Origin of the sequence: Acinetobacter sp. IRS14 (assembly GCF_034650275.1) — a bacterium.
Classification (GTDB): Bacteria; Pseudomonadota; Gammaproteobacteria; order Pseudomonadales; family Moraxellaceae; genus Acinetobacter; species Acinetobacter oleivorans.
Genome location: NZ_JAOVFN010000010.1, coordinates 57672 through 114645, shown reverse-complemented (window position 1 = coordinate 114645; position 56974 = coordinate 57672). Strand labels below are relative to the sequence as shown.

Sequence of the window (56974 nt, the reverse complement as noted above, 5' to 3'; positions counted from 1 at the left end):
CACTGAATAAAGTCTGGCTGAAATGGCTCTAAAGCTTTCGGATAAAACCAGATATAAATATCAGCATTATGCTTTGGCAAACTATAACCACGGTCACCTATCCCACGACTAATCACAATTTTTAAAGTGCCATTGAGCACAAGATGCTGATTTTGTAGTTGCTGCAAACTTTGTTCTACTAATTCAAAATCCGCAGTTAAAGACAGTTTTTGACATGCAAGTTTTAGGCGTTCCCAATGTCTTTCTTTAAGTTCAATCTTGTTTTGAAAAACACGAATTGTGCTAAAGCATCCATCTCCATAATGAAATGCTCGATCCAGTAAAGGAATGGTTTCAACAGGTTGCCCATTTTTAAAACACCACATGTTTAACCCATCCTATGCTTAAAACGACCCGACAATACAACACCTTTCATTTAAATATTAAATGACTGATTTTAAAAAATTATACCGATTTCGTATCTACTTTTAAAACTTGTTCTATATCAAGATTTAAGAATAACTTATCTATTTTTACTATTTCTATTTTTTTCATATTAAATTCGTTTTTTATTATTTTTTTAGAATAAAGACTAGCGCTATTCTGCGTTCATGTTTTGAACATTTCATATTTTTTGAGGACTTATCTCATGCGTTTTTCACAATTAAAAGTCGGGGTTATCGCTGCACTTCTGTCTGTTTCATCATTTGCAGCGCAAGAATTTTTAAACGTCTCTTACGATCCTACTCGTGAGTTATATACAGATTTCAATAAACAGTTCGGTACTTACTGGAAACAACGTACTGGTCAAGATATTGAGTTCAAACAATCACACGGCGGTTCTGGTAAACAGGCGCGTGCAGTAATTGATGGCTTAAATGCAGATGTAGTGACATTAGCACTTGCAGCTGATATCGATGAAATTGCGGAAAAAGCAAAATTACTTCCAGCTGACTGGCAGAAAAAGTTACCGCAGAACTCTACCCCATACACTTCAACAATTGTGTTTTTAGTGCGTAAAGGTAATCCAAAACAAATTAAAGACTGGGGTGATTTAATCAAACCAGGTGTAGAAATTATTACGCCAAACCCGAAAACTTCAGGTGGTGCTCGTTGGAATTATCTTGCAGCTTGGGCTTGGGCAAAACATCAACCAGGCGGTAACGATGCTAAAGCACAAGAGTACGTTCGCCAAATTTATAAGCACACTAAAGTTCTAGATTCTGGTGCACGCGGTGCAACCACAACTTTTGCTGAACGTGGCATTGGTGATGTGTTACTGGCTTGGGAAAACGAAGCATATTTAGCTACTCGTGAACAGCCGGGCAAATTTGAAATTATTACTCCGTCTTTGTCTATTTTAGCTGAACCTCCAGTTGCTGTTGTTGAGAAAAATGCTGCGAAAAAAGGCAACTTAACGATTGCTAAGGGTTACCTCAACTACTTGTATTCACCAGCTGGCCAAGAAATTGCAGCACGCAACTTCTACCGTCCACGCAATGCAGCCGTTCTTAAGAAATACAGCAATGTATTTAAGCCATTGAAGCTTGTAACTATCGATAAAGAGTTTGGTGGTTGGACGAAGGTACAAAAGAAACACTTCGACAATGGTGGTGTTTTTGATCAAATCGTGAAAATCAATAGTACAGAGAAGTAATTCTTTGTACTAAAGATAAGGAGAACAGACATGATTCATACTGTAATTGTTCCAGGTGTAGGTGGAAGTGAACATCAGCATTGGCAATCTTGGTTGCAGCGTAAACTCGTGTCTAGTTCTCGTGTTGAGCAAAAAAACTGGGATAGACCTGTACTAAGTGAATGGGTCGAGCAATTCGTTAAAACGGTTCAAGCAGCGCCAGCTCCTGTACAAATTGTTGCTCATAGCTTTGGTTGCTTAACAAGTGTTGCTGCTTTAGCTGAGCATCCAGAGTTAAAAAATCGAGTTAAGAAACTTATTTTAGTCGCTCCGGCAAATCCAGCACGCTTTGGGGAAGCAGGGTTTGCTCGACATAGTTTGACTGACTACAAAGATTATTTTCATCAATTAAAAATTGATGTGCCTACAACGCTACTCATTAGTGAAAATGATCCATGGCTTGGTTTTTTTGATGCATTACAACTTGCGAAATCATGGAAATTAAACCCGGTTAATCTTGGTGAAGTCGGCCATATTAATGTTGCTTCAGGTTTTGGCCCGTTTCCAGATTTGCTGAATTATTTGATTCCAGAAGATTCGATGTGTAGTCACTCATCTATCGACCCGGTAAAAACTCATTTCTCGTTGAAATTTGCTTAATACCCAGCTTTATATCGCACCGTTTATCTTTATTTATTCGCTTACTGGTTTCAGCAGGCTTTTCTCTTTGAGGAAATATCATGTCGCAGCGATCCCGAGTGCTGCCTGGGTTTGGTCTATCTTTGGGCTTCACCCTCGCCTACGTTTCTTTTATTGTGCTTATTCCATTAGCCGCAGTCTTTATCAAATCATTTGGAATTGGATGGGACGGATTATGGGAAATTTTAACCTCTGAGCGTATTTTAAAATCGCTTCAGCTCAGCTTTAGTTCAGCTTTAATCGCAGCCTTTATTAATGTTGTGTTTGGCTTACTTTTAGCTTGGTGCCTTGTCCGTTATAACTTTCCTGGGAAACGCTTGGTTGATGCATTAGTCGATTTACCTTTTGCTCTTCCAACTGCAGTTGCAGGTATTGCGCTTACCTCACTCTATGCACCCACTGGCTGGATCGGTCAGTATTTAGAACCACTCGGTATTCAAGTTGCATATACGCCAATCGGTATTACATTGGCATTAATATTCATCGGTATTCCATTCATTGTAAGAACAGTACAACCAGTACTCAGTGATATCGAAACTGAACTTGAAGAAGCAGCTTCGGCACTCGGCGCAAATCGCTGGCAGACAATTACTAAGATTATTTTACCGATATTACTACCAGCTCTATTTACAGGCTTTGCTTTAGCATTTGCTCGCGGTGTCGGTGAATATGGTTCAGTTATTTTTATTGCAGGTAACCAGCCGTTTAAAACAGAAATTGCTCCGCTCATGATCATTTCACGCCTTGAAGAATATGATTATGCAGGTGCAACAACAATTGCTGCGGTCATGTTAGTTCTCTCTTTCATCATCTTATTTGCCATTAATTTACTTCAAGCCTGGGCAAACCGTCGTACAGGGAGAAATATCACATGAACCTACATACTGACAGCAATGCACTCGCGTTCAAATTGCAATCACGAGATGCGACACGTGAACCAACTTGGGTACGTTATACCTTAATTACAATTGCGCTGATTTTTTTCCTCAGTTGTCTCATGTTGCCACTCATTCTGGTTTTTGTAGAAGCATTTAAACAAGGACTTGAAGTCTATGTTCAGGCTTTGATTGATCCAGATACGTTATCAGCAGTGAAATTAACTTTATTAACCGCAGCAATTGCAGTGCCGATTAACGTGATATTTGGTGTTGCCGCAGCATGGGCTGTTTCCAAGTTTCAGTTTAGAGGTAAGGCAGTTTTAACCACCATCATTGATATGCCTTTTTCGGTTTCACCCGTTATTGCAGGTTTAATGATTGTACTTATTTTTGGTGCTCAAGGTTGGTTTGGCGGCTGGTTAATGGACCATGACATCAAGATCTTGTATGCAGTACCCGGAATTGTTTTAGCAACCATCTTTATTACAGTCCCTTTTGTAGCACGTGAGTTAATTCCACTCATGGAAGCTCAAGGAACAGAGGAAGAAGAAGCAGCGATTGTATTGGGTGCTTCAGGCTGGCAAACCTTTTGGAAAGTGACATTACCTAACATTAAATGGGGTTTGATTTACGGCGTGATTTTGTGTAATGCCCGTGCAATGGGTGAGTTTGGTGCAGTATCGGTAGTTTCTGGCCATATCCGTGGTGAAACCAATACCCTGCCACTTCATGTCGAAATTTTATATAACGAGTACACCTTTAGCGCAGCGTTTGCCGTGTCCTCATTGCTTGCTTTTTTAGCCCTATTAACGCTGGTATTGAAAACGTGGTTAGAACTACATCAAGACAAACCACAACCACATTCAACTGATTCGTAAGGAATGAAATCATGAGTATTCAAGTTAAAAATATTGAAAAACACTTTGGTGCATTCCATGCGCTTAAAAATATTTCTCTAGATTTTCCGGAAGGTGAACTGGTTGCCCTACTCGGCCCATCTGGTTGCGGTAAAACAACCCTCCTTCGGATTATTGCAGGATTAGAATCAGCTGATGGTGGTCAAGTGCTGCTTGAAGGTGAAGACGCGACCAATGTACACGTACGCGAGCGTCAGGTTGGTTTTGTATTTCAGCACTATGCTTTATTCCGTCACATGACAGTATTTGACAATATTGCATTTGGTTTACGTGTTCGTCCTCGTGCAACACGCCCTTCAGAAGCTGAAATTAAAAAACGTGTTACTCGTTTACTTGATCTAGTTCAGCTTGGATTTTTAGCAGACCGCTACCCTGCTCAGCTTTCTGGTGGACAACGTCAGCGTATTGCTTTAGCCCGTGCTTTAGCAGTAGAACCACGAGTCTTATTGCTTGATGAACCATTTGGTGCGTTAGATGCTAAAGTCCGTAAGGAATTACGTCGCTGGTTACGTAACTTGCATGATGAATTGCATATTACGTCAATCTTTGTAACCCACGATCAGGAAGAAGCACTCGAGGTTGCAGACCAAATTATTGTAATGAATAAGGGCAATGTCGAGCAGATCGGCTCACCTCGTGAAGTTTATGAAAAACCTGCAACGCCATTTGTATTTGATTTCTTGGGTCAGGCAAATCGTTTTGAAGGTGAACATGCCGGCGGTATTATTCGTATTGGCAATGATCGTATTGAATTACCAACAGCAGTTGAGGCACCTCAAGGAAAAGTGATTGCTTTTGCCCGTCCAGATGAGTTACATATTCACTCGCAACCGCAAGCGAATACGATTGAAGCGACTTTTGTACGTGAAATCTGGATTGCCGGAAAAGTTGTGGCGGAATTACAAGACCGTAATGGACGTTTAATTGAAATTGCTCTGAGCAGTGAAGCTGCAAAATTACATGCATTTAAACCAAATCAAACTGTTTGGGTGAGTGCATCTCAATTGCACTTATTTGCAGATCAAGTTGCTTAAGAAATATATTTGGTGAGGAAATATCTTGCGGAACTAAAGCAATTCCTCACCTCTTTTGAGGAAAAGTGTGAATGAACTTTCAACAATTAAGAATTATCCGAGAAACTGTACGCCAAAACTTTAACTTAACCGAAGCATCGGCTGCACTCTACACGTCTCAATCGGGTGTAAGTAAACATATTAAAGATTTAGAAGATGAGCTAGGTGTACAGCTTTTTATACGAAAAGGTAAACGTCTTTTAGGTTTAACAGAACCAGGACAATCTCTTCTTGGCATCGTTGAACGCATGTTGGTTGATGCTGAAAATATTAAACGCCTGGCAGAAGACTTTAATAAAGTTGATGAAGGCACATTAACGATCGCAACAACCCATACTCAAGCACGTTATGTGCTACCTCCGATCGTAAACCAATTTAAGAAATTATTTCCTAAAGTTCATTTGATTTTACAACAAGCCAGCCCTGTTGAAATTTCAGAAATGCTCTTACAAGGTGAAGCAGATATTGGAATTGCCACAGAGTCTTTAACAACTGAAGAAAATCTGGCTAGTATTCCTTACTATCAATGGCAACACAGCATTATCACACCGCAAAATCATCCTTTAGTAAAGGCAGACAAGATTACGCTTGAACTTTTAGCGGATTACCCACTCATTACTTATCATGGCGGTTTTACAGGCCGCTCTAAAATTGATAAAGCTTTCGAAGAAGCTCACCTTGATGCAGATATCGTAATGTCAGCTCTTGATGCAGACGTTATTAAGACTTATGTCGAATTGGGCATGGGAGTCGGAATTGTCAATGACGTGGCTTATGACACAGAACGTGATCATCGTTTAAAACAAACTAAAACTGATATTTTTGGTGTCAATACAACATGGATTGCAGTTCGTAAAGGCCATTTACTACGCGGTTATGGTTACGAGTTTATCTCTTTATGCTCACCTGATGCAGATATCAAAGCACTTAAGAAAATTGCTTACCCAGATGAATAAAAATTAAAAATACATAAAAGAGCTTTTTAGCTCTTTTATTTTATTAGACGCAAAAAAAACGAGCCGTAGCTCGTTTTTTCTTTTAGATCTTACCAGTAGAAGTTCACACCAACTTTACCAACTGGCATCCATTCATACTTATTATCGTTACGAATTTCGTTTGCTTCTTTATCAACAGCATCTTGAGCAGATGTTGGGTTACCAGTTACAGGAGCAAGATTATACTGAGTTAATTGCACTGATGGATTACCAGTATAATATGCACCTACCTCACCAAACACACCCCAGTTTTTATTGATTTTTGGAGCAAAACCAAAACCTAAGTATGGAGCGATATCGTTTTTGTAAGACATTTTACCTCTTACGCCACCTTCTTGACCAGCAACTGCTTGTTGGTAATTCTTACCGTCAATTGATAAAGTTTCACCATTACCAATACGTTTAGCTAAGTCATAATCATTATCTAGATAAGCAGCACCTGCAGCTACATATAGGCCTTGAGCCCATGGATTAGAACTAGCACCCCAAGGACGAATCTCAGCATTTAAATAGATATTGTTATTATCCATATCTAAGTCATATTTAGTGCCATTTACAGAAACATCATCTGTCCACGAAATGTCACCACCATTATAACCGAGTGCCAAACCCACATATGGATTTGCTTGCCATAATAAAGCACCACCGTAACCAGTTGTACCTACCTCAGCTCGCACTCCCACAGGAAGTAATTGTTTTTGGTCAAATGCGTAGCTGTCATGAACAACGGCTTCATCTGCCATTGCAGCACCAGCAGCGAATAAAGCTGTTGTTGTTACTAAAACACGTAATGCTTTCATAGTTTTCTCCTCAAAAAGGCTTTGTTTTTAATTTATTCATCTTGTGACTGAAATCATAATAAAGAGAGCTTAGAGTCTTTTTTATACAAAAAGTGCTAGATTTCTGTTATTTTTTGATACAAATTGAGTTAAATTTTTATTTTCAAATCATTTTTGTGTAAAAAACACTTGATTATCTAATAAGCTTATTTTCATTTACCTCATTTATATCCTCGATTAAACGTAACACGTTTTTTCAAAGATTCTTGTCACAAATTAGTGTAAAATCTTTAAAATTTTTTATGGAAGGAAGATCATGTCTCAGCTTTCTACGATCATTGAGCAAGCATTTGAAGACCGCGCGAACTTTACTGCAGCAGATTGCTCAAGCGAAATCCGCCAAGCTGTTGAAGAAGCAATTGCTGGTTTAGATAACGGTACACTTCGAGTTGCTGAAAAGATCAATGGTGAATGGGTTGTTCACCAATGGTTAAAAAAAGCTGTTTTATTATCATTTAAACTAAATGACAATAAACCAATCGAGTCATGTGATCTTCGTTTCTACGACAAAGTTGAAACTAAATTCTCTGGTTGGACTGAAGAACAATTTAAAGCAGCAGGTGTACGTGTTGTTCCTCCTGCTGTAGCGCGTCGTGGTAGCTTCCAAGCTAAAAACGTAGTGTTAATGCCTTCTTATGTAAACATTGGTGCTTATGTAGATGAAGGCACAATGGTTGATACATGGGCAACTGTAGGTTCATGTGCACAAATCGGTAAAAATGTTCACTTGTCTGGTGGTGTAGGTATCGGTGGTGTTTTAGAACCATTACAAGCAAACCCAACCATTATTGAAGACAACTGCTTTATTGGTGCGCGCTCAGAAATCGTTGAAGGCGTGATTGTTGAAGAAGGTTCAGTCATTTCAATGGGCGTTTTCATTGGTCAATCAACTAAAATTTATGACCGCGAAACTGGCGAAATCCATTATGGTCGTGTACCAGCAGGTTCAGTTGTAGTTTCAGGCAGCTTGCCATCTAAATGTGGTACTTACAGCTTATATGCTGCAATTATCGTGAAAAAAGTTGATGCAAAAACACGTGCAAAAACTAGTCTGAACGATTTGTTACGCGCTGACTAATTTCAGTTTGATCAAACATCTCTACGGTCAACACTGATCGTAGAGATTTTATTTTTTATATAGTGTGGTATTTCTAGAATGGCTTCCTTACGTTCCTCTGCAATTCCTGTCTCAGACCCTGCGTCCGGTTTACGCATTACCGAGATTTTTTACTCGTTGCAGGGTGAAGCAAACGCCTCTGGCCTACCGACTGTATTTATCCGTCTAACGGGTTGTCCATTACGTTGTAGCTATTGTGATACCACTTATTCTTTTGAAGGCGGTGAACGTTTTTCACTTGAACATATCATTGAAACAGCTACCCAATATCAAACACCTTATATTTGTGTAACTGGTGGTGAACCACTTGCACAGCCAAACTGTTTGATTTTATTACAACGTCTATGTGAAGCTGGCTTTGATGTTTCTTTAGAAACCAGTGGCGCGCTCGATGTCTCAAAAGTAGATTCGCGTGTTTCTAAAGTTCTTGATTTAAAAACTCCAACTTCTGGTGAGGAACATCGTAATCTCATCAGCAATCTTGATCATTTGACTGCGCACGATCAAATTAAATTCGTCATTTGTAACCGCGAAGATTATGAATGGTCAAAGCAGCAAGTTGAAAAATATCAACTGCATAAAAAAGTCAGTACCGTTTGGTTCTCCCCTGCCTTTGCAGTTGAAAAAGGTGCTGTTGGCCTGCCACGTCTAGCACGTGATCTGGCACAGTGGATACTTGATGATAAACTCCTCGTTCGCTTCCAACTTCAGTTACATAAATTGCTTTGGAACGATGAATCAGGTCGTTAATCACTCAATAAAATAAATCATTCCGAATATGGAGAAAAATATGCGCCCTCGTGCCATTGTTTTGCTTTCAGGCGGCTTAGACTCAACCACTTGCCTAGCTTGGGCACAAGCACGCTATGAATGTATTGCTATTAGTTTTATGTATGGCCAACGCTCAACGACTGAACTAGATGCAGCAAAAGCATTAGCTCAACGTGCAGGTGTTGAACATCGTGTAATTAATATCGATTTGGCTAATTTAGGTGGATCTGCACTTACAGACCACAACATTGCTGTACCAGAACAGTTACAAGAAGGTATTCCTGTAACTTATGTACCAGCACGTAACACTATTTTCCTCTCTTATGCTCTAGCAACAGCTGAAGTATTTAATGCCGAAGCGATTGTTATTGGTATCAATGCTGTTGATTATTCAGGATATCCTGATTGTCGTCCTGAATTTATTGATGCTTTTGCGAATATGGCACGCTTAGCAACTAAAGCTGGCGTAGAAGGAAAACCACTTAAGTTTGAAACACCACTGTTACATTTATCCAAAGCGAATATTATACGTTTAGGGATTGAACATGGCGTAGACTATAGTCAAACGGTATCTTGCTACCAAGCAGATGCTCAAGGACGTGCGTGTGGCAAATGTGACAGTTGCCGTTTGCGTAAAGAAGGCTTTATCGAGGCCGGTGTTGCCGACCCAACACGCTATATACCGTAATAAGTAGGTAAAATTTATGAAGTTGTTAAAATCAAATCTTATTCTTTCATCTTTGTTTTCAACAGTTGCTCTTATGGCTGGTACAGCACATGCTGCCGAAAACCCAGTTCAAGCAGCATATAAAAGTACTAACGTTAAAGGTGCATTAGTTAACGTTTGTAAAGATCAAACAGCTAAAGGCGGCAAACTAAGTTCATCTGAAGTTAGTAAATTCTGTAGCTGCCAAGTTGAAGCACAAGGTAAAGTGACTGAAGCACAAAAATGGGAAATCCAAAGTGCAATCAATGCGAAGAAAAGCCCAAGCTCTCTAGGATTTGTACAACAACAAAACCGTGATCTTAAAGCATGTTTCGGTCCTCAGTTAACAACTAAACTTGAAAAATTAACTGAAGATGCAATGAAAGCTGCTCAACAACAAGCTCCTAAAAAATAAGCTTTTGTTATTCCAAATTAAGCCTGCATTTATGCAGGCTTTTTTGTAGCTCTGTTAAAATGAACTTATCCAACTTGAACAATTCATCCGAAATAAACCATGCAAGAACAATGGAAAACTAACGCAATAAATAAGACCTCTATTGTCTCATTCAGTGGTGGCAAAGACAGCTCCCTTGCACTCTACCATGCAATGCAAACTGGTACAGTTAATGGACTCATTGTCATGCTAGAAGAGCAAGGTCAGCGCTCTCGTTCGCATGCTATGCCACTTGATATTATTCAAGCTCAAGCTGAAGCAATTGGCCTACCCGTATTTATGGCTTCTTCAAGCTGGAATGACTATGAAGCTAAATTTATTGAATTACTCCTTCAGGCAAAACAACAAGGTGCCGAGGTACTTGTTACAGGTGATCTGGATATGCCTGAACATGGGTGTTGGCATGATCGAATAACTCAACAAGTAGGACTCAAATTAGGAATGCCTCTTTGGCTTCGCCCACATCGTGAAGTTGTTGAAGAATTTATCAATCTTGGTTTCCGTAGTGTGCTTGTAACAGTGAACTTAAAACTAGGAATGACAATTGAAGATTTAGGAAAAATTTTAACCTTAGAATATATAAAACAACTTGAAAACCGCGGTATTGATCCATGTGGTGAAGGTGGTGAATTTCATACCACTGTGATTGATGGCCCAATTTTTAACAAACCAATTCCTGTAAGAAAGCTCGATATTGTTTATCATGAGGAATATGCTTTTTTACCACTTGAATTAGATCAAATTTAGCTTTTTTGAAGGATGAGAAATGACTGACAATATCCAATTACCAAATCAGGTATTCCCAACAACACAAAGTGAAGTGAACTTGACTGAGGTCGAAAATGAATGGTTAATCATTTACTTCTACCCTAAAGATTCAACTCCAGGATGTACAACACAAGCAGTTGGTTTTTCTTGTCTAAAAGATCAGTTTGAAGCTTTAGGTGCTCGTATTTACGGTGTTTCGCGCGACTCAGTAAAAGCCCACCAAAACTTTACTGAAAAGCAGGCACTGACTATTGATCTGATTAGTGATAAAGAAGAAGTACTGTGTAAGCACTTCGATGTGATTAAAGAAAAAAATATGTATGGCAAAAAAGTAATGGGTATTGAACGCTCTACTTTCATTTTCCATAACAAAACTTTAGTTAAAAGCTACCGTAAAGTTAAAGCTGCTGGGCATGCAGAGCAAGTTCTAGAAGACTTAAAAGCCCTTCAAACAGTTTAATAAAATTAACTAACAAAAAGCGAGTTTCACACTCGCTTTTTGTTTGCAAAGCATTACCCAATACTTTGACTTTGGCGTATCATAAAAATATTAGAATAATTATTTTAAGGCAATGATATGAGTTTACTCAAAACCTGCTCTTTGCTGCCTGCTACTCTTTTTATCGGTGCATGTAGTGCAAATACATTAGCAATACCCACTGATAGCACCACATCAATTGCTCAAATTCAAAACAATTCCAATGAAATAAGCTGCCAAGATTTACAAAACCCAGCCTATCAACAAGCTGTACTGAACACAATTAATCAGATCCGACAGCAATCACGTCAATGTGGTCAGCAGTATTTCCCAGCAACCAGACCTTTGAACTGGAGTAATAATTTATATAAAGGTGCACTTTCTCATAGTGAAGATATGGCTGCACATAACTTTCTCGGGCATGTTGGCTCAACGGGTCTGGACTTAAAATCACGTTTGAAAATTTACAATACCCTTGGAAAAGCCAATGGTGAAAATGTCGCTAGTGGCCAAAAAACTTTAGGGCAAGTTATGTCTAAATGGCTAACAAGTCCCTTGCATTGTAGTAATCTAATGAATCCAAAATTCACAACTTACGCAATCGCGTGTGCTTCTGATCAGTCTGTGAAGCAAAAGAGTTATTGGACTCAACAATTTGGTACACGCTAAAAGGAAAAATGATGCAATCTGGTTCAATCACTCCAATTTTAAGAATTTTTGATGTTGATTTAGCTCAATCATTTTATCTTGAATTCTTAGGTTTTCAGCTTGACTGGCAACATCAATTTGAAGATAACTTTCCGTTATATTTACAAATTTCCAAAGATGATTGCGTTATTCATTTATCCGAGCATTTTGGTGATGCAAGTCCACATAGTGCAATCCGTATTTATTGGGAACATATTTATGAGCTGCACAGCGAACTAAGCAAAAAAGATTATAAATTTTCTAAACCTCAGGTTGAAAAAACAGATTGGGAAACACTTGAACTCAGCATAACCGATCCTTTTTCCAACCGAATTATCTTTTGGGCAGATGCTTAATCATTCAGTCCGCTAAAATTTGATAATGGAATACTTTCGATATAATTCTCCATTGATCATCTTCAAAGACAAATGTAAGTGCATCATAAAAATATTTAGGGTGGATAACGCATTCAACATGTACTAGCGCCAACCGTTCATTAATCAAATTGATTGAACTGATTTTATCCTGTCGTGTTTGTCGCTTTGAAGCTGGAGAAATCCGACTCGCAACAATCGGAAAATATTCAGCCATGCTAAGTCGTAGTACGGGTTGCTCGGTTACATTGATATATATAGCATCAGGATGAAAAACATTATTTAGAAGTTGCACATCACAAAAATACAAACCATCAAAATATTGCTCTAGTTGTTTCTGAATCTCAGTAATAGGATTATTTTGCATTTTAAGTACTCAAACTTTGTCTTTTTCGTATCGCAGAAACAGTTTCACCTGCAACACCCCAGTTATCAGTTTCAACTTCATCAATGACTACAAATGTAGTTGCAGGATCTTTATCAAGTACACGAACCACAAGCTCTGTTGCTTCTTGAATTAATTGCTGTTTTTGCTGTATTGAGACATTTTCTTTGGTAATTTGAATTAAAATATAAGGCATATAGACCTCCTTTTATAATTTTATTTAATAACAAAAGAATTAGGCTGCTTCAGCTGCAATTGCATCTTGAACTGTTTGGCGCTCAGAAACTCTCTGCATAAAACTGGCTAAATGGCTAAAGTGTGCTAAATCAAGGCCAATAAAATCAGCCCAGCGTGTCACCACAAAAAGATAAATATCAGCAATCGTAAAGTTGGTTCCTGTTAAGTAATTTTGCCCATTTAATTGTTGATCGACCCATGCATAGTGCTTATTGAGGGTTCTGCTATATATGTTTTTACTTTTTTCACTGTAAGATTCATTAAAAAATGGTGAATACGCTTTATGAATTTCAGAAGCAATAAAGTTCATCCATGAGAGAACCTCGTAACGCTCGGCGGTATTTATTTCACTTAATAAATCTTTTCGTAAAGACTGATCAACAAGAAACTGGCTAATTACTGCACCTTCAGTTAACAATGAACCATCATCAAGTTGTAATAAAGGGACTTGTCCTTTTTTATTGAGTTGATAAAAGTCTGTACCCAATTCCGTTAAATGTTGGTGTAAATCTACTTTGATCAATTCAAATGGAAATCCAAGCTCTCTTAAAACAATATGTGGTGCTAAAGAACAAGCATTAGGTGAATAATATAGTTTCATAAAATAACTCCATACAAGATATGAAAATCATCTTATTGTTTACTTATATGTGCTTAAATAGCCCAGAACTCAAATCATTTTTTACATGGTGTAATAAATGGCTCAACAACTAAAAAGAATGATGTTTAGTAGCGTAGAGCTATTTTGCTTAGTCGCAGAAAACGAAAGCTTTTCCAAAGCAGCACTTCATGCAGGTGTTAGTCCAGCAGCTGTAAGCCGTTCAATCGCCCGATTAGAAAAGCATTTAGCCACACCACTTTTTGTGAGAACGACTCGACAAGTACGTTTGACGCCACAAGGAAAAATGTATTTTGAGGAATGCAAACAAGCATTAAATCAAATTTTAGAAGCTGAGCAACAACTTAAAAACCAAAAACAACAACCTTCAGGTTTGATTCGAATTAGTGTACCGACACCTTATGGGCACTACCGAATATTGCCATTATTAGCAAAATTCTCGCAGCAATATCCCGCCATCAAAGTGGATGTTCAACTGACTAATAAAAATGTGGACTTTATTGCAGAAGGATATGACTTAGCAATTCGCGGGCGACAGCTTTCTGATTCAAACTTGATTGCACGCCAACTCGAACAAGCTGAGCTAATTGTGGTGGCATCGCCACAATATTTAAAAAAATTCGGCATACCGCAAAGCATTGAAGATTTACAGCATCATCAATGCATTCAATTTGTGCTACCCAGTACAGGGAAAAATGTACCGTGGCTATTCAATTCAAACCATCAAATTATTGAATATCAAAGCACAGGTAAAATCCGCTGTTTAGACGATATTCTAGGTACGATCACCCTAGCAAAACATAGTGCAGGATTATTACAAACCTACCGTTTTATAGTAGAAAAAGAGCTACAAAATGGGGAGTTGATTGAGATTCTTACAAAATTTTCAGGAACTTCACGTCCGTTTTCTCTACTCTACCCACTCAAAAAACACGAATCTTTTCATATTCGTGTTTTTATCGATTTTCTGATCAAAGAATTAAAACCAAAAGCTGAATTAATTTAGATTGGTTTTATCATCGATAAGATATTTGCGCTGGAGTTCAGCATAAATTTCAGTTTCTTTAAATTCATCTAAAAATTTAATCGTTCCTACAGGGAAAAATTCCGTTTGGATTTCACCACGATAATAAGCTTCACGCATTGGTGTTGCCGAAATTGAATCTTTTAAGCTATCCAGCTCAACCATAATCCATTCAGGAAACAGTCTCAAATAATAGGAAGACTCGTCTTTAAAATGTCCGATCAAACCAACTTTTGAGTTCGGTTCAATTACACCATTTACTAAAGATTTGACTTGTTTTACCCACTTTTCGTCATTATAAACATCTACCACATGTACAAAACGGATGCGTTTTTGTTCTTCTAGAGAAAAATTTGACAAGATCATTTGCTCACGCTCTATTGCTAAGAACGGATTTTTAATATTACGTTCCATTTGAGCAGAGCCTAGCGCCAAAACCACATAATGGCTTTGCTGTAAGGCAATTTCAATTGTCTGCATATGAGCCAAATGAAATGGTTGAAAACGCCCAATAAAAACGAGATAGTCAAATTTATACATAATTAGATTTTCACTTTTTATGAACTCATCAGTAACGCTCATTACAAAAAATATGCGCCATAATGAGAACCTAAAAATTAACAACGTGGTTTAAAGCAAGGATAGTACGATGACACTTAGCTGTATTCAACAACCTCATCAACATTTAAACGCAAATTTAGAAGGTGGCGTACTCACCTTAGCCATAAATCGCCCAGATGCAAAAAATGCACTCTATGGCGAACTTTATTTATGGATTGCCAAAGCATTGAATGAAGCCGACCTTAATAAAGATGTTCGAGTAGTTATTCTACGTGGTGTAGAGCAAGATTTTACCGCTGGCAATGACATGAAAGATTTTATGGGTTTTGTACAAAATCCAAATATGGGGCCAGCTGGAGAAGTTCCACCATTCGTTCTACTTAAAGCGGCTGCCAAATTATCAAAACCACTTCTTATTGCAGTAAAAGGTGTGGCAATTGGAATTGGCGTTACGATTTTATTACACGCAGATTTAGTTTTTGCTGACAACACGTCCCTATTCCAGATTCCATTTGTAAGTCTTGGGCTTTCTCCAGAAGGTGGTGCAAGTCAGTTACTCATTCAACAAGCGGGTTATCACAAAGCAGCTGAGCTTCTACTTACTGCAAAAAAATTCAATGCTGAAACCGCAGTACAAGCTGGCTTAGTTAATGAAGTAGTTGAAGATTCTTACGCATCTGCTCAGGCAACAGCTCAGCATTTAGCAGCTTTGCCTCTTGCATCATTAAAGCAGACAAAAGCGCTTATGAAGCATAATTTAGAGCAAATTATTGAATGTATTGATCATGAAGCTGAAATCTTTATGCAGCGCGTTCACTCACCTGAAATGCTAGAAGCAGTACAAGCATTTATGCAAAAACGTAAACCAGATTTCTCCCAGTTTAATTAAAATCAACTTCTATGATTTGAATAAACTCAAAGGCAGGCTCTTCATAAGGATGGCTTGCCTTCAATGCTTTCGCTACGGTCTTGGCGTTTTCTTCAATTACAATTGTTTCTACACGCCACTCATCAACTTGTTCGAGTTCACCTAGCTCTCCGATATAAGGATCGGCGCCTTTAACCGGCTTAAACTGCCCTATTCCTTTCACTTGCCATGCGCAGTGTTCATAATTACCGATACCACCTGCACCAGCAGAGAAAATGGCTTGTTTAGTCGACTCAAGATGTGACTCAGGTACGTAATAAATCAGCTTTAACATGGGCAAAATGACTCAAAACTAGCGAACGTACTTTAAATCATACCGTTAAAAAAGCCTCAGAATCAAAGTCAGCTCATCATTACTAAATAATTTGCTCCAATAAAGAGGATTTGAATCGCAAGTGCTAAGCCAAATAAACGCCAGCCCATATCTTTTTTATAAAACGTTTTTATGTGATTTTCATTTTTCATCATTTTGGTCTCCGATTTTTTATCGTTGTTACAGAGAAAGCAAAAATTGAACCAACCTCAAATAAAGCATAAGTGGTTAAATAGTAAGCTGCCTATACTTTTATACGTTTTTTTAAAATGCTTCAAGAGCTTCAACAATCTATACGTAACTATTAGTTTGAAGAAATTTGAAAAATCAGTGATTTATCTTCATCCCTATAATTTTAAGCATCCGATTTCTTTAAATATCTATTCTCATATATTGTCATAGCGAAAGCCAAACCACACAAAATGACAAAACCACAAGTCATTGGAATTAATGTACCGTTATATAATTGCCCAATAATAGAGGCAAGAATAAGTGACAAGACAGAGGAAGCTGCACCAATAATAGCCGATGCCATTCCAGCGACATGCCCCATTGGTTCCATCGCAATCGCGTTTAAATTACCAAATAGAGTTCCAAATAATAAAAATAAAATACAGGCATAAAGCATAAACATCCAGAATGATACAACCACGCCTAAAAGCTGAATTCCCAAGAAAATCAAAGAAATTAAGCACAAGCCTAAAAAGCCATAAATACAGATTGGACGCATACCAAACTTCATAACAATTTTAGAGTTTGTAAATGATGCAATTCCCATCACACCAGCAAGCACGGCAAAATAAGCACTAAATTCTTGTCCTGTTTTACCAAACTGTTGCATAAAAATTTGTTGAGAAGTTCCCAAATAACCAATGAATCCACCAAAGCAAAAGCCTGCACATAGCAAATAGCTCATAGTGGTTTTATTACTTACAACTTCTTTAAAGCCCTCTTGAAATGCTTGCAACCGCATAGGTAAACGATTTTCGGGAAGTAATGTTTCTTCTAATCGTAAAGCAACCCATGCTCCAATCACTGTGGCATAAACCATATATAAAACAAAGATCTCACGCCAACCAAAGAAATGAATAATGAGTTGCCCTAAACTCGGTGCAACTGCTGGAGCCACCATAAATACCATCATGATTAAAGACATGATGCGAGCCATTTGAGCTCCGCTGTATTTATCTCTGACAATTGAAATCGTAGCAACATAAGGCCCTGAAACACCAATACCTTGAATAAAGCGCCCAACTAAAAACCACTCAAAACTTTGTGTTGTAAAGCACAATAAACTTCCTAGAAAATAAATAATAATTCCTGTGAATAAAATGCGTTTACGCCCAATCGCATCAGATAAAGGCCCCGCAATGAGCTGCCCAATGGTCATGCCAGAAAAGATACCAATGATGACCCACTGTGACTGGTTATTATTTTTTAATTCAAAAATACGTCCAATCTCGCCTAACGCAGGTAAAACTGCATCTATCGAAAAAGAAACAATCGACATGAGCAATGCCATGAGTAAAGCAAATTCACGGAAATGGATTTTTGATTTCATTTTTCTTCTCTACTATTTATTCTATTAACATTGTACTACATACAAATAAGCCACCTTACGGTGGCTTATTTCAACTTTTCTATTAACCAATAAACTTACGTGCGTTACGGAACATACGTAACCATGCACCATCTTCAGTCCACTCTTCTGGACTCCAAGAGTGTTGAATTGCACGGAAAGTACGCTCAGGGTGCGGCATCATAATCGTTGCACGACCATCTTTAGAAGTAACACCAGTAATCGCTTCAGGTGAGCCATTCGGGTTCAATGGATAATGTTGAGTCGGGTTACCGTGGCTATCAACATAACGCAATGCAACTTGGTTAGATGCGTTTAAGCTTGCAATGTTAGCTTCACTTGCAACAGCACGACCTTCACCATGTGCTACAGCAATCGGTAAGATTGAACCTTCCATACCATCAAGCAATACAGAAACAGATTTTTCAACACGAACGTTTACGCTACGAGCTTCAAAAACTTCTGACATATTGCGGTGGAAACGTGGCCAGTGTTCAGCACCCGGAATAAGTGGTGCCAATTGTGACAACATTTGGCAACCATTACAGATACCTAAGCTGAATGTTTCTTCACGATGGAAGAACTGTTCAAACTGATCACGTAATTTAGCATTGAACAATACTGATTTTGCCCAACCACCACCTGCGCCCATTACGTCACCGTAAGAGAAACCACCACAAGTCACTAAACCTTCGAAATCACTTAGGCTTACACGACCAGCAAGTAAATCGCTCATGTGTACGTCAATCGTATTAAAGCCAACTTTGTCAAAAGCTGCTGCCATTTCAATATGACCATTTACACCTTGCTCACGCAAGATTGCCATATTAGGACGACGTGTATTAATGAACGGCGCTTCAATAGGTTCATTCAAGTCGAATGTTGGTTTAGCAATCAAACCTTGATGCGTATTATCAGTAATTAATGAAAATTCCTGATCAGCAGTTTCTACGTTATCACGTAAACGCTGGATCTGATGAGATACCTCAGACCAAGCTTGTTGTAATTCAGCACGATCTAAAGTTAAACCATTTACAGATAATTGATCTGAGTTATTTACACGACCAACTACAGCAATTGCATCTTTTAAGCTAGAAGCTGCGATTTCTGCTTGTAAAGCTTCCCAATCAGTTGCTTTGATTTGAAGTACTGTACCAATTTCTTCTGCAAATAAGCCCGCAGTAGTCTGGTTTTCTAACGCAACACCTAAACGTGCAGCAAACATCATTTCAGCTACAGAAGCTAATAAACCACCATCGCCGATGTCATGGTAAGCTTGAATCAAACCACGATTGTTCCAGTCTTGGATTAAAGCGAAGAACGCTTTGAAATCATCAAAACTATCAACATCTGGAGTGATTGAACCGATTGCTTTATATACTTGAGCAAGAATCGAACCACCTAAACGGAACTGACCTTTAGATAAATCAATACGTACAAGTACTGAATCTTCTAAATTTTTAAGTTCAGGTGTTAAGGTCTTACGAACATCAGTTACTGGAGCGAATGCAGTAATTACACCCGTCATTGGAGAAGTTACGGCTTTATCTTCACCGTTGTCATTCCAAGTCGTACGCATTGAAAGTGAGTCTTTACCTACTGGAATCGCAATTCCTAAAGCAGGACACATTTCCATACCAATCGCTTTCACGCCTTCAAACAATGCTTGGTCTTCACCTTTTTGACCAGCAGCAGCCATCCAGTTTGCAGAAAGTTTGATATCGCTAATTTGTTCAATGTTTGCACATGCAATATTGGTAATTGCTTCAGCAACTGCCAAACGAGCAGATGCTGCTGGATTTAACAATGCAACTGGTGGACGTTCGCCCATTGCCATTGCTTCACCAGTGAAACCTTGTAAACTTGTTGTCGTTACTGCTGCATCCGCAACAGGAACCTGCCAACGACCGACCATTTGATCACGAGCAACCATACCTGTAATTGAACGGTCACCAATTGTGATTAAGAATGACTTAGACGCAACTGTAGGGTTTTTCAATACGCGGAAAATCGCATCTTTCAAATCAACTTTTGAAGCGTCAAAATCATCGCCACTACGTTCAATAGTTTCATAAGAACGTTGCATGCGTGGCGTACCACCAAGCATTACCTGCATTGGCATATCAACAGCATCATTTTGGAACAATGGATCTTCAACTGTTAAGTGACGTGCTTCAGTTGCTTCACCCAACACAGCAAACGGACAACGTTCACGTGCACAGATCGCTTCGAACTGCTCTAAAGATTCTGGGCGAATAGCAAGAACATAACGCTCTTGTGCTTCATTTGACCAGATTTCCATTGGGCTCATGCCCGGTTCTAATGAAGGAATTTTACGAAGGTCAAGAACTGCGCCTAACTCATGATCATTCACAAGTTCAGGCATAGCATTTGATAGACCACCCGCACCAACGTCATGTACAGAAACGATTGGGTTGAAGTCTTCTAAACGCCAGCAAGTATCGATTACTTCTTGACAACGGCGTTCCATTTCTGGGTTTTCACGTTGTACAGAAGCGAAATCAAGGCTTTCACCGATTGTACCGCTATCTACAGAAGATGCTGCACCGCCACCAAGACCGATTAACATTGCAGGGCCACCCAATACAATGAGCAAGTCACCTGGTTGAATCGCATCTTTTTCTACATGGTCAGGACGGATATTACCGTAACCACCAGCGATCATAATTGGCTTGTGGAAGCCTTTCACTTCACCATTTACATTCTGTTCGAAAGTACGGAAATAACCATTTAATGCAGGACGACCGAATTCATTGTTAAATGCCGCGCCGCCTAATGGACCTTCAATCATGATTTGTAATGGCGAAGCCATACGTGAAGGTTTACCGTAGTTTTCTTCCCAAGGTTGTTCAAAACCAGGAATATTTAAGTTCGAAACTGTGAAACCTGTTAAACCAGCTTTTGGTTTACCACCACGACCAGTTGCACCTTCATCACGGATTTCACCGCCTGAACCTGTTGCAGCACCAGCAAATGGAGAAATTGCTGTTGGGTGGTTATGAGTTTCAACCTTCATTAAAATATGAGCAGCTTGGCTCTTATATTTATAAACAAAGTGACCATTTTCATCCGCTTTCGGATAAAAACGCATCGTGTCATAACCCACAATTACTGAAGCATTATCTTTATATGCAGATAACACATCAGTTGGAGATTCTTTATAAGTATTTTTAATCATCTGGAACAATGACAATGGTTGTTTTTCACCATCAATTGTCCATTCAGATCCAAAGATTTTATGACGACAGTGCTCAGAGTTTGCCTGTGCAAACATCATCAACTCGATGTCATTCGGATTACGACCAAGCTTAATGAATGCTTCAGTTAAGTAATCAATTTCTTGTTCAGATAACGCAAAACCAAACTCATTGTTAGCTTTAACCAAAGCTTCTTTGCCTTGACCCAAGATATCAATTGAATTTAATGGTTTTGGAGCTGTTTCTGAAAATAATGCTCTTGCATCATCAATTTGAGCAAAAACTGTTTCTGTCATACGGTCATGAAGTACTTGTTTAACTTCATTCGTAATTTCAGTAACGCCTTTTAACGTGAATAAAAGACCACGTTCTAAACGGTGTACTGGTGTATTACAGTTTTTGAAAATATCAGTTGCTTTAGAAGACCAAGGTGAAATAGTACCCACACGTGGTGTAACTAAAATCTGAATCTCATCACTTGCAGATTGACGAAGTTCAAAAGACTCACCGTCATTCAATAATTGCAAAGCAGATTGATGTTGCTGCTCGTTGAGCGCTTGATCAAACAAATAGACCCATTGGCTGTCAAAAGATTGAACAGAACTAATTGACGATAAACGTGTTAATAGTTGAGCTTTCTTAAAAGAAGAATGTGCTGCTGCACCGGCCACGATAAACATGTTGATTTTGGCTCCACGGGCAGGTCTTGTGAACCTTACCGCAATGTGACTTTAGAGAGAGCGCATATTCTACTGCTTCTTGCTAAAATCAGCTAGATGTAGAATCAGTATTCTGTAACCTAATTCTGCAAGAAGTGAGTAGTTTTTTGTTCAAAATCATTTTTTTAGGCATTCTAGCTAAAAATAAATTGTTTCATGTTTATTCAATAACATAATAAAACCTGAACTAAGACAAACTATGTCGCACCAAGCTAGTGCTTTTAACTTTTTTTTGGCATGATCAGGTTTTACAGTTTTGAATAATGATAAATGGAACAAATGCGTTGGTTAGAGCTGCTTTCTGCAGTTCGTTTAGGTAGTAAAAAAAGCAGTACAGAACTGGCTCGTAGCCCATTCCATAAAGATTATGACCGTATTATATTTTCTCAAAGTTTTCGTCAGCTAAACCGTAAGACGCAAGTTCATCCACTCGCACAGCATGATGGCATTCATACCCGTTTAACTCACTCACTTGAAGTTTCCTGTATTGGCCGCTCAATGGGTATGCTTGCCGCAGAAAAAATTAAAAATGAATTACCCGTCTGGATTTCTCCTGCCGATGTCGGTGCAATTATTCAAGCAGCTTGTCTTGCCCACGACATTGGCAACCCACCTTTCGGGCATGCGGGTGAATATGCGATTCGCGAGTGGTTTGACGATGCTTCACATGATGATTTTTTGAAGAAACTAAGTCCCGAAGAAGAAGCCGATGTTCGCCAGTTTGAAGGTAATGCTCAAGGATTACGTTTATTAAGTCGCATTGACTATCATCCAAATGATGGAGGTATGCGTTTAACCTATGCAACTTTAGGGGCTTATTTAAAGTATCCATGGCTTTCAAAAACCATTGCGTCACAAGGTGATCGCCCTTCTCATCAACGAGCAAAGTTTGGTTGTTATCAATCTGAAAAAGAAATTTTAAAACAGATTGCCGAACAGCTCGGCCTTATTCAGTTAGGTGAATATCATTATTGCCGTCACCCACTGACTTATTTGTTAGAAGCTGCAGATGACATTTGCTATGCCTTAATTGACTTAGAAGATGGCATTATCTTAAATATGCTGAGTTACCAAGAAGTTGAACCAATTTTCTTAAACCTTATTGCCGACTATGGTCAGCCTGAAGAATTGTCACATCCAAATAGTACATGGCAACAAAAGATTTCGGCATTACGTGGTCGTGTTATGAAACGGCTTGTAGATGAAGTCACTACAGCCTTTGCTAAACATCATTATGAAATCATTACAGGTCAGCTTAAAGGTAACCTTTTACAATATTGCTCACCTGATATTGCAATTGGTATCGAAACAGCCAAAAATCTGGCACGTGATAAGATTTTTGAGCATCCACAAAAGTCTGGCTTAGAAATTATTGCGCATCAAAGTTTGCAAACCATTTTGGATGCATTTGTACCGCTGACCACACCACATAAATCTTTAAGCTTTAAAGAACAACGTTTAATGTCTATCCTTAATCTGTATGGTGCTAACTTTAGCAATAATCATTACAGCAATATTATGCAAGTACTCGATATTATCAGTAAGTTTTCAGATCATCAGGCTTATAGCTTGGCGCAAGAACTACAAGGTAATAAAATAGGTTTGTTTTAATGGTAAATAGACATGTAGATAAAGGGCTCTATCCCTCATCTTTTATGTATTCAGATCAGTGGATAAAATGTCCTAAATGTTTTCATCTAAGTATCTTGAAGCATGATCGCCCTTTGCCACCCGTAGATGTGCCTTACCAAGGAACATTTTCTTTTAGTTGTCTAAATTGTTGTTATCAAATTAAAGCTGAAGATAATTCAATATCGAGTCGTCATAATGGTCATTTTTACGCCACAGCTTACCAGCGTTGCCACAGTTGTGGTGGGTCATGGCTCAATGCAAATCAAAAACTGAATAATTCAGGAGCTCATCCTCCTTATATTCAAGCTAAATGTCATCTATGCCAAAATTTTTCAAAATTTGAAAAATATAATATAGCTTTTGTTTTAGACCAAAAATTTGGTTATACAGATTATGGTCTTGAACTTTATTTGAAAACTTCAAGCAGGCATGGAGACATATACGTTTATAACCCTACACATTTAAAAGAATTAAAAATGTTTGTTGAAGCTCATCTAAGAGAACGAACTAAACAGACTGGTAATAGCAGTTACTTTTCGCGTTTACCTGCATGGATAAAATCCACACGAAATCGAAAAGAAATTTTAAAAGCTATTTTGCGTTTAGAACAAATGGCATCTACTATTCAACCATTAACAAATAAGTGAAAGATTCAATGATCGGATGTTTAATTGGCGAAGTGTTTGCCCTAGAAGCCCCTACTGTCTTACTGAATGTAAATGGTGTGGGTTATGAAATTGATACGCCACTTTCAACATTTTGCCAATTACAAAAAGGCCAAAAAGTTACGTTATGGACCCATTTAGTTGTTCGTGAAGATGCTCAACAACTCTACGGTTTTAACGATGCTCAAGAGAAAACAATTTTCCGCACCTTATTAAAAGTAAATGGTGTCGGTCCAAAAATGGCTTTAGGTATTTTATCAACGTTAAGCGTTGAGTTACTTGTGCATACGATTGAGCATGACGATATCAACACGTTAGTAAAAGTTCCGGGTGTTGGCAAAAAAACAGCTGAACGTTTAATGATTGAGCTTCGTGACCGTTTCAAAACATTAGCCCAAGGTACTTCTACGTCAGCTACCCTGCCTCAAATTCAGTTTGCGGCAAACTCGCCTGTAGCAGAAGCAGAAGCCGCTTTGCAATCTTTAGGTTATAAGCCACTTGAAGCACAAAAAGCTGTTGCTGCGGTTAAAGCCGATTACACAGAATCAGCCGATATTATTCGTGCTGCTCTTAAATCAATGATGAAGTAAAACACTTATGCAAGACCGTCTAATCAGTGGAGCAGAAAAGCCTGAAGATCATTTTGATCGGGCTATTCGACCAACTTCTCTTGCCGACTACATCGGACAACCTGTAGTACGCGAGCAAATGGAAATTTTCATTGGCGCAGCTCGCGGTCGTGGTGAAGCACTTGACCACACGCTGATTTTTGGTCCACCGGGCTTAGGTAAAACCACCCTTGCCAACATTATTGCGCGTGAAATGGGTGGAAACCTTAAATCTACTTCGGGACCAGTTTTGGAACGTGCCGGCGACTTAGCAGCAATGTTGACCAACCTCGAAGAAGGCGACGTTTTGTTCATTGATGAAATTCACCGCCTTTCACCAGTGATTGAAGAAATTCTTTATCCAGCAATGGAAGACTACCAATTAGATATTATGATTGGTGAAGGTCCTGCTGCTCGTTCAATTAAACTCGATTTACCCCCCTTTACACTTGTTGCGGCTACAACGCGCGCGGGTTTGCTCACCTCACCTCTACGTGACCGTTTTGGTATTGTGCAACGTCTTGAGTTTTACTCTGTAGAAGACCTCACTCATATTGTGTCACGCTCTGCAAACTTGATGAATGTACCCATTACAGTTGAGGGTGCAGAAGAAGTTGCACGCCGTGCACGCGGAACGCCTCGTATTGCCAATCGTTTATTACGTCGAGTTCGTGACTATGCCCAAGTGAAAGGTACAGGTGAAGTGACTCATGAAATGGCACAACGTGCGCTTGATATGCTCAATGTTGATAAAGCTGGCTTAGACACCCTAGATCGCCGTTATTTGAGCATGCTGCTAGAGCGTTTTGATGGTGGCCCTGCTGGAGTCGAAGCGCTTGCAGCAGCAATGGCTGAAGATAGCGGCACACTTGAAGATGTAATTGAACCGTATTTAATTCAACAAGGTTATGTGATGCGTACCGCGCGAGGTCGCATTGCAACGAACCAATCTTATTTACAGTTTGGAATGACACCACCTGAGCCTAAAAACTAATCAAAGGAAGAGAATTTTCTCTTCCTTTTTTAATTCCTCTATTCTTTCAACTTAAATAAAAATTGTATTATCAATAATTTAGCTACTCTATACCTTTTAAGTCTGTCTTTATACCTTATTGATTTTTTAATATTTTCAAAAACTGAATTATAAGAAATCTAGATATTAAATCTTATGAACAATAATATTTTTAGGATAAGGACATGTATAAGAAAGCCGCTTTAATTTTGCCCCTCACCTTAATGAGTCAACTGAGCCTAGCAGATTGGGTTAACGATGCTACTCAACAAAATGAAAATCAAGTCATTCAGCTAAGACAAAATATTCACCAACACCCTGAACTCGGCAATATGGAATTTAAAACCTCGGCCCTTGTTCAAAAAGAATTAAAGTCTTATGGCATTCAAGTCAAAACAGGCTATGCGAAAACTGGTGTAATTGGCATCTTAAAAGGTAATAAACCCGGCCCTATTATTGCGCTTAGAGCGGATATGGATGCTTTACCTATGGAAGAAAAGAGCGGTGTTTCCTTTGCCAGTAAACAAAAAGCCATCTATCAAGGTAAGGAAACTTATGTGATGCATGCATGTGGACATGATGCACACACTGCAATGTTATTAGGTGCAGCAAAAATTTTAGCTGCGAATAAAGATAAAATATCGGGCACAGTTATTTTTGTTTTCCAACCTGCTGAAGAAGGGGGTGCAGATATAGATAACTTCACTCAAGGTGATCAAATCGGTTCACGAAAAATGATCGCTGATGGTGCTTTTAAAGACTATAAACCAGAAGCTATTTTTGGAATGCATGTCATTGCGGGTATGAAAAGTGGTCATCTTTATTATAAAGATGGCGCTATTTTAAATAGTGCAGACCATTTACGTATTCAGGTCAACGGCAAGCAGGTTCATGGTTCGACGCCATGGTTAGGCAGAGATCCAATTTATGCATCGGCACAAATGATTAATAATTTGCAAAGCCTTATTAGCCGAAGAACAGATCTAACCCAAGGTATGGGCGTAGTCAGTATTGGCAATATTCAAGGTGGTACGGCAGGAAATGTGATTCCCGAACAGGTCAATATGATCGGTACCATTCGCTCTAATAACGAAGAAATAAGAAATAACATCTTAAAAAGTTTACCAGCCATGATAGAGCATAATGCTCAAGCCAATGATGTAACTGCTAAAGTTGAAATTGCACCTTATGCACCAGTAACCATGAATGATAAAACCCTTACTCAACTTATTCAGCCAACATTAGCCAAAGTTGTAGGAAATTCAAAACTACATGTGCTCGATCACAATGCAAGCGCTAGTGAAGATTTTGCCTATTATGGCAAGTTAATGCCCTCATTTTTTGTTTTCTTAGGGGCGACACCAGAAAATCAAGACTTAACTCAGGCTGCACCGAATCATAATCCCTATTTTATTGTAGATGACAAGGCCTTAAAAACTGGAACCGAGCTACATGTAAGATTCATATTAGATTATCCGAATATATCAAAACAAGTCCAAACTTCATGGAAGCCCTCTTAACTTAAAAAGCTTGCTAGCCATAAGATGTAGCGTTTTTAGATTAGAAATTCAGCAATCGCAATTGAAAGGTTGTGCCATAGGACTTAGTATGCAATCTGCTAAACTGCCCCGTATTTAAAAGCAGATGTATGGCTTTTGAATGGAACCAATGTTTTATTCAAAGCCATATTTTAAATATAAAGCTCTATAGTGAACTAAAACGGAATCCTCTCATGGCGAATCATTTTGAATTCAACATTCGTGTTTATATTGAAGATACGGACGCAGGCGGTATTGTTTACCATGCCAACCACATTCGCTATATGGAACGTACTCGTACTGAATGGCTCCGTGCTTCTGGCGTTGATCATTACTGGCATCAAAAAGACTACAACTTTGTCGTACACAAAATTGACGTAAAATACATGCGTCCTATTTTAATGGATGATTTAATTACTGTTACAGCACGTGTAGTTTCATGTAAAGCTGCGTCATTTGTGTTGCAACAAAATATTTATCGTGGTGAAATCTTGCTTGCTTCTGGCGAGGTTGAGTTGGCATGTTTAAGCAAAGAACTTGTAGCTCGTCGTCTTCCAGAAGAAATACGTGATCTTATTCGTAAAGAATTGGAACAAGACTAAAAAAACAACCGGCATATGTAACTATGGCAACAAACATTGAATCAACCCTGCATATTTCTGACCTTATTTTACAGGCAAGTCCAGTCGTTCAGTTGGTCATGCTAATTTTATTGTTAGCATCAATCTTTAGTTGGTATCTGATTGCCAAGTTACATATGAGTTATAAAAAAGCACATCAAGAAGATGAACATTTCCAGAAAATGTTCTGGTCGGGTGCTGAACTCAATACGCTTTACAACAATGCCCAGCTCAATTCAAAACGCTCAGGTCTTGAAGATATTTTTTATCAAGGGTTGAGTGAGTTTTTTAAACTTAAAAAACGTCAGGCCCCTGTTTCACAAACGATTGAAGGGACTGAACGTATTTTACGTGTAGGTTTGAGTCGTGATCAGAGCCATCTAGAATACGGCTTAGGTACTTTAGCAAGTATTGGCTCTGTAGCTCCTTACATCGGTCTATTCGGTACCGTTTGGGGGATTATGAATGCATTTATCGGTTTAGCTGCTGTTGATCAAGTCACTTTGGCAACTGTTGCACCTGGTATTGCCGAAGCACTTATTGCAACCGCAATTGGTTTATTTGCTGCAATTCCTGCTGTATTGGCTTTTAACCACTTCACTTCTAAAAGTGAAAGTGTTTACTCTGATCGTGCTTTATTTGCTGAAGAGATGATTGCCTTATTGCAACGTCAGTCTGTGGGTTCATCACAGGAAGATGCATAATGGCAATTCAGCGTTCAGGGCGCTTTGAGCGCATAAAAAAACCACTAAAAAGTGATATGAACGTCGTACCCTATATTGACGTTATGCTTGTACTTTTGGTTATTTTCATGGTGACTGCTCCCATGATTACTAGTGGTATTAAAGTCGATTTACCTCAAGCAAATAACCATCCAATCGAATCAAAAGATATGCCAGCCATGGTCACCATTGGTAAAGATGGCAATATTTATCTTCAGTATGAAGATTACAAAGATAGTGAACCATTGTCTCGTGAAAAACTTGAAGAAGTTTTAAGCGGTGCTCAAAAGCAAGCTGAACAAGAAAATAAACAACTCACAGTTTTAGTCAATGGTGATAAGTCTCGTCCTTATGGAGAAGTCGTATCATTGATGGCAAGTTTACAAGAAGCAGGTTTAACTCAAGTTGGCCTTCTGACAGAGCCTTTAAAATAAGCTATGAATAAAAATCAAAAGCCACACTTTAAACAAAATGCGATTGCATTGAGCTTCACACTAGGAGTTCATGCAATTGCCATTGTTGGCTTGCTTTTTTTAGGCTTGAGTAAACCACCTGAACAGCCAAAAAAGCTAACAACTATTTTAGTTAAGCCAGAAGATTTACCTCCTCCGTTAGCCAAAGAAGTTGAACAAGAGACTACAGCTACCAATGATGCAAAAGAGGTGTTAACCCCTATTGTGGATGAAACGCTTCCTGAAAATCTTCCGGCTACGCCCCCTCCTCCAACAGCTCAACAACTTGCTGCTCAAAAGCAAAAGGTCGAACAGGCACAGCAAGCAAAATTAGCTGAACAAAAGCGTAAAGCTGAAGAGGCTGCAAAAGCTAAACAAGCAGCAGCAGAACAGCAACGTATTGAGGAAATACAAAAGCAGCAAGCTGAAGCTAAACGCCAAGCTGAGGCTAAAACAAAATCCGAAGCCGAACAAAAACGTAAGGCTGAACAAAGTGCAAAAGCGGAAGCAGATGCCAAGGCAAGACAAAAAGTTGCTGAAGAAGCTAAACAAAAAGCAGAGACCGATGCAAAGCTAAAACGTGAGGCTCAAAAAGCCGAAAATGCAAAACTTCGAGCACAGCAAGAAGCTAAGCAAAAAGCTGAAGCAGATGCTAAAGCTAAACAGCAAAAAGCTAATGACGACGCTAAACGTAAAGCTGAAGCAGACGCTAAAGCTAAACAGCAAAAAGCTAATGACGATGCTAAACGTAAAGCCGAAGCAGATGCTAAAGCTAAACAGCAAAAAGCTAATGACGATGCTAAACGTAAAGCAGATGCTAAAGCTAAGCAGCAAAAAGCCAATGATGATGCTAAACGTAAAGCTGAAGCAGACGCTAAAGCTAAGCAGCAAAAAGCCAATGACGATGCTAAACGCAAAGCTGAAGCTGATGCAAAAGCTAAACAGCAAAAAGCTTCTGATGATGCTAAACGTAAAGCTGAAGCTGATGCCGAAGCAAAAGCTGCATCTGCTCAAAAAGCACAAGAAGAAGCAGCTCAGAAGAAAGCCGAAGCTAAAAAAATTGCTTCTTCAGCTAGACGTGATTTTGAGCAAAAAATTCGACGCTCTTGGGATGTTCCGACTGGCAGTAGCGGTAAAACAGTGGGTGTCCGTTTTACCCTTTCAGACTCAGGTAGCGTTAATTCTATTGTGATCACACGTTCAAGTGGTGATGATGCTTTAGATGCAAGTATTAAAGCTGCAATTCAAGCATCTGCGCCATATCCTATGCCATCAGACCCTGATGCAAGACGTGAAGCAAGAAGTGTTAGCTCTACATTTAGAGCGCAATAATTTTGAAAGAGTTACATGCTTTAAATAGTTTAAGGCATGTAACTATGCTACAAAATCAACAGTCACAAAAATACCTGCTATGACTTTAAACTTATGAATACGAGCCGCAAACACCTGCTATCTTTAGCATTAATCACCGCCTTAAGCCCTATTGCTTCTACAACTGCTTTCGCCCAGTTATATCTGGAAATTGCCAAAGCACCAGATCAGGCACCAAAAATTGCTATTGTCCCGTTTAACAATGACAATGGGCTTTCTCCTATTGTTGAAACTGACTTAAACCGTTCTGGACGCTTTACAAGCTCATCTAAAAATTTGCCTGCGAATGCTGCAATTAATCAGATCCAAGCTTCTGACTGGCAAGCTGCCGGAATTCCATATGTAGTTACTGGACAAATTAAACAAACAGCTACAGGTTTTGAAGTTCATTACCAACTTTATGATGTACAAAAGCAACAATACATTTTAAATGAACTTTTAAATGTACCTGCTTCACGCATACGTCAAGCTGGCCATATGGTAAGTGATGCTATCTATCAGGCACTTACTGGTATTCCAGGTGATTTTAGCGGCCGTATTGCATATGTACTCAGAAACCCTGCCACTCCTGCAGAGCGTTATACTCTACAAATTGCAGATACCGATGGTGAACAGCCAAAAACTGTTTTGTCATCTCGTGACCCAATTCTTTCTCCGGCATGGACACCAGATGCCAAGAAAATTGCTTATGTTTCTTTTGAAACCAAACGTCCAGCAATTTATCTACAAGATTTATCTACTGGAACACGTGAAGTACTCACTAGCTTTAAAGGCCTAAATGGCGCACCGAGTTTTTCACCTGATGGTCAATCAATGCTATTCACAGCATCTATGAATGGCAATCCAGAAATCTATCAAATGGATTTATCAACTCGCCAAGTTAAACGTATGACAAACGACTCGGCAATTGATACAGAAGCACGTTATACACCAGATGGAAAATCGTTTATTTTCACTTCTGACCGTGGTGGTTCAGCCCAAATCTATCGTTATACCTTTGCTGATGGTTCAGTAAAACGTCTAACGTTTAAAGGTTCATTTAATGCACGCGGAACTTTGAGTGCAGATGGCAAAAAGATTGCTCTTGTTCATCGTCCAAGTGGCAGCAGTTATAAAGTTGCAATTCAGGACATTAATACTGGCATCACCAATATTCTTACTCCAACCAGTTTAGATGAATCACCAAGTTTCTCACCGAATGGGCAAATGGTGGTCTACGCGACTCGTGAAGGCAGCCGTGGCCTGTTATCTATCATGTCTACCGATGGACGTTTCCGTATGAATTTACCAAGTGAACAAGGTGAAGTACGTGAACCAGCTTGGGCACCAAAATAACTTTTAATTCCATTGATGGAGAAGATCATGAAATCAATCAAATATTTAGCTTTACCCTTTCTTAGCGTAGCACTTGTAATGACGGGTTGTGCTAGCCGCAAACCAGCAACAACTACTGCAACTGGCACAAATCCAAGTACAGTTAACACATCTGGTTTAAGTGAAGATGCGGCATTAAATGCTCAAAATTTGGCTGGTGCTTCATCGAAAGGTGTAACTGAAGCAAATAAAGCTGCTTTGGCTAAACGCGTTGTTCATTTTGATTATGACAGCAGTGATTTATCTACTGAAGACTATCAAACGCTTCAAGCTCACGCTCAATTCCTTATGGCAAATGCAAATTCAAAAGTTGCATTAACTGGCCATACGGATGAACGTGGTACACGTGAGTACAATATGGCTTTAGGCGAGCGTCGTGCTAAAGCGGTACAAAGCTACTTAATTACCAATGGTGTAAACCCACAGCAACTTGAAGCTGTAAGTTACGGTAAAGAAGCTCCTGTGAATGCAGGACATGATGAATCTGCGTGGAAAGAAAATCGCCGCGTTGAAATTAATTACGAAGCAGTGCCTCCTTTATTAAAATAAGGCATATGCAAAAAAACGCTCATATTTTATGAGCGTTTTTTTATAACAACAAAACTTAAGAAGATTTCTTTTCTTCTTCAGAATGTTGCATAGATTCAATCAAATCATGCTTATTAAAATCTTTATATTCAGGCTTAGCCTCATAGTCTTTCCAAGCTTCCTGAACATTTTCTTTCGAAATTTCATCTAGATTGATTGGTTCACCTGCTGTTGGGGTCGCATCAAACTTCTTTGTTGTCATTTCGATTCTCCTAAAAATATACAGTCCGTTGTCATATAATCAACATACCATTTAAAATGGGGGTTGTAAGCATAAATCCAACACAAATAAAGTAAGATAATTTTTATTTTGTGACATTCTCATCTAGAATATGCCACGTATTTATCTGACTCATTTTGATGCTTGAAGCACAGGAGCTTTTTTTATGTCCAACCTCACATTGTCCCAATTTTTACAACAACAAAAAGGGAATCTAACACCTGAGTTGGCTCAAGTCATCGACACTATCGCCACCACCTGTAAAACGATCGATCAAGCCTTACAAAAAGGTGCACTCGCTGGTATTTTGGGTAGTGCTGGTAATGAAAATGTTCAAGGTGAAACACAGAAAAAACTTGATGTGATTTCAAATGACTATTTAATTGATGCTTTAAAAGTTCATCCACAAGTGGGTGGCCTCGCTTCTGAAGAGCTTGATGAGTTCACACCTGCACAAGAAAATGGTAAATATCTGGTTTTATTTGATCCATTAGACGGCTCAAGTAACATCGACATCAATATGTGTGTAGGCACAATTTTCTCTATTCTGCCAGCCAAAAATGCGGTAACCCAAGCAGAAGATTTCATGCAAGCAGGTACACAGCAAGTTGCTGCTGGTTACGTACTTTATGGTCCATCAACCATGATGGCCTTAACTGTAGGAAATGGCGTAGTATTCTTTACTTTAGACCCAGAAACTCAAACATTCTTGCTTACTACTGACAATGTTCAAGTTTCAGCAGATACTCAAGAGTTTGCAATTAACACATCTAACCAACGTCATTGGGAAGAGCCTGTAAAACAATATATTAATGAATTACTTGCAGGTAAAACATCTGTACGTGAAAAAGATTTCAACATGCGCTGGGTAGCATGTATGGTGGGTGATATTCATCGTATTTTATGCCGCGGCGGTATTTTCCTTTATCCGTACGACTTAAAAGATCCGAAAAAAGCAGGTCGCTTACGTTTAATGTATGAAGCAAACCCAATGAGTATGCTGATTGAACAAGCTGGTGGCACATCAACTACAGGTCGTGTTCGCATTTTAGATATTGAACCGACAGAACTTCACCAACGTGTTCCTGTAATTATTGGTTCTAAAAATGAAGTTGAACGTGTAACAAGCTATCATTAATAATTTTAATTATTTAGGGCATCATAGTATCATGGTGCCCTTTTGTTGGATATTTTCTCATGGCGGTTATTTTTTTAGAATCAAAAGACAATGCAAAAATTAAACATTTGCGTGGATTAATTGAACTTAATAGCGCTCGAAAAAAGCACCAACAAACAGTCCTTGAAGGTACCCATCTCTGCTTGACGTGGTTACAACAGCAAAAAAAGATTTTTTCTTTATTTACGACAGAACAAGCATTAGAACATACTGATTTAAAAAAAATAATCGAACTGCATCAAGGTCATATCTTTGTTATTAGTGAAGTTTTATATAGAGATTTGAGTACATTAGGTACAAGCTTACCTTGTTTAGCTATTATTGATTTACCTAAAACTGCATCAACAATTGACTATAAAGTAGATACTTTAATTCTGGAAAATATACAAGATCCAGGTAACGTAGGCACATTGCTACGTTCAGCAGCGGCAGCAAATATTAAACAAATTATTTGCACACAAGGATCTGCATCACTTTGGTCGCCACGAGTTTTAAGAGCAGGCATGGGAGCTCATTTTAGCTTACATTGTTTTGAAAACTTCCAACTCACAGATATTCTTCCAAAATTTCAAATACCAGTTTTTGTTACAAGTTCTCATCGCTCAACTAGTCTTTACTCAAAAGATCTTTCAAAACCATGTGTCTGGATTTTAGGAAATGAAGGCCAAGGTGCAAGTGATTACGCCCTAGATCATGCAGAATCTGTAACTATTCCTCAGCCTGGTGGACAAGAGTCTTTAAATGTAGCAATTGCAGGATCAATTTGTTTTTTTGAGATGGTTCGTCAACGCCAATAAAACGTTAATTTATTTTACATCTCACATATTTGTGAAAAAAATCAATTACACTAGTAAAAAATAACCGATTGTTGTCAACCTCCCACCTCTTTTCAACGTTATATAAGAGATATATTGAAGATAAGGTGGGTATGTCCAATGACAGGATTTTCCATCTCCATGGATTTAGCACCGAAAAAGTCTCGATCGGAAACATCTAGTGCTCATGCAAGCACGGCTGAACAACGCCTGAAAGTTTTCATGCAAGATGTTACTGGTCGTGCTTTGGTGATGATGGAGAGTGCTACCCAAGGTCAACAAGGTATTGCAATGGATTTGGTTCAAGAAGCATTTATTGCTTTACACAAATCTTATGCCGATAAAAGTACTGAAGAATGGTATCCCCTGTTTTATACTATTTTAAACAACAAACTTCAGGACTGGCGCCGCAAAGAATCTCGTAGAGCAAACCCATTTTCATTCTTCAAAAAAGTTAGTCTGGATAATGACGACGATGAAGTTATTGATGTAGTTGATGAAAAAGCCATTAACCCTGCGGATTTTCTTGATCAAGCAGTGACTATCGAAGAAATTCGAGAAGCAATTTCAAAGCTACCTGTTCGTCAACAACAGGCATTTATGTTACGTGCGTGGGAAGGTTTTGACACACACACAACAGCTCAGATCATGAACTGTACTGAAGGTAGTGTAAAAACCCATTATCACCGAGCAATTCAGGGACTTAGAGAGTACTTAGCCCATTTAAATCCCTTGGGAGGTTCTGATGAATCATGATGATTTCACTAAAAAGGTGACGTCTAAACTTGATAGTTTGGCACATCACCATAAAAATAAAACAGTGGTCATGAATCATGTGCTTGACCATATTCAACAAAAACCAGCCTCTTTTTATAGTGTCTGGAAAATGTCTGGTTTTGCACTTGCAGCTGCGATCACAGGTTTTGTAATTTTACCTAATTCAGCAGATATTGTTGATAAGCCGCAAAATCAAGTGATTGTAAATCCTAAATTATCTCCACAGATGGTGGAAGATTTAGAAATGCTAATGGTCTTGGGTGAGGATAAAGTACAACATGGCAGCTAAAAAATTAGCACTTATCCTTTGTTCATTAAGTTTCCTGCAAACGAGCTTTGCAGGTTTTGAACGATTTTGGATTTTTTCTAAAGATGCCAATACACAAGTTGATGACACATGGAATGCTCTTTCTGAAGAAGAGCAACGTGCAGTTATTAAACGCTACCAGAGCTTAAAAGAGTTACCAGCGAATCAAAGTACGAATCTACAGCAACGTATGGATTGGTTTACTCAACTCCCCGATGCTGAAAAAGAAAAAATGCGTGAAGCATGGCAAAAAATGAGTACACAAGAGCGTAATGACTTACGCCAGCGTATGCTTAAAGCGAATGGCGAAGAAAGAACAGCTATTCGTGAAGAGTATATGAACAAGTATTTAGAACATTAAATATAACTCTATAAAATTCGTACACAGTGAATTTAATGTCTTAAATAATTTTCTATAAAAAAGCCTCCAATTGGAGGCTTTTTATTTTATATCGTTTATTTACGGTAGCGTCTATAGACTACTAAACCAAGTAAAGATACTAAAGACAAAATTCCTAAGCTACCACCACCGCCCCCACTACTATTTCCACCAGCAGTAGTATTACTGCTAACTAAACTCAAAGTACCAGCATTTGAAATTTTATTATCAGCGTCATATACATAATAAGTTAACGTATCATTGAAGTTATTAAAACTGTTCTTAGCCTGAATATAAATATTACCACCATAGCAAGTATTATCCTTATCATCACCTGGGCAAGGGCCTTCTCTATCTGCCTTCACGACCGTAAAAATTCCATCTTTTGAGCTTTTACTTGGTAAATAGATAGGCAAATCTGCAAACTGAGGTTTATTTGGCTTTGTAATAAGTGTATTAGCTGGGCCATCCCCATCATCATTTGCATATTTAAGTAAGTTTAATGGAATGATTTCATTTGCTAAATATTGAAATACGACCTTATTATCAGTTACTACTGGCGCAATATTATCGAACTTGGCTTCTAACAAACCTGTTGACTGAATAGTCCCATCCTTAGTACTTACAGTATACTTACAGTAATGATTGTCACCACTTGTTGTAATTAAATCATCTAATCTATAAAAAATAATCTGTTGTAAAGCCGCATTCCACTCGCATTTAAGTACTTTTTCTTCCGTATCTCTAATATATTCTTGCTTATCATTGATTAAACCAGTCCCAATTGTCTCGACTTTAATATTGTAGTCTGTACTATTAAAAAACTTTAGAAGATGGCTACTATCTTCATTTGGCAAAGGTAAACCATTTGCTTTCAAATCAACATAAATAGCTCGATATTTTGCATTTGCTTTAGTTTGATCAAGAAGATTTTTATAATTGGCAAAATCTATTTTTAAAGCATCCCACAAATAAGAATAAAGTGGATTAGTGAGGTTCTTTTCTGCAGTATCATATTGTGTTTGATATCCCTTAAGTAAAGTCGTAAGTGATTCATTAGCTAGCCCTTTTAAATCACCAGCAGTCAATTTCATTAACTCTACCGAGCCTATGTCACAGCTATTACGATCAATATTTACTGACTGATAATATGGTTTATTAGTTGGAAGTCTAACTAAACCACGCTGATCTATAAGAGCACATACAGCTTTACGCTCAGGATCTATATCTATTAGATCTTCTTTTCCAGGTGGCAATAAAGGAGAATTGTTTAATGGAAAATAAAGTGGTAATAAGCCTGTTACTGCTGCAGCATTATGGCGCTCAAGTAAAGCGTTGAATGGAACACCTGAAATATCAATTGTCTTATTAGCCGAAGAAAGTACTTCTGTTGGTAAGTCACATTTGTCCGTGTTATTACTTAAATTTAGTGCATTAAAGGATAATTTAAGACTAGAGTTTTTCAAATCTGCTGCTGAGCCTGCCAAATATCGACAAGCATAACCATCTGGGTTATATCCAATTATATTAAAATTTAATTCTTTTTCAGCTAAACTATCATAGAGAAAGGTAGTATGGGCACTGTTTTGGACAATAGTATTATTTTGTAGTTTTAAACTACTTTCACCACTTAGAATGGTTGATGGATTCGTTGTACTACCAGAAATTGCATCTCCTGTAAATTTTAAAATGCTGCCATTTACAGTACTTGCAATATTTTGAGCAATCGTATTAATAGTAAACTCAGCTTTCGGTTCGCCACAAAATTCAAATGTACTCGTAGCATTAGTTGAACCATTATTGATAATACTTGAAGATGTAAAAGTAACGTCTCGTTTGGCATATTCAGTACCATTAAAACAACTCATTGCTAGCACACTACCAGTCGTTGCCTGATTACCTTGTACCAAGGAATGAGTTACCGATAAATTTACCCCACTGCCTCCAAGAAAGATTGCTCCACCTTTCGGTGCTTGCGAGTTCAAAATTTGTGTATTTAATAAGGTAACATTACCACCCGCATAAATAGCCCCACCTTGATTTGAAGCCGTACCATTTTCTAAAATAATATTTTGCAGAAATAATGTTTTTTTATTTTCTGCTGTATTAAATATACGCGACTTCCCTGCCGCATTAATCCGAGTTTGAAGAAGAGGTAATGCAGGATAATCATTTGTTAATACATTCTTTTCTGACCAATTCTGATCTTCATTACGCTCACCATAACCATAAATAGAAATATCAGCATTTGGCACTAATTCTTTATTTAAAGTATAAGTTCCTGCTTTTAGTTGAATTACTTGAGCAGTATTAAGATTATAAACAGTACATCCATACGCTGATTTACGGGTTTCCGCAACTTTAATAGCTTCTCTTAATGAACATGCATTCGCATTTTCACCATCTTCATCAGCAAAAGTTGTAACCTCAATTCTTTGATTTGTGGTATCAGCAAAAAGTGGCATATTTGCAATTACAGCTAATGCTAATAATGCTTTTTTGTAATTTTTCATAGTCCTCATCCCTGATTATGACTTGAAACGGCGCAAAGCAATCAAACCTAATAAACCTAAAATAAAGCCACCACCCACACTGCCTCCCCCCCCTGCACTCACAGATTTGTCTTCAATTCCAGATAAAGGATCCTGAGCAATTCTTGTCGGAATAGTAATATATTGAAACTCTACACCTTCATTAAATCGAGACACACTCGTAATAACCTGAATACTAAAAATATCTGCACCATGCCAGTTACCGTTTGGGGTATAAACTACATTCCCATTTTGATCTAGAGTTATAGTACCTTTAGAAACTGGAGTATCTGTACTTTGTTTAATTCGAAGACATCCTGGTTGCCATTCTTTTCCATCAGCACGCTCTCCAAATAAACGTTTGCATGTAGCTGGAGTCACTAGATCTGCTTCACTTAAAGAACCCAAAATATTAAATTTAGCAACTTGGCCGTATCTAATATCTTGACCTACTGAAGACATCTCTGTATTTAAAATATATTCGATTGCGCCAAGATCACACAGCTCATCATAACCGCTACGTTTTTTCCCACGTTGATCAACATTTTCACAGGTTACTAATCCGACTGAAGTGGCGTCACTATATAAACGACCTTTATTAATAATTAAGGAATCAGCTAAAGTATTATAACTTTCTAACAGTCGAGGTTTAAAAAAACCTAAAAAGCTATCTTTAGGCGTGCTAAATGGGCATAACAATCCTTCTTTTGCTGTTACATCACAGACACCTTCATCTGTAGTTCCTGCAATTAATTTTTCATTATTAGGATAGATAATATTTGGAAGTTTTGAGGTCGCGTTTCTATTACATTCTGCTGTAACTAAATTACTTTGTATGATTGCTTTATCAGCAGTACTAGCCTGACAATTGATTGTATTCCCAACTAAAATACTATTTAAAATAGAAGCATTACCTTGCGGGGCATCTAGAAATAGTCCCTTATCATTTTTGATCATGGTAATGTTATTAACAAACATTCCATCTCGAATATTTGCAATAAAACCACTTTTATTGTGAAAAAAAGTACTATTACTCAATCCAGTAGCGCGCTGACTTAAGTATCCAGCTGTGCTTGCATCATCAAATCTATTTGCGTTAAAAAAAAGTGATCCATCTACTGAACTAACTTCATTGTCTCGGATTACAGACTGAGTGATCAAATACAAAGGCTGCTCGCTATAAATTACTCCACCTTCTGTTGCTTTATTATTCTGAATAAGAGTATTGCTAATAGTGACAAAACCATAAGTCTGACCACTTTTCGTGACTAGCCCTCGATTATAAATTGCTCCCCCTTGAGCTGCGTATCCATCGATTAAACGTGAATTTTGGATCTTTAACATTTCATGATTATCGATTAATCCACCAGTAAAGGCTTTAGACTTTAAACCTGCACCTTGTAAATTAAGATCAGTTAAAGAAACTGAGATCGATCCTTTTTCAATACTTTCATCATCAATTTTAAATAACTGATCTGTACCAATCATTTTTATTGTAGCGTTATGTGAACCTGGCTGATCGGTATCAACTAACGTAGAATCATTTTTAACAGTACTGATTGTTAAAGGGGCTGTAATCTTTATTTTTTCATTAAGTGTGTACTCTTTGTCTCGCTGCAAAATAATATTGTTTGAATCACTACTCACACAGCCGTGATAACCATCTTTTACAGAAGCAACAACAGTAGAATCACTTGAATTACGCTTATTTATTAGCTCTACAGCTTCACGTAATGAACAGACTGTATTATCAACGTCTTCATCAGTTGTAGTTGTGACTTGAATATCGGCAGAATAAGCGTGTCCAGCAGCAGCCAATAAAGCAAAAGCAATGCTCCGTTTGAGCATACCCATCTCCTTACATCTTTTTTCATTTTTCTTTGTCAATATTGCAAAATTTCCGCTTTTGCAATCGCATCCTTTGTGCGTACTTTGTCACAGCAAGTAGAATTTCTCAAGACATTTTGGTCGGTCTGTAGAGTCATTTTTGACCTAGATTACAAAAAGCTTCATACATTTAAAAAACTTTTTTAAATACAAAAATGTGACCGTTTAAAATTAGCAGAAGCTTTAAAAAGATATAGAGGCAAGTGCTCTGAAATTAGAATTTTTTGTCCGAGACTCTATTTTTAATAGTTTTTTATGTGCACAGGTGAGGCAATAAAACAAGATTCAAGGATATCTATGGTTGATATTCATCAATCAAAGCATAAATTTGTCTTAAAGTTGCATTCGAAAGTTTTGTTTTTTCGCCTTTGAGAAGTTTTTCTAACTGAGCAACTGTCTGTAGTAAAAGAGAAGCTTGGTGAGGGCCATGTAATAATAAGTAGTCAACAATTTGCTGATCAAAATGGATACCACGTCTAGACATTACAGACGTAACTAAAGAGTAACGGTCCGCATATAAGCTTCCACTCGGCACTTTAACACTAACAGCTTGCGTAAGTCGTGACTGTAAGTCTGGCAATTCTAACTTTAATTCGATAGGCGCTACACGTGAAGAGAATACTAGCTGTCCTTCGTGATTATTCATTAAATGGAAGACAGCTTTTTGCCAATGAGGCACACCACTAATTGATTCAATATCATCCAAAGCGACAAGATCATAATGCTCTAAAGAAGTAATTGCTTCGATAGGAGCATCAAGGAGTTCAAGCAAAGAAACTTTAATTGCAGATTTGCCTACTTCTAAATAAGAGTCACAAATTGCGGAAAGTAAGTGACTCTTTCCTGTCCCTGCTCCACCATAGATATAAAACCTACTCACCAGACCAGCATGTAGTTGACGCACAGCATCGACTACATTCCCCCAACTCGGTCCCGAAAAATCACTGATTCGGGCATCAAGTTGAGGTTCTATATCCAGTTGGAGTTGACGCATATATTGAATTAACCTTGAAATTATTTCTGGTTAGGGGATTTCAGTTCATCTGTATCTTGCTGTGTTTTAACTTCAAGATCAAGCTTAGTGCTTTCGGTTTCTACATGAATTTGCTCAATATCGCCATGTTGGATCACTAATGTAGAAGGTGGAGCATAAAGTGAGCTTCTTTCATAATTCTCTCTTAAATGCTTCAACAACACTACAATAACAGCAGCAACAGGCAATGCAATTAACATTCCTAAGAAACCTGCAAGCTGTGCACCTGCCAATACGGCAAAAACAACTGCTACAGGAGATAAACCAATTTTATCGCCCAGTAGGAATGGCTGAAGAATATAACCCTCTACCGCTTGGCCAATCATAAAAACTACACCAACCAGTAATAAATGCATCCAATCCAAACCGAACTGGAACAAGCTAGCAATAACAGCTGCAATAATACCTACGGCAAATCCTAAATAAGGAATAATACTGGCAAGACCAGCTACCATACCAATAATAAGACCAACTTCCAAACCAATGAGCTGTAAACCAACTGCATATACTACGCCTAGCAATAGCATGACGAGAAACTGACCTTTAACAAACGCTCCTAAAACGCTATGGCATTCACCAACAATCTGTAAAGTAGTTGCTTCATATGGGCGTGGAATGAGACGGCGTAAGTTTTGTAGCATACGGTCCCAGTCTAATAAAAAATAAAAAGCAATAATTGGAATTAGAACAACTGTTCCACCAATTTGAATAAAATTGAGACCTGATTGTGCAAGCTTTAATAAGACAGCTTGAATACTATCGGCACTGTAATTTGTCTGAACATAATCCATGACAGCTTTGGACATTTGGTCAGTATCAATTTCCATTTGCTGAACATTAAATGTCGAAGAAACCCATGGCAATAGTTCTGCATTAATCCAGTGAATACCTGCTGGAATACTATCTCGGGCGTAAACCAATTGTTTCCAAATCAGAGGTACTAAATACCATAATGCAATGGTTAGTGTTACACCAATTCCTATAAACACCACGCTAATTGCTAACCAGCGAGGCAATTTGATTTTTACCAGAACATCAACGAGTGGACTGAATAAATAAGCCAGGAAAAAAGCACCGATAAAAGGAATGACTACAGGCTTGAGTAAGTACAATACCCATACCAGCAATACAATACCTGCGAGTAAAAGAATACGGCGCAGTATACGATCTTGCATAAAATCTAGCCTTTTTTGATTTAATCGTTATAAATGAAAAAATATTTTTATTAAAGATAGCATTTTCGAGCATAAATAACATAAGAGTTTCGTATATTCAGGTTATAATCTGCCGCCAATGCGGAGACTTCATTTATGAGCAACTCAACTTCTACCCCAAATACCGGTTTAAGCTACAAAGATGCGGGTGTCGACATTGAAGCGGGCGACGCACTGGTCGATCGTATCAAGTCAGTCGCTAAACGTACAAGTCGTCCTGAAGTAATGGGCGGTCTTGGTGGCTTTGGTGCACTATGCAAAATTCCTAAAGGTTATGAAGAGCCTGTTTTAGTTTCTGGAACCGATGGTGTAGGAACTAAATTACGTTTGGCACTTAATCTTAATCGTCATGACACAATCGGCCAAGATCTTGTGGCTATGTGTGTAAATGACCTTTTAGTTTGTGGTGCAGAACCATTATTCTTCCTTGATTATTACGCGACTGGTCACTTAAATGTTGACGTTGCTGCAAATGTTGTTACTGGTATTGGTAAAGGTTGTGAGCTTGCAGGTTGCGCACTTGTAGGTGGTGAAACCGCAGAAATGCCAGGCATGTATGAAGGCGAAGATTACGATCTTGCTGGTTTTGCTGTTGGTGTTGTTGAGCAAAGCAAAATTATTGATGGCTCTAAAGTAAAGTCTGGTGACGTACTTATCGGTGTTGCATCAAGTGGTGCTCACTCGAATGGTTACTCATTACTACGTAAAATCTTAGACGTTAAAAACGTTGATTTAACTCAAGTGATTGATGGTCGTCCTCTTGCAGATGTTGCAATGGAACCAACACGTATCTATGTAAAACCAGTTCTTGAACTTTGCAAACAAGTTGATGTGCATGCTATGGCACACATCACTGGCGGCGGTTTACCTGGTAACTTACCACGTGTATTACCAAATGGTGCTCAAGCGGTCATTGATGAAGCATCTTGGGAATGGTCTGAGTTATTCCAACTTCTACAACGCGAAGGCAATGTAGAGCGCTTTGAAATGTACCGTACGTTTAACTGTGGCGTAGGTATGGTCATTGCTGTTGATGCAAATGATGCTGAAAAAGCAATTGAAGTGCTTAATGCTCAAGGCGAAAAAGCTTGGAAAATTGGACACATCCAAGAAAATGCTGAATCAGTGGAAGGTGCAGACGAAAAAATTCGTGTGATCTTTGCATGATAAAAATTGCTGTTCTAGTCTCTGGGAACGGCAGTAATTTACAAGCCTTGATAGATGCAAATCTATCAGGGCAAATTGTAGGTGTACTGTCTAATAAAGCAGATGCTTATGCCCTAGAGCGTGCTCAAAAAGCCAATATTGCTACGGCCGTTATTTCTCATAAAGACTTTCCAACTCGTGAAGTGTTTGATGAAGCAATGCATCAACAGCTCTTGGCTTGGCAAGTGGATGTGGTTATTTTAGCCGGTTTCATGCGCATTTTAACTCCCACCTTTGTCAACAAATGGCAAGGGAAAATGCTGAACATACATCCCTCACTTCTTCCAGCTTATAAAGGTGTGAACACTCATCAACGCGTTTTAAACACAGGTGATCGTTTACATGGTTGTACCGTACACTTTGTAACGGCTGAACTGGATTCTGGTCAATCAATTGCCCAATCCGCTATTTCAGTTAAAGAACATGATACTGCCGCTTCATTAGCAAATCGAGTGCATGCACTTGAGCACTTTATCTACCCACAAGTAGCAGAGTGGTTATGTAACGGTCAACTTACATGGAAAAATGGCCAAGCTTATTTGCGTGATCAAGTTCTTGAACACCCTATTCGTTTTGCAAATTGGTAAAACTTTTTACTTAAAAGCAAAAATAAAAAAGGACATGCTGGCATGTCCTTTTTTATAAGTCTAAAAATTAATTTGGCTGATGATGAATCAATTTCTTTATAGAATTCACTGTATCAATTGGATGCTCTAGAGGGAACATATGCCCCCCTTCAACCACAGTAAACGGAATTCCCATTTTTCGCTTTGCCATTTGAGGAAAGCCTCTCTTTAAGAAATCACTTCCTTTACCTACAACTAAATGCACAGGCATCTTAGGTTTTGGCATAGGCAGCCACCACCAAGAAGGGTTTTTACGGAAAATTGCAACTTCATCCTCACGAGAAATCGTTAAAGTTACTCCACCGCGAACCGAATCTTCTTTCAAAGCATAGTCGATGTAGGCTTGAAAACAATCTTCATCAAAATCTTTATAAAATCCTTTAGGACGTAGTAACTCAGCAGCCTGCTCTCTCGAGTCCCAATGTTCACGACGGCGTGCAGATAAACCAGCTGGAGTCATCGCATCAACCAATTTAGGACGAAATAGTTTTGCCATGTGAAATGCAAATGAATATCGCCCTAAAATAAGAGGCGGATCTAACATAATGACTTGAGAGAAGAGTTCAGGACGCTGAAAAGATGCCATCAACGTTAAAACCGAACCAAGAGAATGGCCAAGTCCAATCACTTTACGTCCTTTCGCCTGTCGCACAATACTGTCAATTACCTGATCAACCAAAGCAGGCCAATGGTTAGTCACAGGATAACGTTTATCAGGACCAATCAGGGGAACATAAATAATGTCATATTCCCCTTTTAACTGATCAAACAGTTTTTGATACACTTTTGATGGCACGCCATTCGCATGAGCAAAGTGTATAACTGGTTTCATTGACATACCGCTATCCTAAAACAGATTTTATTGTAATTTTGCGCTTTGACGAGTCTGCACTTCTTGAGCAATAGATTCACTTACCCCTTGCCCGATTTGTGCCCCCATACGACCTAAAATGGATTGTAATGGGTTGCGCTCAATTGTGTAGTCAACTTTATTATCAAGGTTTAGTTCACGCATCAAGCTCGTAATGTTACCTGAACGGTCAGCAACACCCAATTGGATTGCTTGTTCGCCAGTCCAGAATAAACCAGAAAAAATAGCTGGATCGTTCGATTTCAAACGCTTCCCACGCCCTTCTTTAACTGCAGTGATAAAGTGAGTATGAACATTATCAAGAACAGATTGAATATGTTGCTTTTGAGCAGGATCAATCGGTTTTGTCATACTTAAAATGTCTTTATTCGTTCCTGCTGTTAAAGTACGATCTTCAATGCCAAGTTTCTGAGCTAAACCAGTAATCCCATAGTTAGGCATAATCACACCAATTGAGCCGACCAGACTTGATGGATTGACAATAATCTCATCAGCAGCAGACGCAATATAATAAGCACCTGATGCACCCATATCACCAATCACAGCGTAAACCTTTTTATCTGGATGCTGTTTTTTCAAATAACGAATTTCCTGCCAGATTTCATCAGACTGAACTGGGGAACCGCCAGGTGAGTTAATATTAAGTGCAATAGCTTTACTATTTGAAGCTTCAAAAGCACGTTTAAGCGCTTTATTGGTATCTTCACTATTTACTGATTGATTACTTGAAGCATCAATAGTTCCAATAATATCCACTACTGCCAAATGAGCACTACTGCTACTCACCGCAGAGCCTTCTTTGCTGGTTGAACAGCCTTTACCCATGAGTACAATAATGAATAATAAATAAATAAAAGTTAATGTTTTAAAGAAGATTCCCCAACGGCGACTACGGCGCTGTTCCTCTACTGAAGCAAGTACAGCCTTCTCAAGAATTTGCCATTCTGGTCCATTTTGTTTAGGGATTATAGGTTCATTTTGTGGTTTTGGTGGCCAATCGGACATAAAATTCCAATCCAAATTAATCTAAAATGATGTCATTATATACGTTGATTTGATAAAAACTGTCTAAATAATATGATTTCATTTATAATAATTTTATCTTTTTTTAATTATTGCTTCCTTTTTACCGCGATAGATGACCAAATTAGATACAAAAAGCATGAACTACTACCTACTCAAAACTTTTAGCCGCCAGCCAATTCAATTTGGACGTTTTCTTGCTCGTATGTTGGCAGGGTTAATTAATACTTTAAAAATTACTAAAACATCAAAAAGTATAGAACTAAACCTACAAATCGCCCTCCCACATTTAACGCCACAGCAGCGAATAGAAATTACGCAGCAAGCTATTCGCAATGAAGTCACCTCATACTTTGAATTTTTAAGTATTTGGGGCTCATCAAATAGTAAGAATATCGAAAGAATTCATCATATTGAAGGAGAACATTACTTTCACGAAGCACTTGCAGCAAAAAAAGGTGTGGTTTTGATTGTTCCACATTTTGGTACATGGGAAGTCCTGAATGCTTGGTGTTCACAATTCACTTCAATGACAATTTTATACAAGCCAGTAAAAAATGAAGATGCAGACCGTTTTGTTCGAGAAGCACGTAGTCGTGAACAAGCTCACTTGGTTCCTACTGACGAAACTGGTGTAAGACAAATTTTTAAAGCCTTAAAACAAGGTGAAACTACTGTAATTTTGCCTGACCATACGCCTAACGTCGGCGGCAGTATGATCAATTATTTTGGTGTTCCCCTTGCCTCAAGTAATTTAAGTACCAAGCTTATTCAAAAGACTAAAGCAAAAGCTTTATTCCTTTACGCGATTCGTAACGAAAATGACGGTTTTACGATGCACGTTGAACCTATGGATGAGAAAATCTACGAAGGTAGTGCAGATGATGGAACTTATGTCATTCATCAGGCTATTGAACAACTCATCTATCGTTATCCAGAACATTACCACTGGAGTTATAAACGTTTTAAAGCAAACCCTGCTTTAGATAATATTTATAATATTGATCCAGCTGAAGCTCTTCAAATTGTGGATAAGCTTAAAGCAGAAGCTTCACAAATTTCTGTAAAGCCAAGTACGTTCGAAACGTCGAGTGTATAAAATCATTTGATGATTCTCAGATACAAAACTTAATGTTCCTTGCTCAACTGTGCTTTTAAATGGAATATTAAGTTCTTGTATTCTCGCTAAAACCTCTTTGCTAGGATGACCATATCGGTTATTAAAACCGGCAGACGCGATAACAAGCTTGGGATTTAACATCGCTAAGAAGTCATAGGCTGAACTATGCTTACTACCATGATGACCTAAGACCAAAACATCTACTTTTAAATCAGGATATTCTTTTATCAATTGATATTCTGCTTCCCACCCCGCATCCCCCATAATTAAATAATTCTGATAACCCCTTACTTGTTTTAAATGAATATAAACGACACAAGAATATTCATTTTGATTAGAAGAAACTAAATTTAAATCATTTTCTTTAGGCCAAAGTATCTCAATATCTAACTGTGGATATTGCCATTTTTGCCCTTGATGACAATAGGTAAATGGTTCTTTAATTTGCTCTTTCCATAATTCATTTGATATGACTTGTTTGATAGGAAAAGCCTGAGCGATAAAAGGAAATGCCCCACTATGATCTTGGTCAAGATGAGATAACACCACATGATCTAGTTGCTTAATACCTTTCTGACGTAAATATGGAATTACTACATTTTGACCAATACTGAAAGCCTTCTCATCATAAGAACCACCCGTATCAATTAACCATGTCTGCTCTGGATGTTGTAGAAAAATCGCTTGTCCTTGGCCTACGTCTATAATATTTAATTGAATTTGCTGTGAGGTTTTATTCGGAATGATTAAGGGTAAACAACATATAAAACTCCAAGATTTTGGTAAAACACCACGCGGTAAAAATAAAATAATAATGGCACAGCTTAAGCCTATCAAAGCCAGTGGTGTCAGACTAAAACCTTGGAATGGCAGAGATAATTTCTCTAAAAGACTAAAACATGTCAGCCCCATACTGAGCAAAATATCATTAATCTGAAAGAGTGCATTTCCAAGTGAATTAAAAATAAGCCACACACAAGCAGCGAAAATATTTAAAGGAACAATAACTCCTCCTAACAGAGGAACAGCAATAATATTTGTAAGAGGTGCTACCCATGAAATCTGCTGAAAGAAAATCAACATTAGAGGACATAGAGCAATAAATATTTTGCCCTGAGATTCAATTAGGGTTTTAGCTAAAAGAATTATTCTAGATAGCAAACTCAATGAGGCAAGATTTGGAGTCTGTACTATGGTGTGATAAATGCGTAATAAAATAAAGCAAGAACCATAAGAGAGCCAAAAACCTGCCGATAAAACACTAAATGGATCAAAAAGTAAAAGTAGACTTGCGCTATAAACCAAGAGCGAAAATGGCTTAACTGGCAGTTTGACCAACAATAAAAAGGCAAATAAAAATACTGAGAGTAAAGTTCTTAAGGCTGGAATTTCAAAGCCGACAAAAGCTGTATAAATCAAAACCCCAAAACATAACGGAATCATTGCTAATATTTGCTTGGGTTGCCACAAATAAAGCTGAGGATAATAACGTCGTACTAATTGATGTAATCCCCAAGATAACAAGATTGCAAAAATGAGGACATGAGGCCCTGAAATGGCCAACAAATGAGAGATTCCTAACTGTTTAAATTGATTTTTAATGTCTTCATTTAAAAGACTTTCATCCCCTGTTAAAAGCGCTAATAACAATCCTTTATTCTGAAATGGAGATTTTTTTAGCATTACTCTAAATTTTAGACGGAGTTTTTCTATATTTAATTGTTGTCTAGTCAAAAAATTTTGTTGCTGTTTTAAGTGATTTTGATAACCCAACCGATAAATTTCATTCGAGTTTAAAGGTTCAATATGCTGAACACTGAAACCTGACAGTATGTTTCGTTGAATGAACCATTGTTCTTGATCAAAAGCACCTGATACTGCATAACTATGAGCTGGTCTGGTTTTACCCGAAATTCGATAGTAATGACCTAATTGTAATTTTGGTCCTTCTATTAATGCACTCTCATTTTCATTTTTTAAATATAACAACCAATTCACCACACCGGATGACCGCCCTAGAACCTGAGCGAGTTGCTGTGTCTTATTATCTTTTTCTTCACTTATTCGGTCTATATAAACAACAATGTCTAAAGACTCAGGTTGCATCTCCCGTGTTTGTAGTCTTTCATTTAAGGCATGCTGAGCATACAGATAGCCTATAACAAAAAGGCTTAGACCACAGATTAAATAATAAACTCCTTTTAATATGGGACGATTTACAACAAGATGCCGCTTAAAAATATAAAACATTAAACAGATAAAGAGCAAAACTTTACCAATCCAACCATATTGCATTATGAGAGGAAGATCTATTCCCATAAATGCAATACCTACAATCCACCCCAGTAAAATAAGCTTTAACATTTAAATCATATGGTTATCTTTTTAGGGGCAAAATTAAAGCCCAACTGAGTGGGCTTTAACAATGTGATTTAATGACAATTTTTTAAGAACCGCTTACCCAAAGACCATCTTCCATATGCAAGATTGAATCTGCTGCCTGAGCCAACTGCTCATCATGAGTCACAATAAGCATAGCCATATTGAGCTCTTTCTTAAGATCAGTCAGTAATTCGAAAATACCAACAGCTGTTTTGCGGTCCAAATTACCCGTTGGCTCATCCGCTAAAACTACGGCAGGCTTAGTGACTAAAGCACGAGCCAAAGCAACACGTTGGCGCTCACCACCTGAAAGTTCACCAGGTTTATGATCCATACGGTGAGATAATCCCACTCGGTCTAGTAAATATTCAGCTTGTGCCTTTACCGATTTGTATTGACTATCTGCTCGAAGCATTAAAGGCATTGCCACATTTTCAAGCGCAGAAAACTCAGGTAATAAGTGGTGGAATTGATAAACAAAACCAAGGTATTTGTTACGTTGAAAACCACGTTCGGCTTCACCTAAATTATCAAAACGCTGACCATTTAAGAATACTTGTCCTTGAGTTGGTTGCTCTAGACCACCTAACGCATGAAGCAAAGTACTTTTACCTGAACCACTCGCACCAACAATTGAAACAAACTGCCCAGCTTCAACTTGTAAAGAAAGACCTTTAATGACTTCAACCTTAGATTTACCGTCATCAAAATGTTTATATATTTCTTTCGCTTCTAAAACAATTTTACTCATAGCGCAGTGCCTCGGCAGGTTGAACTTTGGCAGCACGAAGCGCAGGATAGATAGTCGCCAAGAAGCTTAAAAGTAAAGAAACAATCACGATAATCGTCACATCTTGCCATCTTAAATAAGAAGGAAGGTAATGCACGAAGTAAGCATCAAATAGATTTAAGCCCAACACATTGTTAAACCATGAAATGATATCGCTAATGGTTAAAGCTAAAATTACACCTAAAACTGTACCAGCAACTGTACCAATCACACCAATCACGGTGCCTTGCACCATAAAAATTTTAGTGATCATCGATGGCGACGCGCCTAATGTACGTAAAATGGCAATATCTGATTTTTTATCAGTCACAACCATGACTAACGACGAAACAATATTAAATGCTGCAACCACAATGATAAGTACAAGCAATAAACCAACTAGTGTTTTTTCCATTTGAATGGCATTAAACAGGTTGCCATGCGTATAGGTCCAGTTCGTTGCATAGAAATTGCTTGGTAAACTTTTTACCAAGTCATCGGCAACTTGTGGCGCTGCAAAAATATCATCTAGTTTTAAACGAACACCTTGAGCGCCATCAGGTAAGCGTAATAAGGTTGAAGCATCATATAGGGCGATATAACCCACCATAGAGTCGACTTCAGCGCCTACACTAAAAATACCCACCACTTTAAAACGCTTGAAACGAGGTACAACCCCAGCTGGAGATGGCGTTGCTTCAGGTAAAACCAATGTCACACTGTCATTTAGACGTAAGCCCAATGAATCAGCCATATCTTTACCAAGCACAATACCAAACTCACCCTTTTTAAGTGAATCTAGACTCCCGGCAACAATATGATTTTGAATAATAGAAACATTCTTTTCATATTTTGGGTCAATACCCGTCACCATAATACCAGCGACTTGCCCTTGCGCGGTTAACATACCTTGCAATTGGGTAAAAGGTGCAACCCCAGTTACATGTGGATGATGTTCAACTCGTTTTACTAGTTCAGGCCAATCCGTAAGGATTTGTGTAGATGAAACTGTCGCTTGCGGCACCATTCCCAAAACACGGTTTTTCAATTCACGATCGAAACCGTTCATTACAGAAAGTACCGTAATCAACACTGCGACACCTAGTGTCAAACCGACCATCGAAACCAATGCAATAAAAGAAATAAAATGATTACTGCGTCTTGCGCGAGTATATCTCAACCCTATATACAGTGAGATTGGTTTAAACATACCTTCTAAATCCAAGGTGATTGATGGGAAATAGCAGATGCTAATATCAAATTACATTCACATTTACTATTTGGCCATATCGTTAGATGCTGTATTAAGGTTTAAAAATCAGTAAGTTCTGATCTTCCCTTAACAATCCTAATATTATATTGCTGCGCTATTTTCTACTACTTAAGTTAGGAGATCAATTTGATCATGCATTTCGCTACGAATTAGAACAATTTAATGAATAAGCTCAACAAATTACCCAAATCTTCTCCTATTTAGACTTCATATGTTGAGCAAAGTTCCGGTTTGCCTGAATGTCTTTATAGAAATATAAAAAGAGTCCAGACAAGATGATTAAAGCTCCTACAAAAACCATAATCGAAAGTTGTTCATGATTTAAAGCAGCTCCAATCATCATCGCTAACATTGGTGTAATTACTGTCGTTAAAGATAAAGTCGTTGGCTGAATATTTTGTATAAGTTTGAAATAACAAAACATGGCGACTAATGAAGCCATGAGTACCGTATAAATTAGGGCAAATAAAGATTTAGCTTCTGGTAAATGTGTCGGTGCATATTGCCAAATAAATGGAATAAAACAACTAGCAAAAATAGAAGACACTAAAATAGAACCTGTTGCCTGAGCCATCGGCTGGATCTGAGCATTAACTTTCTTAACCCAGAAAATTGAAAAAGAATAAACAAACACACTGATCAGCATAAGGACAATACCAAACGGATGCACATGCTGATTTGCACCGCTCAGACAAATAATCGCTAGCCCACTGACCGCAATTGCCATGCCCAGCCATTGCAGCTTATAAAGTTGTTGACCAAATGCAAACCGACCAATAAGCCCTGCCATAATAGGTGCTAAGCCAAACATAAGTGCAATCATGCCTGAACTTAAATATTGGGTTGCGGCATAAGTAAAAATTTGGGAGCCAATTAAGCTAAAAGAGCCAGCAATATAGCTGTGAATTGCCTGTCGATGAGTCGGAAAAGGTGTTCTTAAAATCAGTAATATGATTACTGCCAAAGGCAATGCAATAAAAAAGCGTAACAACAGTGCCCACATCAGATGTAAATCAGACACACTCCAAACAATAGCCAATGGAGTGGTTGCCCAAATGAACACTAACAATGCATAAGTTAAAGCCAAATTGGTTTGCGATGGCATGTGATGCTCACTTAGCTGTTTTACGTTTTTGCTTTAAAATTGTTTGATCTAATGAACTTGAAAATTCACGCTTATCTCGCTCGGAAATAGGCGGTGGTCCACCAGTTTGCACACCCGCACCACGAAGCGTATCCATGAAATCACGCAGATGTAAACGTGCTTTAACATTTGCAGTTGTATAGACTTCGCCACGTGGATGAATAGCAACGCCCCCTTTCTCGATCACTTGAGCTGCCAGTGGAATATCTTGCGTAATGACAATGTCATTTTCAGTCATACGATCAACTATTTCTTTATCGGCCTGATCTGCACCACTTAAAACTTGTATTGACTTAATACGAACAGACGGTGTAATCCCAACATTTTGATTGGCAACAAAAATAACTTCTAACTGATAACGATCTGATGCACGCAAAATTACTTCACGTAAAATTTTTGGTAAGGCGTCTGCGTCTACCCATAGTTTAAATGGCAGCACGTTATTCTCTATTTCCACTAAAAATCTAAGTCTAACAGATGCTTTTCGAAGGTGAGTAGAAATAAACATTAAACTTATTTTTAATTTCAACATTCAAGTTTTTATAGATGAAGCTTACTTTTAATTTATAAATACAAGCAGCATTTCTCTTTAAATGACTAAATATGTGCTTTTACAAGAGAATTTACACATGATGACTTGAAAAATAGTAAACACCCTCGATTTAATATAACAAGTAATGTGAACCCAACAGCATCGTGCTTATGAAAAATCAAAACAGTCCAGAAGTAATTAAAGTAAATGACCAAAATTTTGGTAGTCATGGCGAACATTGGAATCTATTGACGTCCCATCCTGAAACAGATGTACCAAAATGGTTAGGACTAGCACTTGATGCACCTGTAATGCCGATGGGCTTATGCGAACATGAAGAAGATATGGATCAATCTTTTTGGTTGATTCAAGGCCCACAAAACCAAAAAGTTACAATCAACCAGATTATTGCTGTTGAAAACCAAAAGCCTCGAGCACTCAAAACAGCCTTTCCAAGTTTTGAAAGTCCATATCAATATAATGCAAAAATTGAACGTATCATTACTTGTGACTCTGCGACGCAAGCCGTGTTAAGTTTAAGACTAAATAAAAATACAACTGTTTATGCATTTGATAATTTATTTAGCGTTAACGCTTGTCAATATGACAAAAATCAAAACTATCAAGTTCAATTTAATGCATGGGCTTATGAATTAGAACCGGTACCAGCAGGCGAGAAAATTGTTGTTGATGACCCAGCTTCAATTAAACATCACCGTGCATTAAATGCAATTTTGACTGAACATAATGGTGTTGCTCCTGAAAACTTACAGGAACTCATTAATGAATGGCAGCCAAAAACCCTAGAAGATCAAGGACCTGTAACTGTTGATTTTTCTAAAATGGTTGCATATTTATATGGCGAAAATCTTGGTCAAGAAGATGAAGCATGGTTCCAAGGTAATATTGTTGGCAAAACTTCTATGACATTTATGGAGGCAGAATATACCCTTTATGATGTCACTTTGGTTTTAGAAGATGATCTTCCTGCCATATTAGTGCGCATTGCGACCAAAAACGATTTGTATAAAAACTTTAATATTGGCGAATATATTCGCGGTAATATCTGGATTCAGGCGACTATTTGTGCTAAAAAGGGTGAAACTAATTGAATTTCACTAATATTTTAATAATTAGGTTATTGAATGAAGATTATACCCGAACAAACTACCAGCCTCATTCAATCTAGTAGCCTGCGCGTAAAGGTCGATACTGGTGCGTTTTGCTTTTTTGTATTGGGTATGTTTTTAGCTGCCATATTCATGCACCAACTTGGTTTAGTACCTTTTTAGTTTATAAAATTTATTCAAAAATAAAGCCCTCATTTGAGGGCTTTATTTATTTGATTTGCTTAACCATTACGTTTTGCAAAATCATCCATAAAGCTAATTAAAGCCTGTACGCCTTCTAATGGTACAGCATTATAAATACTTGCACGCATACCACCCACAGAACGGTGTCCAGCTAAATTCAACAAATGGTTTGCTTCCGCTTCTTTTAAGAATTGCTTGTCTAAAGCTTCATCTGCCAAGGTAAACGGTACATTCATAATTGAACGGTTCGGAATTGCAATCGGGTTATTGTAGAAATCGCTTGAATCGATATAACCATATAACAACTGAGCTTTTTCAAGGTTAACTTTATGGATAGCATCTACCCCACCCTGCTCTAACAACCATTCAAATACCAAACCAGACAAGTACCAAGCGTAAGTCGATGGAGTATTTACCATAGAACCATTTTTCGCTTGGTCACCATATTTTAAAATGCTTGGAATTTCTGGTTTAGCTTGATCAAGTAAGTCATCACGAATAATGACAATTGTTAAACCAGCAGGACCAATATTTTTTTGTGCGCCAGCATAAATCAAACCAAATTTGGTCACATCTAATGGAGCAGATAAAATACTTGATGAATAGTCACAAACAAGTGGAGCTTTTACATCAGGAATTCCTGCGAACTGTAAGCCACCAATCGTTTCATTATCCGCATAATGTACATAGGCTGCATCGTCAGATAAATTCCATTCGCTTTGCTCAGAAATTGCGAACTTGCCATCTACTTTAATACCAGCATTTACAACATTAATGTCGCCATAACGTTTAGCTTCTTTTAACGCTTTTTCAGACCAGATGCCCGTATCAATATAATCAGCTTTACTGTTCTTACCTAAAAGGTTTAAAGGAATCGCAGAAAATTGTAATGACGCACCGCCTTGTAAAAACAGTACTTTATAATTTTCTGGAATATTCATTAACTTGCGTAAATCTGCTTCAGCTTTTTCAGCCACAGCAACATAGTCAGCACTACGGTGACTCATTTCCATGATGGATAGACCTTTACCTTGCCAATCCAACAATTCTTGTTGAGCTTTTTCTAAAACGGCAGTAGGTAATGCAGCAGGACCAGCACAGAAATTGTACGCGCGCATGATTTTTCCCTTGTATAAAGTCAAACACAATAAAAATGGCATTTAACCACAGATTGCTTAAGCTTGCAGCAGCTTCTCAAGTAAATATTTCAATGCTGGACTGTATTTAAGTTTATTTTTTCAATTATTGTTGTCGTTATTTCTATACTTTTAATTACTGGCTTCCAAATTTAAAAAGATTTTTAAGCAAAAAGATCAACTTGACTTGTGATTACAATTTCACATACCTTGATAGACATTAGAAAAAATATTGGCTTAGTAAATTCAATAATTAAAGGAGCTAAAATCAAAATGTTTGTATACAAATGTATAATAAACAATATGATAATTGAATTTAATAACAAGAAATTTAAACTATAAGGGATGCCAGAAATTGTTATTTAAAATGCCAGCACATCGATATAGACAGTCTATTTTTCCCTTTTCATTTAAACCTAAACATATTGCTTTGGCTTTAGGCTTTTTTTTCACTAATCATTTATATGCCCAAAGCTTAAGTTATGCAGAAGCAGAACAACAAGCTTTGAAAAGTTCATATAGCACCCAAGCCAACCAAGCATTACAGCAAGCATCTCAATTAGAAGCTGAAGCAGTAAAGGGCCTCGGATTACCTCGAGTTGATTTAAATGTTAGAGCCTATGCTTTTCACAGTGAAACAGATGTACCTCTTGGCTCTTTTAAACAAAAACTTGAGAATGATTTAAGCCAAGGGCTGAATGAC

At 38.1% G+C, this 56974-nt stretch carries 61 protein-coding genes and 1 pseudogene (2 of these 62 only partly in view); 39 read left to right on the top strand and 23 right to left on the bottom strand.

Going from position 1 to position 56974, the window contains the following annotated elements:
* Window positions 1–365, bottom strand: the 5' end (the start) of a protein-coding gene (gene pabC, locus ODQ17_RS11470) for an aminodeoxychorismate lyase (protein WP_322903728.1). It extends 448 nt beyond the left edge of the window; only the first 365 of its 813 coding nucleotides appear in the window; its start codon is at window positions 363–365; its stop codon lies beyond the left edge, outside the window.
* 263 nt (window positions 366–628) lie between these two features.
* Between pabC and ODQ17_RS11465 the strand changes: the two genes are divergently transcribed.
* The 6 genes from ODQ17_RS11465 to ODQ17_RS11440 all read left to right on the top strand — a co-directional run bounded on the left by ODQ17_RS11465 (window position 629) and on the right by ODQ17_RS11440 (window position 6138).
* Window positions 629–1636 (top strand): sulfate ABC transporter substrate-binding protein, encoded by a 1008-nt coding sequence (locus tag ODQ17_RS11465; RefSeq protein ID WP_005307495.1) that lies wholly within the window; start codon window positions 629–631, stop codon window positions 1634–1636.
* 30 nt (window positions 1637–1666) lie between these two features.
* Window positions 1667–2275, top strand: coding sequence for an RBBP9/YdeN family alpha/beta hydrolase (locus ODQ17_RS11460; RefSeq protein ID WP_005307497.1), 609 nt, complete (start codon window positions 1667–1669; stop codon window positions 2273–2275).
* An 80-nt stretch (window positions 2276–2355) separates the two neighbouring features.
* Complete coding sequence (cysT, locus tag ODQ17_RS11455; RefSeq protein ID WP_005307499.1) at window positions 2356–3189, top strand: sulfate ABC transporter permease subunit CysT; 834 nt, start codon at window positions 2356–2358, stop codon at window positions 3187–3189.
* A complete protein-coding gene (cysW, locus tag ODQ17_RS11450) occupies window positions 3186–4070 on the top strand; it encodes a sulfate ABC transporter permease subunit CysW (protein WP_322903725.1) in 885 nt (294 codons plus the stop codon). Before cysT ends, cysW begins: the two co-directional genes overlap by 4 nt.
* An 11-nt stretch (window positions 4071–4081) precedes the next feature.
* Window positions 4082–5143: a sulfate/molybdate ABC transporter ATP-binding protein gene (locus ODQ17_RS11445; RefSeq protein WP_005307505.1), complete on the top strand. Its 1062-nt coding sequence runs from the start codon at window positions 4082–4084 to the stop codon at window positions 5141–5143.
* Between the two features lie 71 nt (window positions 5144–5214).
* Window positions 5215–6138, top strand: a complete 924-nt coding sequence (locus tag ODQ17_RS11440) for a CysB family HTH-type transcriptional regulator (protein ID WP_004790709.1) — start codon at window positions 5215–5217, stop codon at window positions 6136–6138.
* Window positions 6139–6227: 89 nt separating this feature from the next.
* Here the strand turns inward: ODQ17_RS11440 and carO are convergent, their stop codons facing one another.
* Entirely contained in the window at window positions 6228–6977 is a 750-nt protein-coding gene (gene carO / locus ODQ17_RS11435) for an ornithine uptake porin CarO type 1 (RefSeq protein WP_322903723.1), read from the bottom strand.
* Window positions 6978–7272: 295 nt separating this feature from the next.
* On the opposite strand from carO, the gene dapD reads away from it, so the two are divergent.
* The 8 genes from dapD (at window position 7273) to ODQ17_RS11395 (ending at window position 12353) form a co-directional block, all read left to right on the top strand.
* Window positions 7273–8094 carry a 2,3,4,5-tetrahydropyridine-2,6-dicarboxylate N-succinyltransferase gene (dapD, locus tag ODQ17_RS11430; protein ID WP_004699931.1) on the top strand — a complete coding sequence of 274 codons (822 nt, stop codon included), beginning with the start codon at window positions 7273–7275 and terminating at the stop codon, window positions 8092–8094.
* A gap of 78 nt (window positions 8095–8172) precedes the next feature.
* Window positions 8173–8883 carry a 7-carboxy-7-deazaguanine synthase QueE gene (gene queE / locus ODQ17_RS11425; RefSeq protein ID WP_005307514.1) on the top strand — a complete coding sequence of 237 codons (711 nt, stop codon included), beginning with the start codon at window positions 8173–8175 and terminating at the stop codon, window positions 8881–8883.
* Between the two features lie 40 nt (window positions 8884–8923).
* Window positions 8924–9592: a 7-cyano-7-deazaguanine synthase QueC gene (gene queC / locus ODQ17_RS11420; RefSeq protein WP_322903720.1), complete on the top strand. Its 669-nt coding sequence runs from the start codon at window positions 8924–8926 to the stop codon at window positions 9590–9592.
* Between the two features lie 16 nt (window positions 9593–9608).
* A complete protein-coding gene (locus ODQ17_RS11415) occupies window positions 9609–10025 on the top strand; it encodes a hypothetical protein (protein WP_017387866.1) in 417 nt (138 codons plus the stop codon).
* A 99-nt stretch (window positions 10026–10124) separates the two neighbouring features.
* Complete coding sequence (locus ODQ17_RS11410; protein ID WP_322903718.1) at window positions 10125–10811, top strand: diphthine--ammonia ligase; 687 nt, start codon at window positions 10125–10127, stop codon at window positions 10809–10811.
* A gap of 19 nt (window positions 10812–10830) precedes the next feature.
* The gene (locus ODQ17_RS11405; protein WP_322903716.1) at window positions 10831–11292 is read left to right on the top strand and encodes a peroxiredoxin; all 462 of its coding nucleotides are present in this window, start codon (window positions 10831–10833) and stop codon (window positions 11290–11292) included.
* Window positions 11293–11409: 117 nt separating this feature from the next.
* Complete coding sequence (locus ODQ17_RS11400) at window positions 11410–11979, top strand: CAP domain-containing protein (RefSeq protein ID WP_322903714.1); 570 nt, start codon at window positions 11410–11412, stop codon at window positions 11977–11979.
* A gap of 11 nt (window positions 11980–11990) precedes the next feature.
* Complete coding sequence (locus ODQ17_RS11395) at window positions 11991–12353, top strand: glyoxalase superfamily protein (RefSeq protein WP_004790695.1); 363 nt, start codon at window positions 11991–11993, stop codon at window positions 12351–12353.
* Window positions 12354–12357: 4 nt separating this feature from the next.
* Here ODQ17_RS11395 and ODQ17_RS11390 read toward each other — a convergent pair whose 3' ends face one another.
* The 3 genes from ODQ17_RS11390 to gstA are packed head-to-tail and all read right to left on the bottom strand — an operon-like array spanning window position 12358 to window position 13594.
* Window positions 12358–12738 carry a nuclear transport factor 2 family protein gene (locus tag ODQ17_RS11390; protein ID WP_252058949.1) on the bottom strand — a complete coding sequence of 127 codons (381 nt, stop codon included), beginning with the start codon at window positions 12736–12738 and terminating at the stop codon, window positions 12358–12360.
* Window position 12739: 1 nt separating this feature from the next.
* The gene (locus tag ODQ17_RS11385; RefSeq protein WP_004790691.1) at window positions 12740–12952 is read right to left on the bottom strand and encodes a tautomerase family protein; all 213 of its coding nucleotides are present in this window, start codon (window positions 12950–12952) and stop codon (window positions 12740–12742) included.
* A gap of 39 nt (window positions 12953–12991) precedes the next feature.
* On the bottom strand, window positions 12992–13594 hold the full coding sequence (gene gstA, locus ODQ17_RS11380) for a glutathione transferase GstA (RefSeq protein WP_322903711.1): 603 nt from the start codon (window positions 13592–13594) through the stop codon (window positions 12992–12994).
* 97 nt (window positions 13595–13691) lie between these two features.
* On the opposite strand from gstA, the gene ODQ17_RS11375 reads away from it, so the two are divergent.
* Window positions 13692–14618, top strand: a complete 927-nt coding sequence (locus tag ODQ17_RS11375; RefSeq protein ID WP_322903709.1) for a LysR family transcriptional regulator — start codon at window positions 13692–13694, stop codon at window positions 14616–14618.
* Here the strand turns inward: ODQ17_RS11375 and ODQ17_RS11370 are convergent.
* A complete protein-coding gene (locus ODQ17_RS11370; RefSeq protein WP_128825156.1) occupies window positions 14610–15176 on the bottom strand; it encodes a nicotinate-nicotinamide nucleotide adenylyltransferase in 567 nt (188 codons plus the stop codon). The genes ODQ17_RS11375 and ODQ17_RS11370 overlap by 9 nt on opposite strands.
* A 109-nt stretch (window positions 15177–15285) precedes the next feature.
* Between ODQ17_RS11370 and ODQ17_RS11365 the strand changes: the two genes are divergently transcribed.
* The gene (locus ODQ17_RS11365; RefSeq protein WP_005307529.1) at window positions 15286–16086 is read left to right on the top strand and encodes an enoyl-CoA hydratase-related protein; all 801 of its coding nucleotides are present in this window, start codon (window positions 15286–15288) and stop codon (window positions 16084–16086) included.
* Here the strand turns inward: ODQ17_RS11365 and ODQ17_RS11360 are convergent.
* The 4 genes from ODQ17_RS11360 to purL form a co-directional block, all read right to left on the bottom strand.
* Window positions 16079–16399, bottom strand: coding sequence for a hypothetical protein (locus ODQ17_RS11360; RefSeq protein ID WP_005307532.1), 321 nt, complete (start codon window positions 16397–16399; stop codon window positions 16079–16081). The genes ODQ17_RS11365 and ODQ17_RS11360 overlap by 8 nt on opposite strands.
* A 68-nt stretch (window positions 16400–16467) precedes the next feature.
* A complete protein-coding gene (locus tag ODQ17_RS11355) occupies window positions 16468–16593 on the bottom strand; it encodes a KGW motif small protein (protein WP_005307535.1) in 126 nt (41 codons plus the stop codon).
* Window positions 16594–16793: 200 nt separating this feature from the next.
* Window positions 16794–17999, bottom strand: a complete 1206-nt coding sequence (locus ODQ17_RS11350; protein ID WP_250375287.1) for a multidrug effflux MFS transporter — start codon at window positions 17997–17999, stop codon at window positions 16794–16796.
* 82 nt (window positions 18000–18081) lie between these two features.
* Entirely contained in the window at window positions 18082–21915 is a 3834-nt protein-coding gene (purL, locus tag ODQ17_RS11345) for a phosphoribosylformylglycinamidine synthase (protein ID WP_322903704.1), read from the bottom strand.
* A gap of 309 nt (window positions 21916–22224) precedes the next feature.
* Here purL and ODQ17_RS11340 point away from each other — a divergent pair, with 309 nt between their 5' ends.
* The 11 genes from ODQ17_RS11340 (at window position 22225) to pal (ending at window position 32497) form a co-directional block, all read left to right on the top strand.
* On the top strand, window positions 22225–23565 hold the full coding sequence (locus ODQ17_RS11340; RefSeq protein WP_004790671.1) for a deoxyguanosinetriphosphate triphosphohydrolase: 1341 nt from the start codon (window positions 22225–22227) through the stop codon (window positions 23563–23565).
* Window positions 23565–24233 (top strand): hypothetical protein, encoded by a 669-nt coding sequence (locus ODQ17_RS11335; RefSeq protein WP_322903702.1) that lies wholly within the window; start codon window positions 23565–23567, stop codon window positions 24231–24233. Before ODQ17_RS11340 ends, ODQ17_RS11335 begins: the two co-directional genes overlap by 1 nt.
* A gap of 8 nt (window positions 24234–24241) precedes the next feature.
* Window positions 24242–24841 carry a Holliday junction branch migration protein RuvA gene (gene ruvA / locus ODQ17_RS11330; protein ID WP_322903700.1) on the top strand — a complete coding sequence of 200 codons (600 nt, stop codon included), beginning with the start codon at window positions 24242–24244 and terminating at the stop codon, window positions 24839–24841.
* A gap of 7 nt (window positions 24842–24848) precedes the next feature.
* Window positions 24849–25853: a Holliday junction branch migration DNA helicase RuvB gene (gene ruvB / locus ODQ17_RS11325; RefSeq protein WP_004790665.1), complete on the top strand. Its 1005-nt coding sequence runs from the start codon at window positions 24849–24851 to the stop codon at window positions 25851–25853.
* A gap of 203 nt (window positions 25854–26056) precedes the next feature.
* A complete protein-coding gene (locus tag ODQ17_RS11320) occupies window positions 26057–27391 on the top strand; it encodes a M20 family metallopeptidase (RefSeq protein ID WP_322903698.1) in 1335 nt (444 codons plus the stop codon).
* Between the two features lie 212 nt (window positions 27392–27603).
* Complete coding sequence (gene ybgC, locus ODQ17_RS11315) at window positions 27604–28011, top strand: tol-pal system-associated acyl-CoA thioesterase (RefSeq protein ID WP_004699892.1); 408 nt, start codon at window positions 27604–27606, stop codon at window positions 28009–28011.
* Between the two features lie 23 nt (window positions 28012–28034).
* Entirely contained in the window at window positions 28035–28733 is a 699-nt protein-coding gene (gene tolQ, locus ODQ17_RS11310; protein ID WP_004790660.1) for a protein TolQ, read from the top strand.
* Entirely contained in the window at window positions 28733–29185 is a 453-nt protein-coding gene (tolR, locus tag ODQ17_RS11305; protein ID WP_004790658.1) for a protein TolR, read from the top strand. The genes tolQ and tolR overlap by 1 nt, the downstream gene beginning before the upstream one ends.
* 3 nt (window positions 29186–29188) lie before the next feature.
* Complete coding sequence (gene tolA, locus ODQ17_RS11300; protein WP_322903696.1) at window positions 29189–30535, top strand: cell envelope integrity protein TolA; 1347 nt, start codon at window positions 29189–29191, stop codon at window positions 30533–30535.
* A 93-nt stretch (window positions 30536–30628) separates the two neighbouring features.
* A complete protein-coding gene (tolB, locus tag ODQ17_RS11295) occupies window positions 30629–31909 on the top strand; it encodes a Tol-Pal system beta propeller repeat protein TolB (RefSeq protein WP_322903694.1) in 1281 nt (426 codons plus the stop codon).
* A 27-nt stretch (window positions 31910–31936) separates the two neighbouring features.
* Window positions 31937–32497 (top strand): peptidoglycan-associated lipoprotein Pal, encoded by a 561-nt coding sequence (gene pal, locus ODQ17_RS11290; protein ID WP_013197071.1) that lies wholly within the window; start codon window positions 31937–31939, stop codon window positions 32495–32497.
* A 55-nt stretch (window positions 32498–32552) separates the two neighbouring features.
* On the opposite strand, the gene ODQ17_RS11285 is transcribed toward pal, so the two are convergent.
* Window positions 32553–32738: an NF038105 family protein gene (locus tag ODQ17_RS11285; RefSeq protein WP_004790651.1), complete on the bottom strand. Its 186-nt coding sequence runs from the start codon at window positions 32736–32738 to the stop codon at window positions 32553–32555.
* Window positions 32739–32922: 184 nt separating this feature from the next.
* Here ODQ17_RS11285 and ODQ17_RS11280 point away from each other — a divergent pair, with 184 nt between their 5' ends.
* From ODQ17_RS11280 to ODQ17_RS11260, 5 genes are all read left to right on the top strand, one after another.
* Window positions 32923–33894: a class 1 fructose-bisphosphatase gene (locus ODQ17_RS11280; protein ID WP_322903692.1), complete on the top strand. Its 972-nt coding sequence runs from the start codon at window positions 32923–32925 to the stop codon at window positions 33892–33894.
* A gap of 59 nt (window positions 33895–33953) precedes the next feature.
* On the top strand, window positions 33954–34730 hold the full coding sequence (locus ODQ17_RS11275; RefSeq protein WP_005307562.1) for a TrmH family RNA methyltransferase: 777 nt from the start codon (window positions 33954–33956) through the stop codon (window positions 34728–34730).
* 159 nt (window positions 34731–34889) lie between these two features.
* Window positions 34890–35504 (top strand): RNA polymerase sigma factor, encoded by a 615-nt coding sequence (locus ODQ17_RS11270; RefSeq protein ID WP_004790645.1) that lies wholly within the window; start codon window positions 34890–34892, stop codon window positions 35502–35504.
* Window positions 35494–35814 carry a hypothetical protein gene (locus ODQ17_RS11265; RefSeq protein WP_004643705.1) on the top strand — a complete coding sequence of 107 codons (321 nt, stop codon included), beginning with the start codon at window positions 35494–35496 and terminating at the stop codon, window positions 35812–35814. The genes ODQ17_RS11270 and ODQ17_RS11265 overlap by 11 nt, the downstream gene beginning before the upstream one ends.
* Window positions 35804–36193 (top strand): DUF3106 domain-containing protein, encoded by a 390-nt coding sequence (locus ODQ17_RS11260; protein WP_004790640.1) that lies wholly within the window; start codon window positions 35804–35806, stop codon window positions 36191–36193. The genes ODQ17_RS11265 and ODQ17_RS11260 overlap by 11 nt, the downstream gene beginning before the upstream one ends.
* Window positions 36194–36288: 95 nt before the next feature.
* Here the strand turns inward: ODQ17_RS11260 and ODQ17_RS11255 are convergent, their stop codons facing one another.
* From ODQ17_RS11255 to cxpE, 4 genes are all read right to left on the bottom strand, one after another.
* Window positions 36289–38724 (bottom strand): CSLREA domain-containing protein, encoded by a 2436-nt coding sequence (locus ODQ17_RS11255; protein WP_322903690.1) that lies wholly within the window; start codon window positions 38722–38724, stop codon window positions 36289–36291.
* A gap of 15 nt (window positions 38725–38739) precedes the next feature.
* Window positions 38740–40590: a rhombotarget A gene (rbtA, locus tag ODQ17_RS11250; RefSeq protein WP_322903688.1), complete on the bottom strand. Its 1851-nt coding sequence runs from the start codon at window positions 40588–40590 to the stop codon at window positions 38740–38742.
* A 334-nt stretch (window positions 40591–40924) separates the two neighbouring features.
* On the bottom strand, window positions 40925–41623 hold the full coding sequence (gene hda, locus ODQ17_RS11245) for a DnaA regulatory inactivator Hda (protein ID WP_013197065.1): 699 nt from the start codon (window positions 41621–41623) through the stop codon (window positions 40925–40927).
* Window positions 41624–41643: 20 nt separating this feature from the next.
* Window positions 41644–42837, bottom strand: coding sequence for a chloramphenicol efflux transporter CxpE (gene cxpE / locus ODQ17_RS11240; RefSeq protein ID WP_004790632.1), 1194 nt, complete (start codon window positions 42835–42837; stop codon window positions 41644–41646).
* Between the two features lie 135 nt (window positions 42838–42972).
* Here cxpE and purM point away from each other — a divergent pair, with 135 nt between their 5' ends.
* Together purM and purN are read left to right on the top strand one after the other, a co-directional pair.
* Window positions 42973–44043 (top strand): phosphoribosylformylglycinamidine cyclo-ligase, encoded by a 1071-nt coding sequence (gene purM, locus ODQ17_RS11235; RefSeq protein ID WP_005307576.1) that lies wholly within the window; start codon window positions 42973–42975, stop codon window positions 44041–44043.
* Window positions 44040–44669, top strand: a complete 630-nt coding sequence (purN, locus tag ODQ17_RS11230) for a phosphoribosylglycinamide formyltransferase (RefSeq protein ID WP_322903684.1) — start codon at window positions 44040–44042, stop codon at window positions 44667–44669. Before purM ends, purN begins: the two co-directional genes overlap by 4 nt.
* Window positions 44670–44736: 67 nt before the next feature.
* On the opposite strand, the gene ODQ17_RS11225 is transcribed toward purN, so the two are convergent.
* Window positions 44737–45546, bottom strand: a complete 810-nt coding sequence (locus ODQ17_RS11225; RefSeq protein ID WP_004790626.1) for an alpha/beta fold hydrolase — start codon at window positions 45544–45546, stop codon at window positions 44737–44739.
* A 21-nt stretch (window positions 45547–45567) separates the two neighbouring features.
* Window positions 45568–46584 (bottom strand): signal peptide peptidase SppA, encoded by a 1017-nt coding sequence (gene sppA, locus ODQ17_RS11220; protein ID WP_174765645.1) that lies wholly within the window; start codon window positions 46582–46584, stop codon window positions 45568–45570.
* A gap of 133 nt (window positions 46585–46717) precedes the next feature.
* On the opposite strand from sppA, the gene ODQ17_RS11215 reads away from it, so the two are divergent.
* Window positions 46718–47701: a lysophospholipid acyltransferase family protein gene (locus ODQ17_RS11215; RefSeq protein WP_322903681.1), complete on the top strand. Its 984-nt coding sequence runs from the start codon at window positions 46718–46720 to the stop codon at window positions 47699–47701.
* Here ODQ17_RS11215 and ODQ17_RS11210 read toward each other — a convergent pair.
* The 3 genes from ODQ17_RS11210 to ODQ17_RS11200 all read right to left on the bottom strand — a co-directional run bounded on the left by ODQ17_RS11210 (window position 47654) and on the right by ODQ17_RS11200 (window position 52083).
* Window positions 47654–50086, bottom strand: coding sequence for a DNA internalization-related competence protein ComEC/Rec2 (locus tag ODQ17_RS11210; protein WP_322903679.1), 2433 nt, complete (start codon window positions 50084–50086; stop codon window positions 47654–47656). The two genes, ODQ17_RS11215 and ODQ17_RS11210, sit on opposite strands and share 48 nt — an antisense overlap.
* A gap of 82 nt (window positions 50087–50168) precedes the next feature.
* Window positions 50169–50855, bottom strand: a complete 687-nt coding sequence (lolD, locus tag ODQ17_RS11205) for a lipoprotein-releasing ABC transporter ATP-binding protein LolD (protein ID WP_005307591.1) — start codon at window positions 50853–50855, stop codon at window positions 50169–50171.
* Entirely contained in the window at window positions 50848–52083 is a 1236-nt protein-coding gene (locus tag ODQ17_RS11200; protein WP_004790618.1) for a lipoprotein-releasing ABC transporter permease subunit, read from the bottom strand. The genes lolD and ODQ17_RS11200 overlap by 8 nt, the downstream gene beginning before the upstream one ends.
* A gap of 149 nt (window positions 52084–52232) precedes the next feature.
* On the opposite strand from ODQ17_RS11200, the pseudogene ODQ17_RS11195 reads away from it, so the two are divergent.
* Window positions 52233–52313, top strand: a pseudogene (locus ODQ17_RS11195) (PilZ domain-containing protein); the annotation flags it as partial.
* 29 nt (window positions 52314–52342) lie between these two features.
* Here the strand turns inward: ODQ17_RS11195 and ODQ17_RS11190 are convergent.
* Together ODQ17_RS11190 and ODQ17_RS11185 are read right to left on the bottom strand one after the other, a co-directional pair.
* A complete protein-coding gene (locus ODQ17_RS11190; RefSeq protein ID WP_144732157.1) occupies window positions 52343–53251 on the bottom strand; it encodes a DMT family transporter in 909 nt (302 codons plus the stop codon).
* A gap of 7 nt (window positions 53252–53258) precedes the next feature.
* Entirely contained in the window at window positions 53259–53747 is a 489-nt protein-coding gene (locus tag ODQ17_RS11185; protein WP_014207405.1) for a YaiI/YqxD family protein, read from the bottom strand.
* Window positions 53748–53992: 245 nt separating this feature from the next.
* Between ODQ17_RS11185 and ODQ17_RS11180 the strand changes: the two genes are divergently transcribed.
* Entirely contained in the window at window positions 53993–54934 is a 942-nt protein-coding gene (locus tag ODQ17_RS11180) for a hypothetical protein (protein WP_322903670.1), read from the top strand.
* 33 nt (window positions 54935–54967) lie between these two features.
* A complete protein-coding gene (locus ODQ17_RS11175; protein WP_004790612.1) occupies window positions 54968–55114 on the top strand; it encodes a hypothetical protein in 147 nt (48 codons plus the stop codon).
* 59 nt (window positions 55115–55173) lie between these two features.
* Here the strand turns inward: ODQ17_RS11175 and serC are convergent, their stop codons facing one another.
* Window positions 55174–56253, bottom strand: coding sequence for a 3-phosphoserine/phosphohydroxythreonine transaminase (gene serC, locus ODQ17_RS11170; protein WP_005307603.1), 1080 nt, complete (start codon window positions 56251–56253; stop codon window positions 55174–55176).
* A gap of 385 nt (window positions 56254–56638) precedes the next feature.
* On the opposite strand from serC, the gene ODQ17_RS11165 reads away from it, so the two are divergent.
* On the top strand, window positions 56639–56974 hold the 5' portion of the coding sequence (locus ODQ17_RS11165; protein WP_322903666.1) for a TolC family protein. It continues 1152 nt past the right edge of the window; 336 of the gene's 1488 nt are visible here — the first part of the coding sequence; it begins with the start codon at window positions 56639–56641; its stop codon lies off the right edge, out of view.

Bases quoted from the DNA above. Each gene is read 5' to 3' on its own strand.
- ODQ17_RS11465 (WP_005307495.1), top strand. From the start codon at position 629: ATGCGTTTTTCACAATTAAAAGTCGGGGTTATCGCTGCACTTCTGTCT.
- ODQ17_RS11460 (WP_005307497.1), top strand. From the start codon at position 1,667: ATGATTCATACTGTAATTGTTCCAGGTGTAGGTGGAAGTGAACATCAG.
- cysT (WP_005307499.1), top strand. From the start codon at position 2,356: ATGTCGCAGCGATCCCGAGTGCTGCCTGGGTTTGGTCTATCTTTGGGC.
- cysW (WP_322903725.1), top strand. From the start codon at position 3,186: ATGAACCTACATACTGACAGCAATGCACTCGCGTTCAAATTGCAATCA.
- ODQ17_RS11445 (WP_005307505.1), top strand. From the start codon at position 4,082: ATGAGTATTCAAGTTAAAAATATTGAAAAACACTTTGGTGCATTCCAT.
- ODQ17_RS11440 (WP_004790709.1), top strand. From the start codon at position 5,215: ATGAACTTTCAACAATTAAGAATTATCCGAGAAACTGTACGCCAAAAC.
- carO (WP_322903723.1), bottom strand. From the start codon at position 6,977: ATGAAAGCATTACGTGTTTTAGTAACAACAACAGCTTTATTCGCTGCT.
- dapD (WP_004699931.1), top strand. From the start codon at position 7,273: ATGTCTCAGCTTTCTACGATCATTGAGCAAGCATTTGAAGACCGCGCG.
- queE (WP_005307514.1), top strand. From the start codon at position 8,173: ATGGCTTCCTTACGTTCCTCTGCAATTCCTGTCTCAGACCCTGCGTCC.
- queC (WP_322903720.1), top strand. From the start codon at position 8,924: ATGCGCCCTCGTGCCATTGTTTTGCTTTCAGGCGGCTTAGACTCAACC.
- ODQ17_RS11415 (WP_017387866.1), top strand. From the start codon at position 9,609: ATGAAGTTGTTAAAATCAAATCTTATTCTTTCATCTTTGTTTTCAACA.
- ODQ17_RS11410 (WP_322903718.1), top strand. From the start codon at position 10,125: ATGCAAGAACAATGGAAAACTAACGCAATAAATAAGACCTCTATTGTC.
- ODQ17_RS11405 (WP_322903716.1), top strand. From the start codon at position 10,831: ATGACTGACAATATCCAATTACCAAATCAGGTATTCCCAACAACACAA.
- ODQ17_RS11400 (WP_322903714.1), top strand. From the start codon at position 11,410: ATGAGTTTACTCAAAACCTGCTCTTTGCTGCCTGCTACTCTTTTTATC.
- ODQ17_RS11395 (WP_004790695.1), top strand. From the start codon at position 11,991: ATGCAATCTGGTTCAATCACTCCAATTTTAAGAATTTTTGATGTTGAT.
- ODQ17_RS11390 (WP_252058949.1), bottom strand. From the start codon at position 12,738: ATGCAAAATAATCCTATTACTGAGATTCAGAAACAACTAGAGCAATAT.
- ODQ17_RS11385 (WP_004790691.1), bottom strand. From the start codon at position 12,952: ATGCCTTATATTTTAATTCAAATTACCAAAGAAAATGTCTCAATACAG.
- gstA (WP_322903711.1), bottom strand. From the start codon at position 13,594: ATGAAACTATATTATTCACCTAATGCTTGTTCTTTAGCACCACATATT.
- ODQ17_RS11375 (WP_322903709.1), top strand. From the start codon at position 13,692: ATGGCTCAACAACTAAAAAGAATGATGTTTAGTAGCGTAGAGCTATTT.
- ODQ17_RS11370 (WP_128825156.1), bottom strand. From the start codon at position 15,176: ATGTATAAATTTGACTATCTCGTTTTTATTGGGCGTTTTCAACCATTT.
- ODQ17_RS11365 (WP_005307529.1), top strand. From the start codon at position 15,286: ATGACACTTAGCTGTATTCAACAACCTCATCAACATTTAAACGCAAAT.
- ODQ17_RS11360 (WP_005307532.1), bottom strand. From the start codon at position 16,399: ATGTTAAAGCTGATTTATTACGTACCTGAGTCACATCTTGAGTCGACT.
- ODQ17_RS11355 (WP_005307535.1), bottom strand. From the start codon at position 16,593: ATGATGAAAAATGAAAATCACATAAAAACGTTTTATAAAAAAGATATG.
- ODQ17_RS11350 (WP_250375287.1), bottom strand. From the start codon at position 17,999: ATGAAATCAAAAATCCATTTCCGTGAATTTGCTTTACTCATGGCATTG.
- purL (WP_322903704.1), bottom strand. From the start codon at position 21,915: ATGTTTATCGTGGCCGGTGCAGCAGCACATTCTTCTTTTAAGAAAGCT.
- ODQ17_RS11340 (WP_004790671.1), top strand. From the start codon at position 22,225: ATGGAACAAATGCGTTGGTTAGAGCTGCTTTCTGCAGTTCGTTTAGGT.
- ODQ17_RS11335 (WP_322903702.1), top strand. From the start codon at position 23,565: ATGGTAAATAGACATGTAGATAAAGGGCTCTATCCCTCATCTTTTATG.
- ruvA (WP_322903700.1), top strand. From the start codon at position 24,242: ATGATCGGATGTTTAATTGGCGAAGTGTTTGCCCTAGAAGCCCCTACT.
- ruvB (WP_004790665.1), top strand. From the start codon at position 24,849: ATGCAAGACCGTCTAATCAGTGGAGCAGAAAAGCCTGAAGATCATTTT.
- ODQ17_RS11320 (WP_322903698.1), top strand. From the start codon at position 26,057: ATGTATAAGAAAGCCGCTTTAATTTTGCCCCTCACCTTAATGAGTCAA.
- ybgC (WP_004699892.1), top strand. From the start codon at position 27,604: ATGGCGAATCATTTTGAATTCAACATTCGTGTTTATATTGAAGATACG.
- tolQ (WP_004790660.1), top strand. From the start codon at position 28,035: ATGGCAACAAACATTGAATCAACCCTGCATATTTCTGACCTTATTTTA.
- tolR (WP_004790658.1), top strand. From the start codon at position 28,733: ATGGCAATTCAGCGTTCAGGGCGCTTTGAGCGCATAAAAAAACCACTA.
- tolA (WP_322903696.1), top strand. From the start codon at position 29,189: ATGAATAAAAATCAAAAGCCACACTTTAAACAAAATGCGATTGCATTG.
- tolB (WP_322903694.1), top strand. From the start codon at position 30,629: ATGAATACGAGCCGCAAACACCTGCTATCTTTAGCATTAATCACCGCC.
- pal (WP_013197071.1), top strand. From the start codon at position 31,937: ATGAAATCAATCAAATATTTAGCTTTACCCTTTCTTAGCGTAGCACTT.
- ODQ17_RS11285 (WP_004790651.1), bottom strand. From the start codon at position 32,738: ATGACAACAAAGAAGTTTGATGCGACCCCAACAGCAGGTGAACCAATC.
- ODQ17_RS11280 (WP_322903692.1), top strand. From the start codon at position 32,923: ATGTCCAACCTCACATTGTCCCAATTTTTACAACAACAAAAAGGGAAT.
- ODQ17_RS11275 (WP_005307562.1), top strand. From the start codon at position 33,954: ATGGCGGTTATTTTTTTAGAATCAAAAGACAATGCAAAAATTAAACAT.
- ODQ17_RS11270 (WP_004790645.1), top strand. From the start codon at position 34,890: ATGGATTTAGCACCGAAAAAGTCTCGATCGGAAACATCTAGTGCTCAT.
- ODQ17_RS11265 (WP_004643705.1), top strand. From the start codon at position 35,494: ATGAATCATGATGATTTCACTAAAAAGGTGACGTCTAAACTTGATAGT.
- ODQ17_RS11260 (WP_004790640.1), top strand. From the start codon at position 35,804: ATGGCAGCTAAAAAATTAGCACTTATCCTTTGTTCATTAAGTTTCCTG.
- ODQ17_RS11255 (WP_322903690.1), bottom strand. From the start codon at position 38,724: ATGAAAAATTACAAAAAAGCATTATTAGCATTAGCTGTAATTGCAAAT.
- rbtA (WP_322903688.1), bottom strand. From the start codon at position 40,590: ATGCTCAAACGGAGCATTGCTTTTGCTTTATTGGCTGCTGCTGGACAC.
- hda (WP_013197065.1), bottom strand. From the start codon at position 41,623: ATGCGTCAACTCCAACTGGATATAGAACCTCAACTTGATGCCCGAATC.
- cxpE (WP_004790632.1), bottom strand. From the start codon at position 42,837: ATGCAAGATCGTATACTGCGCCGTATTCTTTTACTCGCAGGTATTGTA.
- purM (WP_005307576.1), top strand. From the start codon at position 42,973: ATGAGCAACTCAACTTCTACCCCAAATACCGGTTTAAGCTACAAAGAT.
- purN (WP_322903684.1), top strand. From the start codon at position 44,040: ATGATAAAAATTGCTGTTCTAGTCTCTGGGAACGGCAGTAATTTACAA.
- ODQ17_RS11225 (WP_004790626.1), bottom strand. From the start codon at position 45,546: ATGTCAATGAAACCAGTTATACACTTTGCTCATGCGAATGGCGTGCCA.
- sppA (WP_174765645.1), bottom strand. From the start codon at position 46,584: ATGTCCGATTGGCCACCAAAACCACAAAATGAACCTATAATCCCTAAA.
- ODQ17_RS11215 (WP_322903681.1), top strand. From the start codon at position 46,718: ATGACCAAATTAGATACAAAAAGCATGAACTACTACCTACTCAAAACT.
- ODQ17_RS11210 (WP_322903679.1), bottom strand. From the start codon at position 50,086: ATGTTAAAGCTTATTTTACTGGGGTGGATTGTAGGTATTGCATTTATG.
- lolD (WP_005307591.1), bottom strand. From the start codon at position 50,855: ATGAGTAAAATTGTTTTAGAAGCGAAAGAAATATATAAACATTTTGAT.
- ODQ17_RS11200 (WP_004790618.1), bottom strand. From the start codon at position 52,083: ATGTTTAAACCAATCTCACTGTATATAGGGTTGAGATATACTCGCGCA.
- ODQ17_RS11190 (WP_144732157.1), bottom strand. From the start codon at position 53,251: ATGCCATCGCAAACCAATTTGGCTTTAACTTATGCATTGTTAGTGTTC.
- ODQ17_RS11180 (WP_322903670.1), top strand. From the start codon at position 53,993: ATGAAAAATCAAAACAGTCCAGAAGTAATTAAAGTAAATGACCAAAAT.
- ODQ17_RS11175 (WP_004790612.1), top strand. From the start codon at position 54,968: ATGAAGATTATACCCGAACAAACTACCAGCCTCATTCAATCTAGTAGC.
- serC (WP_005307603.1), bottom strand. From the start codon at position 56,253: ATGCGCGCGTACAATTTCTGTGCTGGTCCTGCTGCATTACCTACTGCC.